The organism is Streptomyces flavovariabilis (genome assembly GCF_000725785.1).
Lineage (GTDB): Bacteria > Actinomycetota > Actinomycetes > Streptomycetales > Streptomycetaceae > Streptomyces > Streptomyces hawaiiensis.
This window is the reverse complement of the sequence record NZ_JNXD01000001.1, coordinates 576,717-632,587: the sequence shown is the minus strand read 5'-3', so window position 1 is coordinate 632,587 and position 55,871 is coordinate 576,717. Positions and strand designations below refer to the sequence as shown.

The following is a 55,871-nucleotide window of genomic DNA, read 5'->3' as shown; positions in this document are numbered from 1 at the left end:
CCGCACCCTGACCGGCCTGTCCGCGGTGGTGCTGGCCCAGGGACACCTGCCGAGGACCCCCGGCCCGGACCTGCTGCGGCCGGCGGCCCATGCCGCACGGCACGGCCTGCGCCACGTCCCGCCCGCCAATCCGGCCGATGTCGACCTGGCCTGCGTACCCCCGGGCGAGCCGGTCCTGCTGCGCGGTCTCGGCCTCAACTTCTTCGACCACACGGCCCTGCTGACGACCGGCCGGGGCGGCCGTTTCGTACGGGACGGCGGGGAGCTGCGCTATCTCCCCTCCGGCCGTGAGCCGCTGCTCTTCGCCGGTTCGCGGCGTGGCGTCCCGTACCAGGCGCGCGGCGACAACGCGAAGGGGCCGTACGGCCGGCACGTCCCGCTCGTCCTCACCCCCGAGGTGATCGCCGGGTTCCGCAAGCGCGCGGACTCCGGGGAGGCACCCGATTTCCTGGCGGAGATATGGCCGTTGGTGGCGAAGGAGGTGGAGACGGTCTACTACGGCGCGCTGATCCGGCGGGCGGCGGACTTTGCCGGGCGGGAGCGGGAGTTCACCGGCCGCTTCCTCGCCGTCCCGCACGGCGACCCCCTGGAGGCGCCACTGCTGGACGGGTTCGGGGTGCCGGAGGCCGAGCGCTGGTGCTGGGAACGGATCTCCCGCCCGTACGCCGGACGGGACTTCGCGCATCCGGGCGAGTGGCGCGACTGGCTGCTGTCGTATCTGCGCGAGGACGCCGCCCAGGCCGCCCTGGGCAATGTGCACGGTCCACTGAAGGCGGCCCTGGACGTGCTGCGCGACCTGCGCAACGAACTCCGGCTGATCGTGGACCACGGTGGTCTCGCCGGCGCCTCCCGCCGGGATCACCTGGACCGCTGGTACACCCCGCTCAACGCGTTCCTGTCCATCGGCCCGCCGCGGCGCCGCATCGAGGAACTCGCGGCCCTGATGGAGGCGGGAGTGGTGCGGGTGCTCGGCCCGCGACTGCGGGTGACGGAGGAGGACGGGGCCTGGTCTGCGCACTCACCGGACGTGCCGGGATCGGCCGTCCGTGTGAGAACTCTCATCGAGGCCCGCCTGCCGGAACCGGACCTGCGGCACACCGCCGACGACCTCCTCGCCGGTCTGCTGCGCAGCGGGAGGTGCCGCCCGCACGATGTCGACGGTTATGAGACAGGCGGGTTGGACGTCACACCCTGCCCTTATTATCTGATGGATCGTCAAGGTATTGCACACACAAGGCGGTTCGCGTTCGGTGTACCGACAGAAGGCGTGCACTGGGTGACCGCCGCGGGGGCTCGCCCAGGGGTGGATTCGGTCACTCTTTCGGACGCGGATGCGGTGGCGAGAGCCGTTCTACGTGCGACTGAGCCGGAAACCGAGCCCCAACGGGAGGCAAAGCCGTGGCCAAATGTTGAACTTGCAAGCATCAATTAGGCGCACCTAACGTGGGCTACTCCGCGGTATCCGTCCCCGACCGGCCTCCCCAGGGCCGGCCAACCGAAGGAGAGACCCCCCACATGACCGCTCGCCTCAACGGCGCACAGCCGTACGCGCTCGGACTCTTCCGGATCGTCACCGGCCTGCTCTTCGCCTGCCACGGCGCCGTCGCGCTCTTCGGCGTCCTCGGAGGCGCGGACGGCAAGGGCGGCACCGCCGCGACCGGTGCCTGGCCGAACTGGTACGCGGCCGTCATCGAACTCGTCGGCGGCACCCTGGTACTGCTGGGCCTGGGCACCCGCATCGCGGCGTTCATCTCCTCCGGCGCGATGGCGTACGCGTACTTCAAGGTCCACCAGCCGCAGGCCCTGTGGCCGATCGAGAACAACGGCGAAGGCGCGGCCATGTACTGCTGGGCCATGTTCCTGCTGATCTTCACGGGCTCCGGCGCCTTCGGCCTGGACCGGCTGCTGGCCAAGCGCACCTCCACGCAGGAGCAGCGCTCCGCGGACCAGACACCGGTGGCCGCCTGAGCCGCCCGGCCTGTCGGACGCGCAGCGGCGCCTTCCCCCCGGGGGGAGGCGCCGCTCTGTCCGTCCCGGCCCGTGATCAGGGCGGACGCGGTGGCACTCGCACATATGCCGACACCTCGGGACGAGCCGCGACGAGGTGAACAGTCCGCACCGAACGTATGAGCCCCCCGTGAACCGCCCGTCACACCCCAGGCGTACGCTCTATGGCTGTCATGGCCACTCCTGCCGCTCCCCCCGCGCCATCGCGGCACGGTCTGGCCCACGGGGGAGTCACGGGGAGTTCCGGTGCTGGAGCAAGTGGGGCTGCCGATGGGCAGCCCGTGGATCTACGCGATGGTGGCCTCGTCCGTCCTGCTCGACGTGTTCCTGCCGGTGCTGCCCAGCGGCGTCCTGGTGATCACGGCGGCCACGGCGGCGGCAGCGGGCACGGCCGCCGACGTGCCCGACATCCTCGCCCTGACCCTCTGCGCGGCCACCGCCTCCGTCCTGGGCGACCTGGTGGCCTACCGCCTCGCCTGGCGCGGCGGCGCCCGCCTGGACCGGGCGATCTCCCGCTCCCGGCGCCTGACCACCGCCCAGGAACGTCTCGGCACGGCCCTCGCCCGTGGCGGCGGCGCCCTCGTCGTCCTCGCCCGGTTCGCTCCCGCCGGCCGCTCGGTGGTCTCCCTCGGCGCGGGCGCCGCCCGCCGCCGCGCCCGCGACTTCCTGCCCTGGTCCGCCCTGGCCGGTCTCACCTGGGCCACGTACAGCGTCGCCCTCGGCTACTTCGGCGCCCACCTGCTGGGCGCGAGCTGGCTGGCGACGGCGGTGTCGGTGGGGGCGCTGTTCGGCGCCGGGGCAGGGGCGGCGTATCTGATGCGGCGAGAGCCGCGGACGTCGTAGACCGGCTCCGGCCCACCACACGACCACCAAGACCTGGAAGCGGCTGAGACATTGACCACCACGGCGTCGCGGAAAGCCTCCCGAATAAAACTGACAGCCCTCGCCGCCAGGCGGCACCCCCGGGCGATGCTGTGGGCCGCGGCAGGCGTGATCACTCTCGGATTCCTCGTCGCGCTCCAGATCGCCGCGCACCACCTCGGCATACCGGGGCCGATCACCACGCAGGCACGCGAGGTGATCCACGCCCCCAAGTCCGGGTTCCTGCTCTACGCCAGCCTGGCGCTGACGATGGTGGTGCTCACCTGGCGGCAACGGCTCATCGCCCTCGGCACCGCGATCGGCATCGACCTCGTCTTCCTGCTGGTGCGGTGGGCGATCGGCGCCCACCCCGGCGAAGGCCACCCGTTCGGCAACGGCGCGCTGTGGGTGATCCTGGGCGTCGCGGTCTTCGCCCTCGCGCGCCGCACGGGTCCTGAACGCGTCCTGATGCTGAAGGGCGTCGGGCTCGGCCTGCTGCTGGTGACCGGCCGCAAGACCGGGGACACCTGGCTGCTGATCACGTCGCAGACCCGCCCGGTCACACTCGACCCGTACGTCGCCATGGCCGATCACGCACTGGGCAACCCGTCGTGGCTGGCGGGCCGGCTCCTGAAGGCGAGCGGCCCGGTCGGCGAGCACGCCCTCGACTACGTCTACGCCCAGCTCGCGGTGGCCGCGGTCTGTGTGGCGCTGTACCAGCTGCGCAACGTGACGGCCGAGCAGCGCTTCCCGCGCCACCACCTGGTACGCACCTTCCTGCTGATCGGCGTGCTCGGACCGGCCGTCTACATGATCTACCCCGTGGTCGGGCCGGTCTTCGCCTACGGCCCCGAGGGCGGACACTGGGCGGCGGCGAACCTGTGGCCGAACACCCTGCCGCCGATCACCACCCCGTACGCCATGCCGTTCGACGAGATCACCCCGCGCAACTGCATGCCCAGCCTGCACACGGCGTGGGCCACCACGATCTTCATCCACTCCCGCAGGGGGCCGCGCGCCCTGCGTCTCGCCGGCACGTTCTGGCTGATCGCCACCCTCGCAGCGACGCTGGGCTTCGGCTGGCACTACGGCGTGGACCTCGTCGCCGGAGTGGTGTTCGCGTACACGGTCGAGGCGGCGCTGCGCACGTACGACCGCGGCTGGGACCGGGCGGGAGTCCGGCTGATCGCCTATGGAACGGTCGTCTTCGCGGTGCTGCTGGCGTCCTACCGCTTCCTGCCGATGGAGATGGCCGCCTACCCGTGGCTCTCCGGCCCCCTCCTGCTGCTGGCGATGGCTTCGGTGGTCCACGGCTACCTGCGGATCACCAGGCTGTGGGAAGCGAAGGCCACTCCCGCGCCGCAACCCGGACCGCAGCCCGAACTGGCGGTCTGAGCCCCGGGGGCCGGCCTAGCCGGCCTTCCGGGCCCCGCGGACCTCCAGGCCCTCCAGCAACTCGGCCGTGGCCTGCGCGACGGCCTCCACGGCGCGGTCGAACACCTCCTGGTTGTGAGCGGCGGGGGCGCGGAATCCCGAAACCTTCCGCACGTACTGCAGGGCGGCAGCGCGCACATCGGCCTCGGTGGCCTCTTCGGGCATCGCGGGCGGACGCAGCGTCTTGATACTCCGGCACATGCCCCCAGTCTCACCCTTCCCGCCCCCGTACGACAGCGACGCTGCCATGATCACTCCGAGGCGGCCACCGTCCCGGAGCCGACCGACGAGAGGAACTCCTCGTGACGAACGAACTCACCGTGGCCGTCCTGGGCCCCGGCGGCGTGGGCGGCCTGCTCGCCGCCCTGCTCTCCCGCGCCGGCCACCGCGTGATCTGCCTGTCCGGCGAGCAGACCGCCGAGGCCCTGCGCACCGACGGCATCCAGGTCCGCAGCGCCCTCTTCGGCGACTTCTCGGCCCGCGTCGAGGCGGACACCGAGCTGCGGGAACCGGTCGACGCGTGCCTGGTCACCGTCAAGGGCACCGCCCTCGACGCCGCCCTCGCGCGCGTCCCCGCCCGGGCGCTGTCCGACGCTCTTCTCGTGCCGTTCCTGAACGGCGTCGAACACCCCGCGGCCCTGCGCGCCCGCTACCGGCCCGACCGCGTGGCCCCCGCCGTGATCCGCGTCGAGTCCACCCGTGTCGCGCCGGGCGTCATCGCCCACGGCAGCCCCTTCGCGGAGATCGACCTGACCGGCACGGACGTGCCCCGGCCGCGCCTCGACGCCCTCGCCGAGGCCTTCGCCGCGGCCGGTCCGGCCACCCGCGTACTGGAGGACGAGACTGCGGCCCTGTGGGCGAAGATGTCGTTCCTGGCCCCCTTCGCCCTGCTGACCACGCGGTACGGCCTCCCCCTCGGCGACATCCGCACCCGGCACCGCGACGAGCTGACCGCCCTGGTGGAGGAGACCGCCGCGATCAGCCACGCCTGCGGCGGCCCGGCGGACCCGGCCCAGGCCCTCGCCCGCTACGACGCCTTCCCGCCATCGACGAAGTCGTCGATGCAGCGCGACGCCGAGGCCGGGCGGCCGGTCGAACTGGACGCCATCGGCGGCGCGTTGCTCCGCGCGGCCGAGCGCCACGGCGTACCGGCTCCGGTGGCGGCCCGGGTGGTGGGCGAGGTACACACGTTCGCATGAACCACAGGAAGGAACTCGCCCACCTAATTCGAACAGGCGTATCATTGGGCCGTGGCTACGACCTATGACTTTCCGAGTGACCTCCTGGCCGGTCAGGAGGAACTCCATCAGGTCCGGGCCGAGCTGTCGGCCCTGCTGAAGCGGCTTCCCTGGTCGGTGGAGCCGCTGGACGGATTCAGTGACGACAACGGCTGGCGCAAGGTGGAACGCCCCGCCTCCCCCGGCTGGACCGCCGACGAACAGGCCGAGGTGGAGAAGCTCCGGCAGCGGGAGCACGAACTCGCGGTGTTCGTCAGCACCCACCGCTACTGGTCCGGACTCGCCGGGCCCGAGCGGGTGGCGGCCCGCTCGGGGCTGAAGCACGCGCACGAGGCTCCGCCGGAGGAGACCGGCGGAACCCCGTGACGCCCGCAGGGGTCAGCTCTTGTCGCCCAGCATCCTCTTCATCTCGCTGATCTCGGCCTTCTGGGCGGTGACGATGTCGTCGGCCATGGCCTTGGCGGGGCCGTAGCGGCCCTTGCTCTGCTCGGTCCGGGCCATCTCCACAGCCCCTTCATGGTGCTCGACCATCAGGGTCAGGAACTGGACGTCGAAGGCCTTGCCCGTCAGCTTCTCCAGCGCGGCCATGTCCTCGTCACCCATCATGCCGGGCATGCCCGCGTGACCCGGGGCGGAGTGGTCCATGCCGTCACCCCCGGCCGCGGGGACGTCCTCGCCCCAGGCCTTCAGCCAGCCGGTCATGGTCCTGATCTCCGGATCCTGCGCCTTCTCGATCCGCGCCGCGAGGTCCTTGACCGCCCCGGTGGAGGCCCGGCCGCCGGCCAGTCGCGCCATCTCAAGCGCCTGCCGGTGATGCGGGATCATGCCCTGCGCGAAGGCGACGTCCTGAGGGTTGTGGGCACCGGTGGGCGACGGGGATCCGGTGGGGCCGTGGCTTCCGGCGTCGCCGTGGCCGGCACCGCCGGCGGCACGGTCGGCACCGTCACCGCCACAGGCCGCGAGGACGACCGCCGCGGCACCCGTCGCCGCCACCAGGGCAGCGCGGCGCGCCAGGGTACGAATGCTGTTGCTCATGCGTGAACTCCTGCTTCTGCAAGGAACTGAGGATTGCGGACACGACGGAGGCACCACGCCGCCACCGGGTCGGTACCGGCCGGCGTGATGCGTGGTGTCTAGATCCGCAGAAGCTGGAGCTCGGCCAGGGAAGGCGGGGCGCGGGCACCATCCGTGTCCACGACCGCGTACGCCCGTACGGCGCTCTCCCCCGCCCCCACGGGGGCCGGGTCGGGAACCAGCGGGGGCACCACCGGCCCACCGCCCACGGCCCCCGACGCACAGGTCGCGTCGGCGTGCTGGACATGCCCGTGACCGCAGTGCCCGGAGGACATGACCTGGGCCTGGGGCGGGTGGACCCGCAGAACGTGCGCCTGCTGCCCATGACTCTGCCGAGGCAGACCGCCACCGGGCGCCAGCCCGTGCATCCCCAGCAACCCCACCAACAGCCCCAGCACGCACAGCACATGCCCCCGCCGCACGGCGGGTCGCGAAGCGCGCTGTCCGGGGCTGTTCACGTGCTCATCGTAGAGACAGGTCCTGAGCCGGCACCGGGCCGGGGTGGACACCCGCGGCCGGGGTGGACACACGCACGGGTCGCCGCCGGATGTGCGACGGGCCGTACCCCCATCAGGTGAACCCGTTCAACCCTCTACAACCACGCGGCTCCCCCGGCGTGTCGTACTCCCGCACCACCCGAATGATCCCGAGGGGGACCCATGAGCCAGCAGTACCCGCAGCAGCCGCACCAGCCCCACCCGCAGCAGCCCGGTTACGGCGCCCCTGCGCCCCAGCCGCCGAAGAAGCGCGGCGTGGGCAAGATCGCGGGCCTCGGCTGCGCGGGCATCCTCGCCCTCCTCGTCATCGCCGCCGTCGCCACGGGCGGCGGAGGCGACGACAGCAGCGACACCTCGGCCAAGGACAAGGCCGTCGCCGCCGACGACAAGCCCGGGCAGGACAGCCCTAAGAAGGCCGGGCCGAACGACGACAAGCCCCAAGCCGAACAGTTCAGGAGCTGCGTCGCCAAGAACGGCACGGACACCGAGCAGGCCGCGGTCGAACACGTCACAAAGGTGACCGGCACGGACAAGCGCAACGACATCCTCGACGCGGCGGAGGTCTTCACCGACTTCAGCGGCGGCCTGATGGGCCCCCACCAAGGCGAGGGCAAACTCATCGCCTCCGCGTTCACCTCCTGCTACGAGTCCAAGAACGGCCTCGTCACGGTGTACGACAAGGACGGCGAACTCCTCGCCAACGCGAACTACTGACTTGCCGCCGGGGTGACAACAGGAGAGGCCCTCCAGGGATGTTCCTGGAGGGCCTCCGGCCCGAAACTCGGTGTTGTGGGCGCGGACGGTTTCGAACCGCCGACATCCTGCTTGTAAGGCAGGCGCTCTACCCCTGAGCTACGCACCCGGCTCCCGGGCCACGCGCCCAGGACGAGTCGACAGCCTACATTGCCCGGGGCGCGGTCCCGCAAACCCGTATCGCGGGACCGTGGCGGGCCCCGTACCTGGGGTTAACCCCACTGTTGATCCGGGAGTGGCCCGGATCCCCCGGCGGGCCCCGGATCCATACGGTCGTAGAGCGCCCCAGAGCGCCCGTCGTCCGTCCAGGGGGAAACCGTCATGACCACACTCACCGCCTCTGCCCGCGCCACCGCACTCGCCGGTGCCGCCGTGGTGCTCGTCGCTGCTCTCAGCGCATGCGGCGCGTCCGCCGGGGACGACACGGACCCCGAGCACCGGTCCTTCGGTCTCCAGGGCCGCACCCTCACCGTCGACTCCGACGACTCGGCCCTCGAGATCGTCGCCTCCGGCACGAACCCGGCGGGCAAGATCGAGGTCACCCGGTGGTTCCGGGGCTCGGTCGTCGTCGGCAAGGAGCCCAAGGTCACCTGGGACATGCGGGACGACCGCCTGGTGTTGCGGCTCAAGTGCTCGGGCATCGTCGTCGACTGCTCGGCCAAGCACCGCATCGAGGTGCCCCGCGGTGTCACCGTGAAGGTCCAGGACGGCGACGGCAGTGTCCGCGCCCGGGGCTTCCGGGACCCCCTGAGCATCCGCACGGGCGACGGCTCCGTCCGGGTCAGCGACACCACCGGCCCCCTGGAGCTGCGCACCGGTGACGGGTCCATCCGCGTCAGCGACACCACCGGTCCGCTGCGGATGCGCACCGGCGACGGGTCCATCCGGGCCGATGTCTCCTCCCGTACCGTCCGCACCCGGACCGGCGACGGCTCGGTCCGCCTCGAACTCGGTGTCGTACCGGACCGCGTGGAGTCCCGCAGCGGTGACGGCTCCGTGAGCATCGCACTGCCCCGAGCCACCTACCGCGTGACCACCGAGACCGGTGACGGCGGCGTCGATGTGTCGGTGCCCCGCGACGAGACCAGCTCCCATATGGTGTCCGCCCACACCGGCGACGGCAAAGTGACAGTGCGAACGGCGAACTGACCGGCCCGTGTGTTCGTCCTTAACCGGTGGGAGAATGACACCGGGCAGGGTGGACCACAGCACGGGAGAGGGATGTGACGGCGACACCAGGACAGCCGGACTCGCCGTCGGTGCCGCGCGCACATCGCCCGCATCGCCTCACCACCCACGCCCCCGGCCCGCTCCGGGACACGCTCACGCTGATCGGGCTCCCCCTGCTGGCCGCGCTGGCCCTGCCCGCGGCCTTCGCGGGCGGAGGCACCCGGCGCTGGTTCGGCGGCCGGGCCGAGAACCAGCGGGCCGAGGCCCAGGCCGCGAAGGACGCCGCCGCGGCCGCCTTCTACGAGCTGGACACCGCCCAGCGCGACCTGCGGATCTCCATCGAGACGATCACCGCCGTCGACGACTCCCCCGCCGCCCGCCGCGCCGTCGACGGCTTCGACGCCCTCGGCAGGCGCATCGACGAAGCCAGCCACCAGTACATCAACGCCGTCGACGCCCACGACCTCGACCGCGACGACCTGGAGGCCTCCGCCGCCACCCGCGCCCGCAGTGAGCTGACCGCCGCCAAGGAGGAACTCGGCCGGGTCAAGCAGGAGCTCGACCGGTTCACCGACGGCCTCGGCCCCCTCCTCGGCAAGGCGGAAACCCAGCTGGCCCGTCTCGCCCCCGCGGTCGAACGCGCCCGTCAGGCCCTGCTCGCCGCCTCCAACGCCCTCGACTCGGCACGGGCGTCAGGTCTCACGGCGGACGACCTCGCCGCCCGGCTCGCCGCCCTCTCCCCGGAGCTCACCAAGCTGAACCAGGGCGCCGGGCAGCACGGCGTGCCGCAGACCCTGGAACGGGCCGAGCGGGTCACGCGCGCGGCCGAGGCGGTCCGTGTGGAGGCCGAGCGGCTGCCGGACCGCGCCGCCGAGATCGACCACCGGCTCGTCTCCCTGCGCACCCGCGCCCAGGCCCTCACCACCCGCTCCGAGCAGGTCGAACCGACCCTGAGTGAACTCCGCCGCCGCTTCACCGCGGCCTGCTGGCAGGATCTGCAGCACGTCCCCGACGCCGCCGCCGAGAACCTCCGCCAGGCCGGGACCAGACTGGCCGAGGCCCACACCGCCCGCGGCGAACAGCGCTGGGCCGACGCGACAGCCCTGCTGTCGACCGTACGGGCCCTCCTGAACAGCACCGACGAGGCCGTCTCGGCCGCCGGGGACCGCCTGCACCGCCTGAACGCCGTGCAGAAGGACCCGCAGCAGGAGATCGACCGCACCCGCTTCGCCATCCGTGACGCCCAGCGTCTCGCCATGGCCGGCCGCAACACCCCCGACCCGCGCCACGCCCGCCCCCTGGACGACGCCGTCTCCCGCCTGGACCGCGCCATCGCCGGCCTCGAGGGCCGCCACCCCGACTACTGGCACTTCCTCACGGAGACGGAAGCGGTCCGCCGCACCGTGGCCCACGTGGTCTCCGAGATCCGCGAGGAACGCGGCGCCGGCCATTGACCGTGCCGGTTAACCTGAGCGCATGCCTCGCTACGAGTACCGCTGCCGGACCTGCGGCGACACCTTCGAACTCAGCCGCCCCATGGCCGAGTCCTCCGACCCCGCGGCCTGCCCCTCGGGACACGACGACACGGTGAAGCTCCTTTCCACGGTCGCGGTCGGCGGCTCGGCCTCCGCCCCGGCTCCGGCGCCCCGCGCGGGCGGCGGCGGCTGCTGCGGTGGCGGCTGCTGCGGCTGACGCCCGTCCTCAGGAATCCTTCAGCTTCGGTTTCCTAGCGTGGCTGCATGACAGCCATCGCAGCGGACGCCGGACCGCAGTGGGTCAACGACCTGATGGACGCGCTGGGCGCGCCGGGTGCCGGGCTCGCCATCGCCCTGGAGAACCTGTTCCCGCCGCTGCCCAGCGAAGTGATCCTGCCTCTCGCCGGGTTCGCCGCGAGCAGCGGCCGGATGAGTCTGCTCGCCGTCCTGCTGTGGACGACGGCCGGCTCGGTGATCGGCGCGCTCGCGCTGTACGGAGTCGGCGCGCTGCTCGGCCGTGACCGGACGGTGGCGATCGCGGCCCGGCTGCCGCTGGTGAAGGTCTCGGACATCGAGAAGACCGAAGCGTGGTTCCTCAAGCACGGCACCAAGGCCGTGTTCTTCGGCCGGATGATCCCGATCTTCCGCAGCCTGATCTCGGTGCCGGCGGGTGTCGAGCGCATGCGCCTGCCGGTGTTCCTGGGGCTGACCACCCTGGGCAGCGCGATCTGGAACACGGTGTTCGTGCTCGCGGGCTACTTCCTCGGCGCGAACTGGCACCAGGTGAGCGACATCGTCTCCACCTACTCGAAGGTGGTCCTGGCCGTGGCCGCCGTGGCGGTGGCGGCGTTCATCGCAGTGCGGCTGCTACGACGCCGCGGAGGGGCGCGCCCCGAGGGGGCGCGGGGAACCGCGCGACGAGCCACCGCGACGCCGCACCCGCACGACGACCAGGACACCCGAGTTCTCAGGCGCCCCGCACTGCCTCCAGGAACTCCCACAGGATCCGCTCCCCGGCGAGGACACCCCGGTCGGGAAGCGCCCTGATCGCGGGAGCCGTCCAGCCCGTGTCGGCCAGCTCCCCGTGGCCCGGGCGCCAGCCCCGGTCGGCCGCGAGGAGCAGGTCCGCGTCGAGCAGGGAGTCACCGGCGGCGAGGGTGAGATCGGCCCCGGTCCGCCGGGCGACCTCGCGCATCGCCGCGCTCTTGGTGAGCGGCTTGGGGACGGCGTAGATCTTGCGGCCCTGGAGGGACACGGTCCAGCCGCGGTTCTCCGCCCACACCGCGAGTTCCTTCACCCAGTCCTCGTGGAGCAGTTCGCGCTCGACGACGAGGTAGGCGAAGAGGTCGTCGGCGACGCGGTGTTTGCGCACCCAGACCGGGTCGGCGACTCTCAGCAGGTGGTCCTGCACCTCGGCGAGGGGCGCGCACTGGTCGGCCAGCCGTGCGGTGACCTGCGCGTGCCAGTCCGGGTCGGAGACGCCGTCCACCAGAAGGTGGCCGCCGTTCGCGCAGATCGCGTACGTGGGCTCGGGGCCCGGCAGATTGATGCGCTGGTACTGCTTGCGTGTCCGGGTCGTGGTCGGCACGAACACGGCCGCGTCGCCCAGTTCGGTGAGGAGCCGGGCCGCCGTCTCCGTCATGTACGACAGCGGCTTGCTCTCGTGCACCTCCACACACAGCAGCCGGGGCGCCCGGGCGTCCGGCATGGTCAGCGCCAGAGCCGCGGCGGAGTAGATCAGGGTGCGGTCGAGGTCGCTCGCGACGAGTGCGGGCATCAGACCGTCACCGCCTTGCCGTCGGCGCCGGTCGCGCCGCGGGTGTACTTGGGGTGGATCAGGCCGACGCAGGTGTAGGGCAGTGCGTCGACCTCCTCGACGGGCACACCGCGCTGCTCGGCGAGCAGGCGTACGTGGTCGAGGTCGCTGCCCGCCCCGGCGCGTGCCAGGACCTTCCAGGGCACGCGGCGCAGCATGACCCGGGTGGTCTCGCCGACGCCGGGCTTGACGAGGTTCACGTCGTGGATGCCGTACTCCTCACTGATGCGCTCGACGGCGGCCCAGCCCTCCCAGGTGGGCGAGCGGTCGGCGGCGAGCAGTTCCTTGGCCTGGGCGCAGGCCGCGTCGGTGACCTCGGGGAAGCGGGCGGCCACGGCGTCCAGGAAGGCCACCGAGACGTCCGTGCCGGCGAGTTCGCGGTAGAACTTCGCGCCGTGGTAGTCGTGCGGCCCGACCAGGTCAGCGCGCAGCACGGTCCGCGAGATCAGGCCGGAGACGGTGGAGTTGAGGCAGGCGGAGGGGATGAGGAAGTCCTCGCGGGTGCCGTAGGTCCGGACGCAGGAGCCCGGGTCGGCCAGGACCGCGATCTCGGGGCTGAAGCCGGTGACGCCGTCGGACTTCTCGAACTCCTCCAGTGCCTGGGCGAGTTCGCGGGTGATGGCGCCCTTGCCGGTCCAGCCGTCGACGAAGACGACGTCCCGGGGGTCGTGGTGCGCGGCGAGCCAGCGCAGCGCGTTGGCGTCGATGCCCCGGCCGCGGACGATCGACACGGCGTAGTGCGGCAGGTCGAGGCCGTGCCGGTGCTGGGCCCAGCGGCGCATGAGGATGCCGACGGGCGTCCCCGCGCGGGCCAGGGAGACCAGCACGGGGCGCGGGGACCGCTCGGCGAGGACCGTCTCGGTGACGACGCCGGCCGCCTGGGCGATACGGGCCGCCGAGTCTTCCAGCGCGGCGTGGAACAGCTCCTGGTACTGCTCGCTGGGCTGGTACTCGACGGGCAGTGACTCCGCGTAGTGCGCGCCGCCGCTCTGGATGGCCTCCTCGCGCTCCTCGGTCGGCGCCTCCAGCGTCACGTCCGAGAGGTCCTGGAGCAGCCAGCCGACCTCCTCGGGCGCGTACGAGGAGAAGACGGGGCCGCGGAGGGGCTCGGGCAGCATGGAGGGCCTTTCGGGGGCGTGCGGGGCCTCGGGGGCGTACGACGGTACGACGGCGAGGAGGACCTCGGGGGTGTGCGCGGCGAGCTGGGCCAGCAGACCGTCGGGCGCGTGCAGCCGGGGGGTGTCCGCGGCGGAGTCGACGACGGCGACGACGGCGTCGAAGCCGGCGCCCGCGACGTTGTAGGCGTAGCGCTCGCCGGGGCCGTCCGCGGGGTCGTCGTGGGCGGGGAAGCGCAGGCGGGTGCGTATCGCGTAGCCGGGGTCGTCGACGGCGAGGACGGGCGAGCGGGTGGTGGTGGAGTAGCGGACGTCGGCGTCCGTCACCCGCTCCAGCTCTTGGCCCAGCCTCAGCGGCGCGTACATCAGCTCCTCGAACCCGAGGACGAGCACGCGGCGGGCATCGGCGGGGAGTGCGTCGGCGAGCCGGGCCGCCATGTCGGGCAGCGCGTCCTCCAGGCGCTTCCGGTGCGCGGGAGTGAAGCCGTGCCGGCCGCCGTCGGGCAGGCCCTCGGGCCAGCGCAGGTCTATGCGGGTGACGTGGGGGTGAGCACGGTTGTCGTCCGGGTGCGGGCCGGTGGGGGCTGTTCGCGCAGTTCCCCGCGCCCCTGGCGAGTCGGCGGCAACGCCCTCAAGGGGCGCGGGGAACTGCGCGACCGGCCACGACGCTGCCGCAGACGACCGATCACCTGTCGCGGCACTCTCTGACTCGTACCGCGCCACCAACTCCTGCCCCTTCGCCAGCACCCCCTCCGGCAGCCGCACCGTGCCCGAAGCCGCTGCCACGAGATCCACGCGCGCGCCGATCTCCCCGGCGAATTCCGCGAGGCGACTCGCGTCGGCCGCCGACCGCATGTCCACCAGCGCCACCACGACGTACCGCCGCCGCGGATACCGCTCATGGAGATCCCGGACGGTGTTCAGCACCGTGTTCCCCGTGGAGAACTCGTCGTCGACCAGGACCAGCGGCCCGTCGCCGGTGAGCAGCGCGGGGTCCTCCGGCAGCAGCAGGTGCGAGGTCGCGTGGGAGTGGGACTCCTCGAAGCCGCCGGCCGGGGCGAGACCGGCGACCGGGCGGCGGGTGGAGTGCAGGTAGGGGGCGAGGCCCAGCCCGTCGGCGACGGAGTGGCCGAGGCCGGTCGCGGTCTCCGCGTAGCCGAGGACGACGGCCTTGCGGGCCTCGTCGTCGCCCAGCAGGTCACGCACCCGGCGGCCGAGCTCGACTCCGTAGCCGTACACGACGGACGGCGACTGCGGCACGTGCTTGCCGAGCACGTTCGACACGAGCAGGTGGGCGCGCTTGGGGTTGCGGCGCAGCGCCAGCCCCAGCAGGCCGGTCAGCCGGTCGTCGCCGACGAGTTCGACACCGAGCCGCTCGGCGACCCAGCTGCCGGACCAGACGCCGTCGGTTGCGTCGGCCGGCCCGGCCGGCGCATCGGCGCGCACCTCGTGGTGCTCCCCCTCGTTCACTGCCTTCTCCGCCTTCTCCGCCTTCTCCATGGATTCCCTGCGTCGTGCGTTCAACCCGGCAGGCCCGCCGCCAGCAGTTCCACGAAGCCGATGTCCTGGTTCGCCACGCCGAAAACCTCGGCACGCAGCAGGGTCCGCTCGGCCCAGGCCCGATGCGGCTTCACCTCGTTCATCTTGTTCGTGTACGCCGATCTCAGCACACCACCGCCGCCGCGCTCCGGGCGCAGGATGTCCTGGGCGTCCGAGAACTCCTCGTGGCTGACGACCGACAGGGCGTGCACGGGCAGCACGTGCGAGGGGTGGATGCAGGTCTTGCCCAGCAGTCCGTTGGCGTGGTCCAGGGAGATCTCCCTCAGCAGGCCGTCCATGGAGTGCTCAATCAGCTTCTCGCGCAGTTCCGCGGCCTGCACCTCCAGGAAGGGGCTCTGCCGCAGCAGCGGCTTGAACATGCGCTCCTGGACCCGGAAGTACTCCCACACCGGCCCGGTCACGGTGAAGCCGGTCCCGTCGGCGCGGCCCAGCATGTTCACCACGTCGGCGATCACGGAGGCGACGATCTGCACGTCGTAGGCCGTCATGTCGGGGCCTCTGCGCAGCCCGTAGGAGGAGCAGAAGTCCGTCACGCCGAGGCGCAGCGCGAGCACGCGGTCGCGGTACTTGTCGATCGCCCGGCTGATGCCCTCGAGGGTCTCCACGCGCGACTCCCGGTAGAGCAGCTCCGGGGACTCCAGCACCGGCATGGCGAAAAGACGACGGCCGCTTTCGGCCTCGGCGGTGGCCAGGGCCTCGAGGAAGGGGATGCCGCGTTCCTCGGTGAACTTGGGCAGCACGAATCCGGACAGCAGCCGGACGGCGGCGCCGAGGCGTCGTACGAGGTCGGGGATCTGCCCGGGGGTGCGCACCCGGATGAACAGCAGCGGCAGGTCGGCGTCCGGGAGGCCGTCGAGGGCCGTGAACTGGCGGACGAGGTTCTCCTCGCCGGGGCCGACGTCCGCGTCGTCGATCGAGTCCTCCAGGCACAGCACCATCGAGACCACGCCCCGCCCGGCCTGTTTGAGGATGTCGTCGGCCAGGTGCGGCCGGGTGGCCGGGCTGTACAGCGTGGCGCCCAGGGCGGCGGCGAGCAGCCGGGCCGGGGAGTCCGCGGTGAACGTGCACGGCTCGCGGTGGAAAAGGCGCTTCCGCCCCTCAGGGGCGACGTGCCCGAAATGACGCATGGAACTCCCCCGTGATGGTGGTGCGGCCTGCGAATCGTCGAAAGCTGGCCGGTAATAGTACGTAGAAGGCCGTGTCATAGGTTCCCGTCAGGCATGAATTTCAGGTAACGCGGGCAAGCACAGCCAGGCCCGGCCATGACGACGGTAGTCCGCGACGGCCGTCGGCGCCGCTCGTGACCGCGGCCCCCGCGTTGTCGTGAGCAGGACCGAGAAGGCAGGATGACCGCATGACGCACGCGATGTTGAAGGGGTCGAACGTCCCGCTGGAAGCCACCACGGTGCGCGCCGTGCTGCGCTGGACACCCGGGCAGGGGGTTCCGGACGTCGACGCCTCCGCGCTGCTCCTCGGCCCCGACGGTCGTGTGCGCTCCGACGAGGACTTCGTCTTCTACAACCAGCCCCGGCACCCGGCCGGGAAGGTGTGGCGGCTCGGCAAGAAGCGGGTCGCCGAGGGCCTGACCGACACGATCCAGACAGAGCTCACCGGTGTCGAGTCGGGAGTCAGCCGGATTCTGCTGGTCGCATCGGCGGACGGCGTGACGTTCGACCGCGTACAGGCGCTGCGCATTCTGCTGTACGACGCGGCGGGCCCGGGTGCCGAAGCGCTGGCGTACTTCGACGTCAAGCCGGAGACGGGCCAGGAGACCGCGCTGATCTGCGGCGAGCTGTACCGGCGCGGGGAGGGCTGGAAGTTCCGGGCGCTGGGCGAGGGCTATTCGAACGGGCTGCAGGGGCTCGCGACCGACTACGGCATCTCGGTGGACGAGTCGGAGGCGGCGGCGGAGCCGACCACGACCGTCCCGGCGCCGCCCACCACGAACACGCCCGCGCAGCCGACGACCGCCGGCCCCGCCCAGCAGTCTTCCGAGGCCTCCCTGCCGCTGCCCCCGGAGCAGCCGACCGCGGTGCCCGCACAGCCCGGGTACGGCTATCCGCCGCCGCAGCAGCCGCCGCCGACGCAGCCGGCGTACGGCTATCCGCAGCCCACCAGCCGGCCCGCGTACGGCTACCCCGCACCGGCCGCGGCGGGCGCCGCGGCCGCGCAGACCGGCTACGGCTACCCGCCGCCGGTCACCGCGGTGCCCGACCCGGACTTCCGGCTGCCCCCGCAGGGCCCGCAGTTCATCGGACGCTAGGCCCTGTCCGCGGACTCGGGGGCGGCGCCGCCGGGTTCCGCGGTCAGCGGTCGACCTTGGTCTTGTAGCCCCGCCCCCACTGCAGCCCCCACCCGTACAGCCGGTCGAGCTCGGCCTGGAAGCCGTAGACGAACTTCGCCTCGCGGCGGACGATGATCTCGTTCTTCACCTTCTCGATCATGACGACGGCGCAGGAGCGTGCCTGTGGCTGGCGCTCGTCGAGGTGGATCTCGATGCGGGGGCCGTTGCTCGGGTAGAGGGTGACGATGGCGTGGGCGCGGTCGAAGGCGGGCGTCTGGTCGTAGATGTAGACGAAGACCAGGAGCCGCTTGATGCTGTCGCGGTGGTCGAGGTTGATGTACATCGTCTCGCCGGACGCGGAGCCGAAGCGGTCGTCGCCGCTGAGCTTGACGTACGGCGCGGCGTTGGTCTCCCCGAGGTAGCCGCCGAGGGGCTGGACGACGCCCTTGCTGCCGTCCTGGAGCTCGTAGAGACAGCCGAGGTCGAGGTCGACGTTGACCATGCTCTGGCTGTGGCCGATGACCTCGGGGGGCTTGAGGGCCCGGAAAGGATGGCGCAGCAGGCTCTCGCGCTGGGAGCCGCCGAAGTCGGAGGTGCGCATCCGCCAGCTCAGGTTGACGCGCAGATGGCCGGTGGCCGCCCCCTGTTTGGTGAGTGATATCTGCGCGCGCCGCTTGGTCAGCTCGATCGCGTTGGTCGACGCGTCGCCCGAGTCGAACTGTGCCTCGCGGCCGCGCCGGAGTCCGTCGAACAGGCCCATTCCGCCCCCCACGTTCACTTGGAGACCGCAGGTCATCGCATTGCCCACGGCCCTTGACGACCGACGGGGCGGCCACCGAGGGTCACCTCGGTGGCCGCCCCGCACAGAGCGTTCCTCACCCGGAGGGGTGTCACACCCCGGACGAGACCTGAGTCTTCTCGTCCGAGCCGGACCCGCCCTCGGCCGCGGCGATGGCGCGGTTGCGGCGCACGGAGGACCAGAAGGAGGCGCCGATCAGGATGACGCCGATGGAGCCGGTGATGAACTCGTTGATCTCGTACTGGATGGTCACCAGGAGGACGGCGGCGAGGGCGCCGATGGCGTAGTGAGCGCCGTGCTCCAGGTAGACGTAGTCGTCCAGGGTGCCCTCGCGGACCAGGTACACGGTCAGGGACCGGACGTACATGGCGCCGATGCCCAGGCCGAGGGCCATCAGGACGATGTCGTTGGTGATGGCGAAGGCGCCGATCACTCCGTCGAAGGAGAAGGACGCGTCCAGGACCTCCAGGTACAGGAACATGAAGAACGCGGCCTTGCCGGCCAGCTTGACCGCCGACTTGGGCTTGCCTTCGCGCTCGGCCTTCTCCTCGGCCTCGTGCTCGCGCTCCTCCTCCTCCTCGAGCTTGTCCTCGAAGTAGCCGGAGAGGCCGCCGACGATCATGTAGGTGATCAGACCGGCGATGCCGGAGAGCAGGACGGTCTCCGCCTTGTCGGCGTGGGTGCCGCCGTGCTGGTGGGCGTTGGCGCCGAAGGTCAGCGCGGAGATCAGCAGGACGATCAGGGCGATGCAGACCGACAGCATGTCGACCTTGCCGAGCTTGGCCAGCGGGCGCTCCAGCCAGCCGAGCCACTTGATGTCCCGGTCCTCGAAGATGAAGTCCAGGAAGATCATCAGCAGGAACATGCCACCGAAGGCGGCGATCGACGGGTGGGCGTCGGTGACGTACTGCTGGTACTGGTCCTTGTCGGTGAGCGCGAGATCGACGGCCTCGATCGGCCCGAGCTGGGCGCTGAGCGCGACGATCACGACGGGGAAGACCAGCCGCATGCCGAAGACGGCGATCAGGATGCCGATCGTGAGGAAGATCTTCTGCCAGAAGGCATTCATCTTCTTCAGGATCCCGGCGTTGACCACCGCATTGTCGAAGGACAGCGAGATCTCGAGGACGGACAGGATCGCAACGACACCGAACGCGGTCCACCCTCCGTACAAGATCGCTGCGACCAGGCCGAGCGCGGTGACCGCGAACGACCACCCGAAGGTTTTCAGAACCACTGGCTACCCAATCGTGTGTGTACGGGGCTCCCCCGCGCCGTACCCGGCTTTACAAAACTTTGAATCGGAAGTCTAGTCGGCATCCTTCCGCGCCCCACGGGGCCCCGGATTTTGCTCATATCGCGTTATGAGACGTTGACCCCGAAGTCCAGCGCGATGCCCCGCAGCCCCGACGCGTACCCCTGCCCGACGGCCCTGAACTTCCATTCGCCCTGGTAGCGATAGAGCTCACCGAAGATCATCGCCGTTTCCGTGGAGGCGTCCTCGCTCAGGTCGTAGCGGGCGAGTTCCTGGCCGTCGGCCTGGTTGACCACCCGGATGAAGGCGTTGCTGACCTGGCCGAAGGTCTGGCCCCGCTCGTCGGCCATGTGGATGGAGACGGGGAACACGATCTTGTCGCACTGCGGCGGGACCTTGGGGAGGTCGATCAGGAGCGACTCGTCGTCGCCGTCGCCCTCGCCGGTGAGGTTGTCACCGGTGTGCTCGACCGAGCCGTCCGGGCTCTTGAGCTGGTTGTAGAAGACGAACCACTCGTCCCCGAGCACGCGCCCGCTGCTGCACATCAGGGCGCTGGCGTCGAGGTCGAAGGGGGCTCCGGTGGTGGAGCGCGCGTCCCAGCCGAGCCCGACCAACACCTGAGTGAGGTCCGGTGCGGCCTTGGACAGGGAGACATTGCCCCCCTTGGCGAGCGTGACGCCCATGATGCTGTCCCTCCCCTTGGGGCCACAGGCCCGGTGGTGTTACTGAGGTGGTCCTGCACGTCCGGCGCCGCACGTAAACCGTGCGGCGCCGGACAAGAAGACCTCCGGGCCCTGTCGCCGGGGCCCTTCAGTGGTTCAGACGTTCACGCCGAAGTCCTGCGCGATGCCGCGCAGGCCCGAGGCGTAGCCCTGGCCGATGGCGCGGAACTTCCACTCCGCGCCGTGCCGGTAGAGCTCACCGAAGACCATGGCGGTCTCGGTGGAGGCGTCCTCGCTCAGGTCGTAGCGGGCGATCTCGGCGCCGCCGGCCTGGTTCACGACGCGGATGAACGCGTTGCGCACCTGGCCGAAGGACTGCTGGCGGGTCTCGGCGTCGTAGATCGAGACCGGGAAGACGATCTTTTCCACGTCGGCCGGGACGGTGGCGAGGTTGACCTTGATCTGCTCGTCGTCGCCCTCGCCCTCACCGGTGAGGTTGTCACCGGTGTGCTCCACGGAGCCGTCCGGGGTCTTGAGGTTGTTGAAGAAGATGAAGTGCTGGTCGTTGCCGACCTTGCCGGAGTTGTTCAGCAGCAGCGCGCTGGCGTCCAGGTCGAAGTCCGTGCCGGTCGTGGTGCGGACGTCCCACCCCAGACCGATGATGACCGCGGTCAGGCCCGGCGCCTCCTTGGTCAGCGATACGTTGCCGCCCTTGCTGAGGCTGACTCCCACGAGTCCTCCATTGGTGTCCAGGGGCGGGGTGCCCCGTTGTGCTCGGATGTCGGATCAACGAGTCGATCCTAGTGACGGGTTCCCGCCCCTCGCAGGCCCTGGAGCCGACAATTCGGCGGGTGTCGAGCGCATGCCGCCCGACCGGCGTCACAGGGAGTCGAGCGCCTTCACGTAGTCGTTCAGGTCGCGCGCGTCCGGCAGGCCGTTGACGACGGTCCACCGCACGACACCCTCCTTGTCGATGACGAAGGTGCCGCGCACGGCGCAGCCCTTGTCCTCGTCGAAGACGCCGTAGGCCCGCGAGACGTTGCCGTGCGGCCAGAAGTCCGACAGCAGCGGGTACTCCAGGCCCTCCTGCTCGGCGAAGACGCGCAGGGTGTGGATGGAGTCGTTGGAGACGGCGAGCAGCTCGGTGTCGCGGTCGGAGAACTGCGGCAGGTTGTCGCGCAGCTCGCACAGCTCACCCGTGCACACGCCGGTGAAGGCGAAGGGGTAGAAGAGCAGCACCACGTTCTTCCGGCCCCGGAAGCCGGACAGCCGCACGGCCCTGCCGTGATTGTCCTTGAGCTCGAAGTCGGGGGCCTTCTCGCCGACCTGGATCGCCATCGCTGAGGGTGTCCCTTCATGGGGTTCTTCGGGGTGGGACCACCCTACGCAGGCACCGGCGCAGGCCGAGGGGCGGGCCGACGGCGTCGGCCCGCCCCGCCGTACGACTAACGCTTGGACTTGGCAGCCTTGGGCGTGGCCAGCCGGCTACCGCTCCAGTCCTTGCCGACGCTGACGCTCTTGGACGCCGTCAGACCCGCCGTGGTGGCGGCTTCCGAGATGTCGCTCGGCTCCACGTACCCCGAACGGCCGGTCTTCGGCGTCAGGAGCAGGATCGCGCCGCCCTCTTCGATGTACGTGGTGGCATCCACCAGCACATCCGTCAGGTCGCCGTCGTCGTCACGGAACCACAGCACAACGGCATCGGCCACGTCGTCATAGTCCTCGTCCACCAGGTCGGCCTCGATGATGCCCTCGATGGCCTTGCGGAGCTCCTGGTCCACGTCGTCGTCGTAGCCGATCTCCTGGACCACCTGCCCGGGCTGGAACCCCAGCCTGGCGGCAGGGTTCGTCCGCTCCTCCGCGTGGTCCGCGGTCGCGCTCACGGGTTGCCTCCTGATCATGTTTTGGGAATAACTCAGCCACGCGCGTGCGCGAAGCATTGGCCGTAGTCCACACGGGCGGGACGGATCGCGCAAGTACCCGGCCGTTCAGACCGCCGAAACGGTGACGATCCTGGCTGTGTCACCGCAACTCCTGGCACACCATCATGGTCCCAGGTGACGCACACCACACCTTTCTGCCCTGTTTGGGCGTTTGGGAATCGTCTGTGGGTACGAGACTCGAAGGTATTCGCCCCATACGTCACGGAGTCGATCTCACGTCTTGGTTACCGCTGGGTAGAGATGACGTTTCCCGGCCCCGAGGTGGACCATGGGAGCGGCGCGCCCCCCAGCGACGACGCCCCGGCGACGACAAGCGAAACAGCGGCCCTCGCAGGCCCTCTGACAGGTAAGGAACAGCGTGGCTTCCGCATCCGATCGCAACCCGATCATCATTGGCGGCCTTCCGAGTCAGGTTCCTGACTTCGATCCCGAAGAGACTCAGGAGTGGCTCGACTCCCTCGACGCCGCCGTCGACGAGCGCGGCCGGGAACGGGCCCGCTACCTGATGCTGCGGCTGATCGAGCGGGCCCGCGAGAAGCGCGTGGCCGTGCCGGAGATGCGCAGCACGGACTACGTCAACACCATCCCCACCAAGAGCGAGCCGTTCTTCCCGGGCAACGAGGAGATCGAGCGCAAGGTCCTGAACGCCACCCGCTGGAACGCGGCGGTGATGGTCTCCCGGGCCCAGCGCCCCGGCATCGGGGTCGGCGGCCACATCGCCACGTTCGCCTCCTCCGCCTCCCTCTACGACGTCGGCTTCAACCACTTCTTCCGCGGCAAGGACGAGGGTGACGGCGGCGACCAGGTCTTCTTCCAGGGCCACGCCTCCCCCGGCATCTACGCCCGCGCGTTCCTGCTGGACCGGCTGGGCGAGGAGCACCTGGACGGCTTCCGCCAGGAGAAGTCGAAGGCGCCGCACGGGCTGTCGTCGTACCCGCATCCGCGGCTGATGCCGGACTTCTGGGAGTTCCCGACGGTGTCGATGGGCCTCGGCCCGATCGGCGCGATCTACCAGGCGCGGATGAACCGCTACATGCACGCGCGCGGGATCGCCGACACCTCCAAGTCGCAGGTGTGGGCGTTCCTCGGCGACGGCGAGATGGACGAGCCGGAGTCGCTGGGCCAGCTGTCCATCGCCGCCCGGGAGGGCCTGGACAACCTGACTTTCGTCGTGAACTGCAACCTCCAGCGGCTCGACGGGCCGGTGCGCGGCAACGGGAAGATCATCCAGGAGCTGGAGTCGATCTTCCGGGGTGCCGGCTGGAACGTGATCAAGCTGGTCTGGGACCGCAGCTGGGACCCGCTGCTCGCCCAGGACCGTGACGGCGTGCTGGTCAACAAGATGAACACCACGCCGGACGGGCAGTTCCAGACGTACGCCACGGAGACCGGCTCGTACATCCGCGACCACTTCTTCGGTGACGACCACCGGCTGCGGGCGATGGTCGAGGGCATGACCGACGACCAGATCCTGCACCTGGGGCGCGGCGGTCACGACCACAAGAAGATCTTCGCGGCCTACAAGGCGGCCGCCGAGCACAAGGGCCAGCCCACGGTCATCCTCGCCAAGACGATCAAGGGCTGGACGCTGGGCCCGAACTTCGAGGGCCGCAACGCCACGCACCAGATGAAGAAGCTGACGGTCGACGACCTCAAGCGCTTCCGCGACCGCCTCCACCTGCCGATCCCGGACAAGGAGCTGGAGTCCGGCGTGCCGCCGTACTACCACCCGGGCCGGGACTCGGAGGAGATCCAGTACATGCACGACCGCCGCAAGTCGCTCGGCGGTTACGTCCCCACGCGCGTGGTCCGGTCCAAGCCGCTGGCGCTGCCCGAGGACAAGACGTACGCGACCGTGAAGAAGGGCTCGGGTCAGCAGTCCATCGCGACGACCATGGCCTTCGTGCGGCTCCTGAAGGACCTCATGCGGGACAAGGAGATCGGCAAGCGGTTCGTGCTGATCGCGCCGGACGAGTACCGCACGTTCGGCATGGACTCGTTCTTCCCGAGTGCGAAGATCTACAACCCGCTCGGCCAGCAGTACGAGTCGGTCGACCGCGATCTGCTGCTCGCCTACAAGGAGTCGCCGAACGGCCAGATGCTGCACGACGGCATCTCGGAGGCGGGCTGCACGGCGTCGCTGATCGCCGCCGGATCGGCCTACGCGACGCACGGCGAGCCGCTCATCCCGGTCTACGTCTTCTACTCGATGTTCGGTTTCCAGCGCACCGGCGACCAGTTCTGGCAGATGTCCGACCAGCTGGCGCGCGGTTTCGTGCTGGGCGCGACCGCCGGACGCACGACCCTGACCGGTGAGGGCCTCCAGCACGCCGACGGCCACTCGCAGCTGCTGGCCTCCACGAATCCGGGCTGCGTGGCGTACGACCCGGCCTTCGGCTTCGAGATCGCGCACATCGTCAAGGACGGCCTGCGCCGGATGTACGGCGGCTCCGAGGAGCACCCGCACGGCGAGGACGTCTTCTACTACCTGACCGTCTACAACGAGCCGATCCAGCACCCGGCCGAGCCGGAGAACGCGGACGTCGACGGCATCCTCAAGGGCCTCCACCGGTTCAGCGAGGGCACGGCCGGCTCGATCCCGGCGCAGATCCTGGCGTCCGGTGTCGCCGTGCCGTGGGCGGTCGAGGCGCAGAAGATCCTGGCCGAGGACTGGAACGTCAAGGCGGACGTCTGGTCGGCGACCTCCTGGAACGAGCTGCGGCGCGAGGCCGTGAGCTGCGAGGAGCACAACCTGCTGCACCCCGAGGAGGAGCAGCGGGTGCCGTACGTGACGCGGAAGCTCGCGGACGCGCAGGGGCCGGTCGTGGCCGTGTCCGACTGGATGCGGTCCGTTCCGGACCAGATCGCGCGCTGGGTGCCGCAGACGTACCAGTCGCTCGGCGCGGACGGCTTCGGCTTCGCCGACACGCGGGGCGCCGCCCGGCGCTTCTTCCACATCGACGCGCAGTCGATCGTGGTGGGGGTGCTGACGGAACTGGCCCGTGAGGGCAAGGTCGACCGCTCCGTGCTCAAGCAGGCCATCGACCGGTACCAGCTGCTCGACGTGTCGGCCGCCGACCCGGGGGCAGCGGGCGGCGACGCCTGACACGTCAAGCCCGGTCAAGGGGTGGTGCGCGTCACGGGTACACCGTGGGCGCACCACCCCTTCACTTTTCCTACGATGCGACGATGCAGCAGCACTCGGCCCAGCTCCGGTGGGAACAGCACACACAACGGCCCCTCTTCGCCCTGGCCCTGGCCTTCGCCGTCGCCTACGCCGTGCCGATCGTCCGGCCGGACGCGGGCCGGGATGTGGTCCGGCTGTGCTCGGCGGTCGAGTGGGTGGTGTGGGCCGCGTTCGCCCTCGACTACGCCGTACGCCTGGTACTCGCGCCGAACCGGCCGGCCTTCGTACGGACGCACTGGCTGGACCTGGGGGCGGTGCTGCTGCCGATGCTTCAGCCGCTGCGCCTGCTGCGGCTGGTGTCGACGCTGCTGCTCGTCGGGCAGCGGGCGCGGATGGCCTCGCAGATCAGGCTGACGACGTATGTCGTGGGTGCCGTGGTCGGGCTGCTGATGTTCGGGTCCCTGGCCGTGCTGTCGGTGGAGCGGGACTCTCCGGACGGGAACATCAGGACGCTGGGTGACGCGGTGTGGTGGTCCTTCACGACGATGACGACCGTGGGGTACGGGGACCACGCGCCGACCACCGGGCTGGGGCGGATGCTGGCGGTCGGGCTGATGCTGTCCGGGATCGCGCTGCTCGGTGTGGTGACGGCGAACATCGCCGCCTGGTTCATCGCACGGTTCGAGAAGGACGACGTCGAGGAGCGGCGGCAGACCGAGGCGATACGGGAGCTGACCGAGGAGGTGCGGGCGCTGCGGGGGGAGGTGGCGGCGCTCAAGGGGACAGCGGTCGAGTAGCGCGGGGCACACAGGTGGGCCCCCGGTACATCGCCGGGGGCCCTTTCCCATGCCGCGCTCGGGTCAGAACATTCCGATGCCCGGTGTGGCCGCTCCGGACAGCCAGATGATGGCCAGGAGCGTGTCGATGGCGCCCAGGACCAGGGCGACCACGGCCGCGGTGGGGCGCGAGCCCGACCACGCGCGGCCCATGGCGAGCCAGCCGCAGACCATCGCGGCGGGACCGAGAACGATCCCCAGCACGAAGAAGCCTGCAACGGCGCAGATGACTCCGATGAGTCCGAGCGTCGCGCGATCCGTCCCGGTCCGTGACCACGTCCGGCCACGTGAGCGGGGGTGCCTGCGCGTACCGTGTCCGAAGCTCGCCATCATCAACTCCCGTAAACCCTCGGTCGGTTGGGTTCTATTCGGGTACGACATGACGAGTACCCCGTACTCGCGCTTCAATCCCGCTGCCTGCGCGCCGCCCCCCTCCGGCAGCGCGCCGCAGCGTTCACCCTCCATGCCCTGCGGAGGACTTGACCCACTGTGACCTGCGGCGCGTGCCGAAGGGGAGGGTTCGGCGGCTGCCTTCACCCTGATAGGCGAACGAGCCGCCGGGGAGCGTCAGATGTGCGCCGCTCCCGCACCGGCCTGCGCGTTCTCACCGCGCTTGGTGAGGAACGCGACGAACACGGCGACGGCCGCCACGCCTGCGGCGGTCAGGGAGGCCAGGCTCATGCCGTCGATGAACGTGGTGTGCGCGACCTCGGTGATCTTCGCGGCGATCTGCTCGGGCGTGCCCTCGGGCACCGGGGCGCTGCCCTGCTGGACGGCCAGCGCGGCCTGCTCGGACTGGGCCGGGGTGAGCGGCGGCAACCCCGCGTCCGCCCAGTTGCCGGCGAGTTCGCTGTCGACCTTGGAGGCCATGACCGCGCCCAGCACGGCCGTACCCAGGCTGCCACCGATCTGCATCGCGGCCTGCTGGAGACCGCCGGCGACACCGGAGAGCTCCATCGGCGCATTGCCCACGATGACTTCCGTGGCCCCGACCATGACGGGTGCGAGGCCGAGGCCCAGCAGGGCGAACCAGACGGACATGACGCCGCTGCCCGTGTGTGCGTCCAGCGTGGACATCCCGTACATGGCGATCGCGGTGAACGCCATGCCGCCGGCCAGCGGGATGCGCGGGCCGAACTTGGTGATCATCACGCCGGCGAGCGGGGAACCGACGATCATCATGCCGGTGAGCGGCAGCAGGTGCAGACCGGCGTCGATCGGGCTCATCCCGTGCACGTTCTGAAGGTAGAACGTCACGAAGAACAGGCCGCCCATGAAGGCGATGGCCATCAGGACCATAAGGACGACACCCGCCGACAGCGGGACGGAGCGGAACAGCCCCAGCGGGATCAGCGGCTCCTTCACCTTCGTCTCCCAGACGGCGAAGAGCCCGAAGCCGACGACCGAGGCGACGATGAACGCCCAGGTCTTCAGATCGCCCCAGCCCCACTCAGGGGCCTTGATCAGGGCCCACACGAGGCAGAACATCGCCGCGGACAGCAGGACGATGCCGAGGATGTCGAAGGAGCGCGGGGCGTTCTCGGCGCGGTGGTCGAGCAGGATCCAGACACCGAGGATGACGGCGAGGATCCCGACCGGCACGTTGATGAAGAACACCGACTGCCAGTTGACGTGCTCGACGAGCACGCCGCCGAGGATCGGGCCGCCCGCGGTGGACGCGCCGATGACCATGCCCCAGATGCCGATGGCCATGTTCAGCTTCTCGGCCGGGAAGGTGGCCCGCAGCAGACCGAGCGCGGCCGGCATCAGCAGGGCGCCGAAGAGCCCCTGGAAGACGCGGAAGACGATGACGGCCGTGATGCCCTTGGACAGCCCGATGGCGGCCGAGGAGGCGGCGAAGCCCGCCACACCGATGAGGAACGTCTGCCGGTGACCGAACCGGTCACCGAGCTTGCCCGCGGTGATCAGGGAGACCGCGAGGGCGAGGAAGTAGGCGTTGGTGATCCACTGGAGATCCGACCATGAGGCCCCCAGGTCCTTGCCTATCGCCGGGTTGGCTATGGCCACGATGGTGCCGTCGAGGGCCACCATCATGACCCCCACAGCGACGGTGATGAGGGTGAGCCAGGGGTGCCCTCGCAGGCCCTTGCCCGGCGCCGCGCCCGACGGCGACGCCGGCACCCTGCCCCCCGACCCCGTCGTGTCGATGGTGGTCTGACTAGTCATACCGCGAGGCTAGTGACAGCCACTGACAAATGACAAACCAATTCACTAGTCGGTAACTGACATGACATCCCCGTATAGCCTGAACTGGGAGAACACGTCAGACGAGAGGCATGTCTTGAACCTGCGCGAACGCAAGAAACGGCGCACCCGGGACGCACTGCTGCGGGCCGCGCTGGAACTGTTCGCCACGCGCGGGTACGAGGAGACGACCGTCGACGACATCGCCGCCGCCGTGGACGTCTCGCAGCGCACCTTCTTCCGCTACTTCGCCGGCAAGGAGGAGACGGCGTTCTTCGTGCCGCGCCTGGCGGAGACACTCGTCGTCGAGGCCCTGCGCACGCGCCCGCCCGGCGAGGCGCCGCTGGAGGCGCTGCGCCGGGCCGTGCTGGAGAGCTGGGACGCGATCAACGAGGCCGTCGAGGAGCTCGTGCCGATCGAGCTCCACCTGCGCGTCTACCGGGTGATCGAGTCGACGCCCGCCCTGCTCGCCGCGCATCTGCGGCGGTCGGCGGAACTGGAGGAGCAGCTCGCGGGCATCATCGCCGAGCGCGAGGGGCTCGACGTGAACGCGGATCCCCGGCCGAGGATCGTCGTGGCCCTCTTCGGCGGGGTGATTCGCGTCACCGAGCGGCTGTGGTCCGCGGGGGACGACCTGAGCCTCGACGGAATGCGCGAACTCACCACCACATACCTGGATCAGGTGGGTCCCGCACTGGCCGGGAACTGGCGTGCGGAGGGGTCCCCTTAGCGCATCCACCGAAACGTGATCCCGGTCACTTGGTTAACGCGAGACCCTCTCGTTCTCCTAGTGTGTCCTTTCAGTGACTTCCTTCGACACCTCCCCGCAACTGAACGTCTGGCGCGCACTGCTCGCTCTGGCCGTCGTGTTCGTGATGCTGGCGACCTCCGGCTGGACGGCCCTGCGCAACCAGCGGGGCGACACACCGCTGCAGGCCTCGCTCTCCGCCTGGGAGCACGGCCGGATCGGCGGTCACCGGCTGCCGGACCCGCAGTCCGAGCCGACGAGGCTGGCCCGCTTCTTCGCCTCCCTCACCGAGCAGGACCGCACGAGCCTGGTCCGCAAGTACTCGCTCGCGGTGGGCAACATGAACGGCGCGCCGGTCGAGCTGCGCTACCGCGCCAACCACCTCGCGCTGACCAAGGCGCGCAAGGTCGAGCGGGAACGCATGCACGACAAGCGCCTCACCCCGGCCGGGAAGCACGAGGCGGGCCGCAGGATGCACCGCTTCGAGGACCTCATGGAGAAGGGCCGTCGCATCCTGGCCTTCGACCCGGAGGGCTCGGGCCGGGTGGCGGAGGTCTTCGGCGACCTGCGCAGGGCGGAACGGGTCTCGGTCGTCGTCCCCGGCGTCGACACCGACCTGCTCACCTTCCAGCGCACCCACCGCAAGTACGCGGCGCCCGTCGGCATGGCCAAGTCCCTGTACGCGGCCGAGCTGCAGGTGAGCCCCTCGACCCGTACGGCCGTGATCGCCTGGGCCGACTACACGGCGCCCAGCGGACTCGGCATCGACTCGGCCACGGCGATGCGCGCCAAGGACGGTGCCGTACGGCTGAACGCGCTGGTGCGGTCGCTGCCGGGCGACTCGCCGGTCTCGCTGTTCTGCCACAGCTACGGCTCCGTGGTGTGCGGCGTCGCCGCGCACGAGCTGCCGGGCCGGGTGTCCGACATCGCGGTGGCCGGCAGCCCCGGCATGCGCGTCGAGAAGGCGGCCCAGCTGCACACCACCGCCCGGGTGTGGGCGATGCGGGACTCCGACGACTGGATCCAGGACGTGCCCTACCTGGAGGTCGGCGGGCTGGGCCACGGAGCCGACCCCGTGTCCGCCGGGTTCGGGGCGCGGGTGCTGTCGGCGGCGGGCGCGAAGGGGCACGCGGGCTACTTCGAGCCCGGGACGGCAAGTCTGTTCAATTTCGCAGAGATCGGCGTTGGCGCATACCGCTCGGTGCACTGCGCGCACGAAGACGGCGTCTGCCGTACCGGTTTGTCCGGCACGGCGGCGGCCTGACGCGCGTAGAGGCGAAGGAATTGCGGTCTGCTCGGGAGGGGGACGGAGGAGCGCGTGCCGCATACGATGAGCCGCATGGGTGACGTACTGGCCGGATTTCATGCCGCCTGGGAGTTCGAGTCCGACTCCGTGCTCATCCGCTACGAACGGGGGATTCGAACACCCAAACTCTTCCAGGCCCTCGGGGAACGTCGTGTGCCCCTGGAGGCGATCGCCGGAGTGACGCTGACCCGCGGCAAGCGCGGCACGGTCGTGCTGCGCGTCGAGCCGCGCCCCGGGGCGGACCCCTTGATGGAGGCGGCCGCCGGACAGCTGAAGGAGAGCGGCGACCCCTACCGGCTGGTGCTGCCCGCCGAGCGGGAGGTCCTCGCGGAGTACTACGCCGACGAACTGCGGACCCTGCTGACGGAGTCCGGGCCGGCGGACCGGTTCCTGGTGGAGCCGCCGAAGGGCCCATTGTCCTTCAAGGCGTACGACGGCAAGGCGACCTTCGACGGACGGACCGTGAACTTCCGGTGGTTCTGGACGGGGGCGTCGTCGGCGAAGTGGAAGGCCGGCGACCAGAGCTTCTCCGTCGGGGAGCTGAACGGGGTGGAGTGGCGGTCGCCGGAGGTGTTCGAGGGCCATATGCGTCTGCTGCGGCGGGACATGGGAGAGGCCGCCGCGCAGGCGGATCAGGATCCGGCCGCGGTGGTGTTCGGGCTGGGGTACGGGCCGGTGCACGAGTCACTGCCGTTCGCCGCGGCGGTGTTGGCGGCGGTGCGCACGTCCGCTCCGGTGGCGGCCGTGTCTGCGGCCGGGCCGCGCCGTGATCCTGCGGACATCGCCGAGCGGATTCGGCATCTCGGGGAACTGCACCAGGCCGGGTTGGTGACGGATGAGGAGTTCTCCGTCAAGAAGGCCCAGTTGCTGTCGGAGCTCTAGCGTCTGCGGGTTACTGCGCGCCGGCGGGTGCGGGTCGTGTGTGGCCGGTCGCGCAGTTCCCCGCGCCCCTAGGGGCGCTTCACTACTCCCGGCCTGCGGAGGTGAAGGTCATGTCCGCGTAGCGGTTGCCCGCCACCTGGGCCGCTATGCCGTCCAGCAGGTCCAGTTGCTCGTCGGTCAGCACGATCCTGGTCGCCGCCGTGTTCTCTTCCACCCTGCCGGGCTTGCGGGTGCCCGGGATCGGGACGACCGGCAGGTCGTGGATCGCCGCCTGCTGCTGGGTCCAGGCCAGGGCTGTCTGACCGAGGGTCGCGTCGTGGGCCTCGGCCACCGAGCGGATCAGCTCCAGCAGGGTCGCGTTCGCCGTGGCGTTCTGTCCCGTGAAACGGGGCTGCTGGCGGCGGAAGTCACCGGCGCTCAGGTCCTGGTCGGCGTTGGTGAAGGAGCCGGTGAGGAAGCCCCGGCCGAGGGGTGAGTACGCGACGAGGGCCACGCCCAGGTCACGGGCCGCGGGAACGACGTGCGTCTCGATGTCGCGGCTGAACAGCGACCACTCCGACTGCACGGCGGCGATGGGGTGGACGGCGTGGGCGGCACGCAGTTCGTCGGCCGTGACCTCGCTCAGGCCGAGGTGCTTGACCTTGCCCTCGCGGACCAGGTCGGCCATGGTGCCGACGCTCTCCTCGATCGGCACGTTCACATCACGCCGGTGCATGTAGTAGAGGTCGATGACATCGACGTCCAGGCGCTTCAGGCTCGCCTCGACGGCCTGGCGGATGTAGGGCGGGTCGTTGCGGATGACCCGGCGCGTCGGGTCGTCCGGGGGGATCGACAGGGCGAACTTGGTCGCGATGACGACCTCGTCGCGGTGGGCCTTGAAGAACGGCGACAGGAACCGCTCGTTCTCGCCGGCGCCGTACGCGTCGGCCGTGTCGTAGAAGGTGACGCCGAGTTCGAGCGCCCGTTCCAGGGTGGCCCGGGAGGCGTCCGCGTCCGAGGGGCCGTAGCCGAAGCTCATGCCCATGCAGCCGAGGCCCTGGACGCTCACCTCGGGGCCGTGGTCGCCGAGCCTCGTCGTCGTGATCTTGCCGTCCGTCATCGGGACCTCTCCGACGCCAGGGCACGCCCGGCGTCCGCGTAGAAACTGATCTTCCGGTCGAGCACGGCGAGCGTGCCCCGGAGTTCGTCGATCCTGGCCAGGACGTCCTCGCGGGTCGTCTTCAGCAGCTCGAAGCGCTCGCCGTAGGTGTGGTCGCCCTCGCGCACCAGTTCCGCGTACCGCACCATGTCCGCGACCGGCATGCCCGTCAGGCGGAGCTTGCCGACCAGGTCGAGCCAGTCGAGGTCGCGGTTGGTGTAGCGGCGCTGACCGGTGTGGGACCGGTCGATGTGCGGCATCAGCCCGATGCGCTCGTACCAGCGCAGGGTGTGTGCCGTCAGGCCGGTGAAGGCGACGACCTCGCTGATCGTGTAGTGGTCGTCGCCGTCCGGGCGCCGGTTCTGCTGCAGTGTCGGGCCGGCGCAGGTATCGGTCCTGGTCCCCGTGGTCTCCATCACCGTCATGGCCCCAACGCTAGAACCCTGGAGTGCACTCCAAGCAAGCGCCGACGGTAAGAAACCGGCAGGACTACTACGTCTCCCCCGGGTTCCGGCCCAGGCCCGACCCCTTGCCGGAGCTCGCACTCCGAGCGCATAGGCTCGCACGCATGTCGCTGAAGAGCCTCGCGCTGATCGAGAACTGGCCGGTTCCCACCGCTGCGGCGGGTGTCGTACGGGCGGACGGCACCGTCCTCGGCACCCACGGCCCGGCCGGGCGGCGGTTCCCGCTCGCCTCGGTGACCAAGCCGCTGGCCGCCTACGCGGTGCTCGTCGCGTACGAGGAGGGGGCCGTCGAGTTCGACGAGCCGGCGGGTCCCACCGGGTCGACGGTCCGGCACCTGCTCGCGCACACCTCGGGCCTCGCCTTCGACGAGCACAGGGTGACGGCCCCGCCCGGGGAGCGGCGGCTGTACTCCAACGCCGGCTTCGAGCAGCTCGGCGACCACGTCGTGAAGGCGACCGACATCCCGTTCGCCGAGTACCTGCGGCAGGCCGTGCTGGAGCCGCTGGGCATGACCTCGACGACCCTGGAGGGTTCTCCGGCCAAGGACGGGGTCTCGACGGTGGAGGACCTGCTGCGGTTCGCGGCCGAGGTGCAGGCGCCAAGGCTGCTGGACCCGCGTACGGTCGCCGAGGCGATGACCGTGCACTACCCGGGCACCAAGGGCGTCCTGCCGGGATACGGCCACCAGAACCCCAACGACTGGGGGCTCGGCTTCGAGATCCGCGACTCCAAGTCGCCGCACTGGACGGGCTCGTCGTCCTCACCGCGCACGTTCGGGCATTTCGGGCAGTCGGGTACGTTCCTGTGGATCGACCCGGACGCGGGCGCGGCCTGCGTGGCGCTGACGGACCGGGCGTTCGGCCCGTGGGCGATCGAGGCGTGGCCGGCGTTCACGGACGCGGTGCGCGCGGAGCTCTAGAAGAGGCCGGGGCCTCTAGGTCATCTCCCAGATCAGCAGCTCCGCCTCGGTCACGCACTCGGTCTCCAGGCCCTCGGCGTCCGTGATCCGGGCCGCGTCACCGGCGCCCAGTTCCTCACCGTCCAGGCGGACGTCACCGCGTACGACATGCACGTACGCGTACGCCCCGTCCGGCACCGCCGTCCGTTCCCCGGGCCCGAGGCGCCGCACGTGCAGCATCGCTCCGGCCTCCGGGACGGCGTAGGGCGTGGAGTCGGCGATGCCGTGGACGACCTCGTAGAAGGGGTCGCCGCCGGGCCGGAGCGGGGCCAGCCACATCTGGACGAAGGTCAGGGGCTCCGGGCCGTCGTTGCGCTCCACGTGCCGCACCCCGCCCGCCGAGCTGAGCCGCTGCACATCGCCGTGCCGTACGACCGACTCGTGCCCGGTGGAGTCCCGGTGGGTCAGCTCGCCCCGCACCACCCAGGTCACGATCTCGGTGTGGCTGTGCCGGTGCTCGTCGAAGCCGGCCCCGGGCGCCAGCCGCTCCTCGTTGCACGCGAGCACCGCGCCGAAGCGGAGGTTGTCCGGGTCGTAGTGGGGGCCGAAGGAGAAGGCGTGCCACGTCTCGATCCCTGCGGCCGAATCCCCTCCGGGGTAGCGCTCGCCCGCGCGCCTCACGTCCATCACGGAGTCCACCGTAGACCCGGCGGCCCACCTTCCCGTCCGGATAAGGCAGTCTTGTCCCGTGCCCGAACCCGAAACCAGTAAGAACGAAGCCGCAGTCCACGACGTCCATCCGCATGCCGCGACGCTGAAGCGGCTGGAGAAGTCGTCCGGATCGCTCGCCGCGCAGGCCATCGCGCGGATGGACGAGACGCTGCCCTGGTACCGGGCCATGCCCCCGGAGAACCGTTCCTGGATCGGTCTGGTCGCGCAGGCGGGCATCGCCGCGTTCACCGAGTGGTTCCGGCGTCCGGAGGCCCCGCAGGCCATCTCCACCGACGTGTTCGGCACGGCGCCGCGCGAGTTGACCCGGGCGATCACACTGCGCCAGACCGTGGAGATGGTGCGCACCACCATCGAGGTCATGGAGAGCGCGATCGACGAGGTGGCGGCGCCCGGTGACGAGCGCCTCCTGCGTGAGGCGCTGCTCGTCTACGCTCGGGAGATCGCCTTCGCAACGGCCCAGGTGTACGCGCAGGCCGCCGAGGCACGCGGCGCCTGGGACGCCCGGCTGGAGTCCCTGGTCGTGAACGCCGTGCTCAGCGGCGAGGCCGACGAGGGGGCCGTGTCGCGGGCCGCCGCCCTCGGCTGGAACTCGCCCGAGCACGTGTGCGTGGTGCTCGGCACGGCCCCCGACGGGGACAGTGAGCTGACCGTCGAGGCCATACGGCGCGCGGCCCGGCATGCCAAGCTCCAGGTGCTCACCGGGGTGCTCGGCGACCGGCTCGTCGTCATCGCGGGCGGCAGCGACAACCCGCTGGCCGTCGCCAAGTCGCTCATCGGCCCGTTCGCGGCCGGGCCGGTCGTGGCGGGCCCGGTGGTGCCGGACCTGCTGGCCGCGACCCGGTCCGCGCAGGCCGCCGCGGCCGGGCTGAAGGCGTGTTCCGCCTGGCAGGACGCCCCGCGCCCGGTCCTGGCGGACGATCTGCTCCCGGAGCGGGCGATGGCCGGGGACCCCTCGGCCCGTGAGCAACTGGTGGAGGAGATCTACAGACCGCTGGAGGAGGCCGGGGCCGCGCTCCTGGAGACCCTCAGTGTCTATCTCGAACAGGCGAGCAGTCTCGAGGGCGCCGCCCGGATGCTGTTCGTCCACCCCAACACCGTCCGCTACCGGCTTCGACGTGTGACTGACGTCACCGGCTGGTCACCCTCCGATGTACGCTCTGCGTTCACACTGCGGGTCGCGCTGATCCTGGGGCGTCTGGTCGATGGAGATCTCCAGCCCTAGGGTTTTGTCGGGGCTCGACAAAACCCCCCCGTGTTCTTCGTCCCTGTCCCCACGGGCGGCCGTGCCCGTTCCCAAGAGAGAGTGTGAGAGTGCTCGTACTCGTCGCTCCCGGCCAGGGCGCTCAGACGCCCGGCTTCCTGACCGAATGGCTCGACTTCCCCGGTGTTCGCGGTGCCCTCGAGGCCTGGTCGGACGCCGCGGGGCTCGACCTGATCCGTTACGGCACCGAGGCAGACGCGGAGGAGATCCGCGACACCGCGGTGGCGCAGCCGCTGCTGGTCGCGGCCGGACTGGCGTCGGCGTACACGCTGTTCGACGACCCGGCCGAGCTGCCGCGGAAGGTCGGCGCGGTCGCCGGTCACAGCGTCGGCGAGATCACCGCGGCGTCGCTCGCCGGAGTACTCCCCCACGAGGAGGCCCTCCGCCTGGTCCGCACCCGCGGGCTCGCCATGGCCGAGGCCGCCGCCGTCACCGAGACGGGCATGGCCGCGCTGCTGGGCGGGGACCCCGCCGTGACGGTTCCGCACCTGGAGAAGCTGGGCCTGACCCCGGCGAACATCAACGGCGCGGGCCAGATCGTCGCGGCCGGAACCAAGGAGCAGCTCGCCGCGCTGGAGGCGGACAAGCCCGAGGGCGTGCGCAAGGTCGTCGCGCTGAAGGTCGCCGGCGCGTTCCACACGCCTCACATGGCTCCCGCGGTCGACACGCTGGCGAAGGCCGCCGAGGCCCTGGCACCCGCCGACCCGAAGCTCCCCTATGTCTCCAACAAGGACGGGCAGGTAGTCGCCGGCGGCGCCGAGGTGCTGGAGCGCCTGGTCGGCCAGGTCGCCAACCCCGTCCGCTGGGACCTGTGCATGGAGACCTTCAAGGAGCTCGGCGTCACGGCCGTGATCGAGCTGTGCCCCGGCGGCACTCTCACCGGACTCGCCAGGCGGGCCCTGCCCGGGGTGAAGACGCTGGCTCTGAAGTCCCCCGCCGACCTCGACGCGGCTCGCGAGCTCATCGCCGAGCAGAGTGCCTAGAAGGAGCCCGAGAGCATGGCGAAGATCAAGCCCAGCAAGGGCGCCCCGTACGCGCGCATCCTCGGTGTCGGCGGCTACCGTCCGACCCGGGTCGTGCCGAACGAGGTGATCCTCGAGACGATCGAGTCGTCCGACGAGTGGATCCGCTCGCGCTCCGGCATCGAGACGCGGCACTGGGCCTCCGACGAGGAGACTGTCGCCGCGATGTCGATCGAGGCGTCCGGCAAGGCCATCGCCGACGCCGGCATCTCCGTCGAGCAGATCGGCGGCGTGATCGTCTCCACCGTCTCGCACTTCAAGCAGACTCCGGCCGTCGCCACCGAGATCGCCGACAAGCTGGGCACCGACCGGGCCGCCGCCTTCGACATCTCGGCGGGCTGCGCGGGCTTCGGCTACGGCCTCACGCTCGCCAAGGGCATGATCGTCGAGGGCTCGGCGGAGTACGTCCTGGTGATCGGTGTCGAGCGGCTGAGCGACCTGACGGACCTGGAGGACCGCGCGACGGCCTTCCTGTTCGGCGACGGCGCCGGCGCGGTCGTGGTCGGCCCGGCGAAGGAGCCCGCGATCGGCCCGACCGTGTGGGGCTCCGAGGGCGACAAGTCCGAGACCATCAAGCAGACCGTGCCGTGGACGGACTACCGCGACGGGACGGTCGAGAAGTTCCCCGCGATCACCCAGGAAGGCCAGGCGGTGTTCCGCTGGGCCGTGTTCGAGATGGCGAAGGTCGCCCAGCAGGCGCTGGACGCGGCCGGGATCACCGTGGACGACCTGGACGTCTTCATCCCGCACCAGGCCAACGTGCGGATCATCGACTCGATGGTGAAGACCCTGAAACTGCCGGAGCACGTCACGGTCGCCCGTGACATCCGCACCACCGGCAACACCTCGGCCGCCTCGATCCCGCTCGCGATGGAGCGGCTCCTGGCGACCGGCGAGGCGAAGAGCGGCGACACCGCGCTCGTCATCGGCTTCGGGGCGGGTCTCGTCTACGCCGCGACTGTCGTTACCCTCCCCTAGGCACTCCGTGCCGGATCATGCGATCCGGCACGGAAGGAAACACCTGCCACACCCTCTGAATATCTACGAAGGAGCGCCGACATGGCCGCCACTCAGGAAGAGATCGTCGCCGGTCTCGCCGAGATCGTGAACGAGATCGCCGGCATCCCGGTTGAGGACGTCCAGCTGGACAAGTCCTTCACCGACGACCTGGACGTCGACTCGCTGTCCATGGTCGAGGTCGTCGTCGCCGCCGAAGAGCGCTTCGACGTCAAGATCCCCGACGAGGACGTCAAGAACCTCAAGACCGTCGGTGACGCGACGAACTACATCCTCAAGCACCAGGGCTGATCGGCCGATCAGGCCTTTGGGCTGACTGCCCCGCCACCCGGCGGTGGCGCCGCTTAATCCTCGGATCCGTTGGAGAAAGAATTCCCGTGAGCTCGACCAATCGCACCGTGGTCGTCACCGGTATCGGCGCAACCACACCGCTGGGTGGCGACGCAGCCTCTACCTGGGAGGGCCTGATCGCCGGACGTTCCGGCGTCAAGCCCCTGGAGCAGGAGTGGGCGGCCGACCAGGCCGTCAAGATCGCGGCCCCCGTCGCCGTGGAGCCGACCGAGGTCATCCCGCGGCCGCAGGCCCGCCGACTGGACCGCTCGGCGCAGTTCGCGCTGGTCGCGGCCAAGGAGGCCTGGGCGGACGCCGGCTTCGAAGCGAAGGCCGGCGACGACCCGAACATCGACCCCGACCGGCTCGGCGCGGTCATCGCCTCCGGTATCGGCGGCGTGACGACGCTGCTCGACCAGTACGACGTGCTGAAGGAGAAGGGCGTCCGCCGCGTCTCCCCGCACACCGTGCCCATGCTGATGCCCAACAGCCCGTCGGCCAACGTGGGATTGGCCGTGGGGGCCCGGGCGGGCGTGCACACGCCGGTCTCCGCCTGCGCCTCGGGCGCCGAGGCCATCGGCTACGCCATCGAGATGATCCGCACCGGCCGCGCCGACGTCGTCGTCGCCGGTGGTACGGAGGCGGCGATCCACCCGCTGCCCATCGCCGCGTTCGGCAACATGATGGCGATGTCCAAGAACAACGACGACCCGCAGGGCGCGTCGCGCCCCTACGACACCGCCCGCGACGGCTTCGTCCTCGGTGAGGGCGCCGGTGTCGTGGTCCTGGAGTCCGCCGAGCACGCCGCGAAGCGCGGCGCCCGGGTGTACGCCGAGGCGGTTGGGCAGGGCATCTCCGCCGACAGCCACGACATCGTGCAGCCGGAGCCGGAGGGGCGGGGCATCTCGCACGCCCTGCAGAACCTGCTGGACCGCAACGACCTGGATCCGGCGGAGATCGTGCACGTCAACGCGCACGCGACGTCGACGCCGGCCGGTGACATCGCCGAACTGAAGGCGCTGCGGAAGGTGTTCGGCGACGACGCCGACCACTTCGCGGTGTCCGCGACGAAGTCGATGACCGGGCATCTGCTGGGTGGTGCGGGTGGTGTGGAGACGGTGGCGACCGTACTCGCGCTGTACCACCGGGTGGCTCCGCCGACGATCAATGTGGAGAACCTCGACCCGGAGGCCGAGGCGAATGCCGACGTCGTCCGTGGCGAGGCTCGCAAGCTGCCGGTCGAGGGCCGTATCGCCGCGCTGAACGACTCGTTCGGCTTCGGTGGGCACAACGTGGTGCTGGCGTTCCGGACGATCTGATTCGCTGAACGGTGATGGGCCCGGACCCCCTGAGCGGGGTCCGGGCCCATCACCGTTCTGTGTCGCGTCGTCTGCCGGGTGCGGGCGCGTGGGGGCCGATCCCGCAGTTCCCCGCGCCCCTGAACGACAAAAGCCCTACACCACCTGGTGGAGCCAGCGGACGGGGGCGCCTTCGCCTGCGTAGCGGAAGGGTTCCAGTTCGTCGTCCCAGGGCTTGCCGAGCAGTTTGTTGAGTTCGGCCTCCAGGTCGGTCTCCCCCTGCCGACTGCGCTGGAGGGCCGCTCTGAGCCGGTCCTCGGGGATGAGGATGTCGCCGTGGATGCCGGTGACGGCGTGGTAGATGCCCAGGTCGGGGGTGCAGCTGTAGCGCTCGCCCTCGGCGGTGGCGCAGGGTTCCGCCGTGACCTCGAAGCGGAGGAGGTGCCAGCCGCGCAGCGCCGAGGCCAGCTTGGACGCGGTGCCCGCCTGGCCCTGCCAGGAGAACTCCGAGCGCCAGGTGCCCGGGGCGGCCGGCTGGCGGATCCAGTCCAGGCTGACGCGTGTGCCGAGCACCCCGGCGACGGCCCACTCGACGTGCGGGCACAGCGCGCGCGGCGCGGAGTGCACGTACAGAACTCCACGTGTCGTCACCGGAACCTCCGGGCAGAGCGGGACATGGTGCAAGGGCGGAACGGCTGTGACCGGGCGGGTCACGTTGATGGCGAGGCTACCGTGCGGCGGAGCAAGGAGTGTGACGTACGGTCGGTCCAGGTACCGGGAAACGCCTGCCATTCACCCAGGGGGACGCTTGTACGGGTGTGAGCCGTTGCACCTGACCGGTCGGGAACCCTCGTGCGTTGTTATGGGTTGGGGAGACAGGCACGGCGTGGCGAGGGGATGGACCAGGGATGCGGAAGCGAGGCCGTCGCACACGGGGCGTTCTGGCCATGGTCGCGGCGGCCGTGCTGGGGGTCGCCGGGTGTGATGCCGTGGGGGGCGATTCCGCCGCCCCGCCGGAGACCGCGAGACCGTCGCCGAAGCCCACGCCCCTCTGGGACCGCAGCCCGAGTTCGGTCGCGGCCGTCGGTGACTCCATCACGCGCGCGTTCGACGCCTGTGACGTGCTGTCGGACTGCCCGGAGGCGTCCTGGGCGACCGGTGCGAGCCCCGAGGTCGATTCGCTCGCGGTGCGGCTGCTGGGGAAGGCCGGGGCCGCCCGGCAGAGCTGGAACTACGCCGTGACCGGGGCGCGGATGGCCGATCTGCCCGGTCAGATGGACCGGGCGGTGCGGCGGAAACCGCAGCTGGTGACGGTGATGGTCGGGGCGAACGACGCCTGCCGGGCCACGCCCTCGGCGATGACGCCGGTCTCCGCCTTCCGTGCCGACTTCGAGGACTCCTTGCGTTCCCTGCGCAGGGCCTTGCCCAAGGCGCAGGTGTTCGTGGCGAGCGTGCCGAACCTGAAGCGGCTGTGGTCGCAGGGGCGTACCAGCCCGATGGGCAAACAGGTGTGGCAGCTGGGCATCTGCCCGTCGATGCTGGGTGACCCGGATGCCCTGGACTCGGCGGCGGTGCTGCGGCGGGACACGGTGCAGAAGCGGGTGGAGGACTACAACAAGGTACTGAGGGAGGTCTGCGCCGAGGAAAAACGGTGCCGCTACGACGGGGGCGCGGTGTACGACTACCGGTTCGGCACCGCCCAGTTGAGCCGTTGGGACTACTTCCACCCCAGTGTGAACGGGCAGGCCCGGCTGGCGGAGATCGCGTACCGCACCGTCACCGCGAAGAAGCCCTGACCCGGCCCCTGGCCTAGAGTTCCGCACATGAACGAACTCTTCGGAACACTTTCCGACGGGACCCCGGTGCACCGCTGGACCCTGGAGCGAGCGGGCGTGCGGGTGCGGGTTCTGTCGTACGGCGGGATCGTGCAGTCCGTGGAGGTGCCGGACCGTGAGGGCCGCGCCGGGGACGTGGTGCTGGGGTTCCCGGATCTCGACGGGTATCTCGCCCACCCGGAGCCGTACCTCGGTGCCCTGATCGGGCGGTACGCCAACCGGATCGCCGGAGGCCGGTTCACCCTGGACGGGCGGACGTACGCGCTGGAACCGAACAACGGGCCGAACTCGCTGCACGGCGGGGCGCGCGGCTTCGACAAGCGGGTGTGGGACGCGGCGCCGGTCGAGCACGGGGTGCGGCTGACACGGGTCGGTCCGCACGGCGAGGAGGGGTTCCCGGGGCGGCTGGAGGTGTCGGCGACGTACACGCTCGACGAGGGCGGGGCGCTGCGGATCGCGTACGAGGCGGTGACGGACGCGCCGACCGTGGTGAACCTGACCAACCACAGCTACTTCAACCTGGCCGGTTCCGGTGATGCGGGTGGCCATGAGCTGCGGCTGGCCGCCTCCCGGTACACGCCGGTCGACGCCGACCTGATTCCGGTCGGCGGCCCGGAGGACGTCACCGGCACGCGCTTCGACTTCCGCGAGGCCCGCAAGACCGGCTCCGGCTACGACCACAACTTCGTGCTCGACAAGGGTGTGACGGACACTCCGGTGGAGGTCGCCGAGCTGCACGACCCGGCGTCGGGGCGGGTGCTGACGGTGGCGACCACCGAGCCCGGCCTCCAGCTGTACACCGCCGACCACCTGGCCGGGCCCTTCGCACCCGGCGACGGCATCGCGCTGGAGACCCAGCACTTCCCCGACTCGCCGAACCGGCCGGAGTTCCCGACGACCGTGCTGCGGCCGGGCGAGGTGTTCCGCTCGGAGACGGTGTACGGGTTCGGCACCCGCTGAGGGGGCCCGTGACAGACCACGAGCCCCGGCCCGGAGGTCAGGTCCCGGACCGGGGCTGCTTGGCGGGGAACTCGTCCCGGATCAGACGTTAATCGTCGCGGTGATCCTGCGGTCCGTGATCGAACGTCCGACCTGGATCTCGTACGAACCCTTCACAAACGACCACGATCCGGTCGCCTCGTCCCAGATCTCGAAGGCGCGGCGCGGCAGTTCGACGGTGACCTCGACGCTGTCGCCGGGGGCGGCCTCGACGCCCGTGAAGGCCGCGAGCCAGCGGGCCGGGCGGGTGGGGCCGGGCTCGTCCGGGGCCAGGTAGAGCTGGACGACCTCGCGGCCGGGGCGGTCGCCGGTGTTGCGGAGGCGGACCTTCGCGGTGATCGTCTCGGCGGTCTCCTCCACCTCCACGGAGTCGTAGGTCCAGTCGGTGTAGCCGAGACCGTGGCCGAAGGGGTAGGCGGGGCTGCAGCCGTGCTTCTCCCAGGCGCGGTATCCGATGAAGACGCCCTCTTCGTAGGGGAGTTCGCCGTTCTCGGGGACGACCTGAGTGACCGGGGCGTCGGTGAGGGTGCCCCAGGTGGTGGGCAGACGGCCGCCGGGTTCGTGGGCGCCGGTGAGGACGTCCGCGAGGGCCGCGCCGCCCTCCTGGCCGGGGAACCAGGACAGGAGCACGGCGGCGACGTCGTCGCGCCACGGCAGTTCCACCGGGGAGCCGGAGTTGACGACCACGACGGTGTTGGGGTTGGCGGCGGCGACGGCGCGGACCAGGTCGTCCTGACGGCCGGGCAGGCGCAGGTCGGTGCGGTCGAAGCCCTCGGACTCCACGCGGTCGGTGGTGGCGACCACGACGACGGCCGTGTCGGAGGCCCTGGCGGCCGCGGCGGCCTCGGCGATCAGCTCGTCGGCGTCGCGCTGCGGGTCCTGGTGGGCGAGGGTGAACCCGATGGTCCGCATGGGGTGGTCGCTGGGCGGCGGGACGGTGCAGGTCAGGGAGACCTCGACCGTTTCGCCCGTGGTCAGGTCGGCCCGGGCGTGGGGCACCGGGGATCCGAAGAACGCCGCGAAGGGGTCGCCGTCCTCGGCGGGGCGCTGGACGTCGTCGAAGTACGTGGTGCCGGCGACCGTGAGCCTGAAGGGGCCGAGGCCCTTGATGCCGAAGGTGTGCGTGCCGGTCTCGCGCGGGGTGAAGGTGCCCGTCAGCTCGACGGTCGCGAGGGTGTCGTGGGTGACGCCGTCCGGGAGGTCGTCGCCCATCCACTGGATGTGGCCGCCGGCGGCCGAGCGGGTGCCGATGACGGTGCCCGCGCTGTCGCGGCAGACGGCGCGCAGTTCGAAGCCCTGGCCGGCGACGGGGAGTTCGGTGTTCGGGTCGGCGCCGAGGGCGTAGGTGAGGCTGCCGTCGGGGAGGGCGGCGGTGAGGCCGTCGAGCGGGGAGACGACGCGGGCGGGGAAGACGGTGGCGGAGCCGCCGCCGAGGACGCGGGCGTCGCGGGCGGCGGCGCCGATCAGCGCGACCCGGCCGGGCCGCAGCGGCAGCGCGCCGTTCTCGTTGCGGACCAGGACGAAGGAGCGGCGGGCGATCTCGCGGGCGAGCGCCTCGCCGTCGACGGGTGCGGGCAGGTCGGTGACGGCCGGTTCCGCGCCCTCCAGGATGCCGACGCGGGCGGCCAGGCGCAGGACGCGGCGGACCGCCTCGTCGACCCGGGCCTCGTCGGCCCGGCCGTCCCGTACGGCCTGCGCGAGGGCCTCGCCGTAGACCGTGCCGGGGCCGGGCATGGCGATGTCGAGGCCGCCGGCGAGGGCGCCGGTGGTGGAGCGGGCGGCGGTCCAGTCGGAGACGTTGGCGCCGTCGAAGCCCCACTCGCCGCGCAGGACCTCGTCGACCAGGTGGTGGTGCTCGGTCATGGTCGGGCCGTTGACCGAGTTGTAGGCGGTCATGATGCCCCAGGGGCGGGCGTTGCCGACGATCGCCTCGAAGGGGGCCAGGTACAACTCGCGCAGGGCGCGCTCGCCGACGAGGTTGTTCACGGTGAGGCGGTCGGTCTCGGCGTCGTTGGCGACGAAGTGCTTGACGGTGGTGCCGACGCCGCCGGACTGGACGCCGCGGACGTACTCGGTGCCGATCCTGCCGGTGAGGTACGGGTCCTCGCTGTAGGCCTCGAAGTGGCGGCCGCCCAGCGGGGAACGGTGCAGGTTGACCGTCGGGGCGAGCAGGACGTGGACGCCCTTGCGGCGGGCCTCCTGAGCCAGCAGCACCCCGGCCCGGTGCGCGAGGCCGGGGTCCCAGGTGGCGGCCAGGGCGGTCGGGGAGGGCAGGGCGACGGACGGGTCGTCGGCGCTCCAGTGCACTCCGCGGACCCCGATCGGGCCGTCGGACATGACCAGTGAGGCCAGACCGGCCTCCGGCAGCGCGGGCAGGCTCCACATGTCCCGGCCTGCCAGCAACCGCGTCTTGGCGTCCAGGTCGAGCTTGCCGAGGGCGGCCTCGACCGCCGCCTCGCGCCGTACCTCTGCTGTCTCCGCCACGTCGGCACCTCCACGTCGAAAGCCGCTGGATGTCACCATCGTGCCCGGACTGCCTGTGGTGCGGTAGGTTTCGTTAGCCTCTCGTGATATTCGACGGTCGACATGTCGTACGGTGACGCCATGACGGCCAGGACGAGAAGCGAGCAACGGCGCGCGGAGATCGTGCGGGCCGCTCTGGAGGTGATCGCCGAGCGCGGTTACCGGGGGGCGAGCCTGGCCGCGGTCGCCGAGCGGGTCGGGCTCACCCAGCAGGGACTGCTGCACCACTTCCCGACGAAGGAGGCGCTGCTGGTGGCGGTGCTCCAGGACCGGGACCGCTGGGACGCGATGCCCGCCGGGCGGCTGCGGCTCGACCTGCTGGCCTCGCTGGTCGAGTACAACGCCATGCGGCCCGCCATCGTCCAGACCTTCTCGGCGCTGCTCGGCGAGAGCGTGACGGAGGGGCATCCGGCCCGGGCGTACTTCACTGAGCGCTATGCCGGGGTGCGGGCCGGCATGGCCGAGGTGCTGCGCAACGAGTACGGTGACCGGCTGCCGAGCGGCCTCACCCCCGAGCGGGCCGCACCGCTCGTCGTGGCGATCCTGGACGGCCTGCAGTACCAGTGGCTGCTGGACCCGGAGTCGGTCGACATGGCGTCCGCGTTCCGGGACTTCCTGACCCTGCTCGGCGAGAGCGACGGCTGAACCGGCCCGCTGCTGCGGGTGGCCGGTGAGGGTGCCCCCGAGCCCCACCCATGGCGTGGACCACACCCGTCACGCGATACTGCGGCGGTCCGGCACCGACCCCCCACCGCGACGGAAGGCCCGAACACCCTTGACATCCCTACGCGTTCACCTCGGCGTCCTCGGCCTCGCCCTGCTGACCGGCTTCACCACCCCGACGGCCGCGAGCGCCGCCCCAGAGGCACCCACTCCCACCGTCGAGGAGCAGCGGCTCGACCGAGCGGCGCCCCAGGAGATCCTGCGCCGCTCCGGGTTCGACGCCGTGGCCCCGCGACTGGCGCGGGCCCTCGACGCGGCCCGCTCCTACGGGGCGGCCCGCCGGGCGGTCACGGGCGAGGGCTCACGGCTGTGGCAGCGCGCGGTCGACCGGGCGCAGGGGCGCGGCGGCGCGGGCGGGGACCTCAGCCGGGACGACGACCGGCCGCTGTACTGGGCGCGGCTCGGCATGACGCGCGAGGTGCGCACCTGGGAGCCGGGGTTCGGCCTGACGGAGGGGCAGCGGGCGGCGCTGCTGGACGAGCTGGAGCGCACCTCGCGCGGCCAGAACGCCATCGGCTATCCGCACGGCAAGGGCCTGAAGCGGATCCTGCTCACCGGTTTCGACCCGTTCACCCTCGACCGGGACATCCGCATCTCCAACCCGTCCGGTGCCACCGCGCTGGCGCTCGACGGCACGGTGATCGAGACGGCGGACGGCCCGGCCCGGATCGAGACGGCCGTGTTCCCGGTGCGCTGGCGGGACTTCACTGGGGGCACCTCCCAGGCTTTCGGCACTGGGGGAGGAACGGTGGAACGGACCCTGCGGCCGTACCTGCCGAAGGTCGACCTGTTCACGACGGTGAGCCAGGGCCGGGCCGGGCGGTTCGACATCGAGCGGACCAACGGGGCCTGGCGGGGCGGCTTCGGGGACAACGACAACATCGGCCGCACCGAGACCGTGCCGGTGACCGATCCGGCCTCGCAGCCGCAGTGGACGACGACCACGCTGCCCTACCGGGCGATCGTCGCCGCGGACACCGGCCGCTTCCCCGTGTACGACAACACCGGCGTCACCGAGATACCGGCGGGCGGCACCGAGCCCGTCGTACGCCCCGACGGGCCCACCCCCGGCTCGACCGCTCGGGCGGGCGGCGGCGGGGACTACCTCTCCAACGAGATCGCCTACCGGGCGACGCTGCTCCGGGACCGGCTGGGGCTGCGGGACACGCTGCCGGGCGGGCATGTGCACACGCCGGTGCTGCAGTTCGGGGCCGGGAACACCACCGAGGTCACCGACCCGGAGTTCGTGCGGAACCGGCTGGACATCATCACGCAGGTGAGGACGATCCTGACGGTGGCTGCGGAAGGGTCGTGACGTCCCCGTCGCCCTCCGCAACGCCCTCGCGGATCTCCTCGCCCAGCAGGTCACGCGCCATGAGGGTGGCGCCCGCGACCGCGCCCGGCATCAGGAACACCGCGACGAACGGCACCAGGAAGGCCACGGCGAGCGGCGTGCCGAAGCCCCACACGAGGGTCTTGCGGGAGCGCAGCAGGGTGAGGCGGGTGCGCAGTTCGACGCTGCGGCGCTGGAGGGCGACGGCGGTCAGTTCCTCGGTGAGGAAGAACCCGGTGACGAAGAACCCGATCACCGGGACGGCCGTCTGCCCGACCACCGGGATGAAACCGCAGGCGAACAGCAGCGCACCCCACAGGGCTGCCCGCACCACGATGCGGAGGCTGTCGCGGGCGGAGATCCACAGTTCCTGCCAGAGCGGCAGCCCCGACTCGGGGGCGTGCCCGTCCGGGGACACGTCCCGGTCGACCTTCTCGGAGAGGTTCTCGTAGAAGGGCTGCCCGATCAGCAGGGTCACCGCGGTGAAGGTCACGACGGAGAGGAGCAGGGCGAGGGCGAACAGCACGGCGGTCAGGAAGCCGCGGAAGAGGCCGAGCCAGGGGCTGGACCAGTCGTCGGCGAAGGGCGTCGCCCAGGTCACGGCGTCCTCGCCCCACAGCGCCAGCGCGACGAGCGCCGCCGCGTACAGGACGAGGGTGATCAGGCCCGGGAGCAGGCCGAAGCCGTACTGCTTGCCGTGGCGGGCCACCCACCGCTGGCCCTTCAGGAGGTATCGGAAACCCGCCCCTAGTTCGCGCATGGGGAAACCCTATCGGGGCCGGCCGGACCGCTTCCCGACAGGGCCGTACGGGGCGCCGGTGAGACGAAGGCGCCCTTGTTGCCGTTGAGTCGAACCGGTACACCTCGCCGTACCGATCTCAGGAAGCCCCGGAGGAGGCACGCGTGCGCACCACGAGAAGCGTTCCTGCGAGACCCGCACTGATCGTCACCCTGGCTCTGGCCACGGCGGGTTCACTCCTGCTCGCCCCCGGCGCCGCCGGTGCGGACCCGAAGCCCGTCACCCGTGAGGGCTCCGCCGTGGACGACCGCGCGGCACAGGCTCCCGCGAGCGCGACGCGACGCGCCTTGACCGCGGACGTCGCCGCCCGCACCACCACCCGCGCCTACCCCCGCCGCCAGATGCTCTCCCCCGGCCCGGAGAACCCCGGCGACAAGTCCGTGAAGCTGGGCCTCACGCCGTACCACGCGATCGCGCCGAAGCTGAACGCCCTGCAGCGGCTCGGCGACCGGGTGAGCGTGGAGGTGACGGGCCGCTCGGCCGGCGGCCACCGCCTCTACCTCGTCACCGTCACCGCCCCGGAGACCACCCGGCAGGCCCGCGCCCAGGAGCGGATGCGCGAGCTGATCGGGAACGCGCCGGCCGCGGCGGCCGTGTCCCGTGACATCAAGCGCGACTACAAGACCCCGGTCTTCGTCAACAGCAACATCCACGGCAACGAGTGGGAGGGCACGGACGCCTCCCTGAAGGTCATCGAGCAGCTCGCGACGGCGAAGGACGCCAGGACCAGGGACCTGCTCGCGCACAGCCGTCTGTACTTCAACGTCACGGCCAACCCGGACGGCCGGATCGCCGGGACCCGTGCCAACGCGAACGGCTTCGACCTGAACCGGGACTTCGTCACCGCCTCCCAGCCCGAGACGCGGGCGATGCGGCAGATCGAGCTCGACAAGCAGCCCGCCGTCCTGCTCGACCTGCACGGCTACGTCAACGGCACCCTCATCGAGCCCACCACTCCCCCGCACGGCGAGAACTACGAGTACGACCTCTTCCTGAAGAACACCTACGCCAACGCCCTCGGCATGGAGTCCGCGGTCAACGCTCTCGGCTACACGCCGGCGAAGGACGGCGTGGCGGCGGCCCAGATCCCGTTCCGCGACCAGGAGGAGGGCTGGGACGACTGGCCGCCGATCTTCACCCCGCAGTACGCGGCCTTTCACGGCACGGTGGCCGCCCACACGGTGGAGATCCCCCTGGCGGTGAACAACGAGGAGTACGACGAGCTGCCCGTCCCGGAGCTGCGCCGCCGTTCGGCGGTCAACACGGCGGTGGCGGGCGCGGCGATCCGCGCGACCCTGGACCATGTCCGCGAGCACCGCGGCACCCTGATCACCGACCAGATCGAGGTCTTCCGCCGCGGTGCGACAGGCGCCGCACAGGTGCCGGTGTCCCCGGAGACGGTCCCCGGCGTCCCCGGCATCGGCCCGGAGGACGTCTACACGACCGTGTTCCCGCGCGCCTACGTCATCCCGCCCGGCGACGCCCGCACCCGGCGTCCTGGGCCCGCTGCCGCCCGCCTGGTCGATCACCTGCTGGCCAACGACGTCCGTGTCACCCGCGCCACCCGCCCCTTCCGGCTCGCCGGACGGACATACCCCCGGGGCTCGTACGTCGTCGACATGCACCAGCCCAAACGCGGCATGGCGAACGTGCTGCTCGCCGACGGCCGGGACATCAGCGGCAACGTCTCGGTGATGTACGACATCTCCGGCTGGAGCCTGGGCAGTCTGTGGGGCGCCACGGTCGAGCGGGTGCCGTCGGGCAGCCTGCGGGGCGCGCCCCTGCGTGCGATCAGCGAGGCCGCACCGGTCGCCCACGTGCCCGCGCACGGCGGCCTCCGGCTGCGGCTGACCGATCCGCGCGAGGTCGCCGCCCTCAACTCCCTGCTGCGGCAGGGCGTGCCGGTCCGGCGGGCGGCGGACGGCAGCGCGATCGTCCCCGGGGCGGCCCGCCGTGCGGCGCGCACGGCCGCCCGCGACCACGACGTCGCCTTCACGGCCACGCGGCAGACCGGCACGGCACCGCTGAGCCGCCTCCGCGTCGCCGCCGCCGTCACGCCGGGCGAGCTGTTCGCCCTGCGGGAGATGGGCTTCGCCGTCACGCCGGTCTCGACGGCCGTCCTGAACGCCGGCTTCGACTGGTCGGGCACGGATGTGCTGTTCGTGTCCGCCGGCCTGGACCACGCGGCGTTGAGCGCCTCCGCCCGGCGGGCCCTGGACACCTTCCTGGACGGGCACGGACTGGTCGGCCGGGGCGCGACGGGAGCGGCCCTGAACGCGGCGGCGGGCCGGCTGGCCGTCAAGCCGGTGGAGGGCAACGCGGACGCGAACGGCGTGGTGCGGGTGAGGAACTCGGGCGGCATCACGCGCGATGCCCCGGGCCACGGCTTCGTCTACGCCCCGCTCTGGTTCACCGACCGGGGCCCGGGCGTCCGCGTGGAGCAGTCGTACGCGACCGGGAACCCGCTGGTCTCCGGGCACTGGCGGCCGCTGCCCGGCGGCACCGGCGGTCCCGCGGCCGCCGCCGGTCAGGCCTCGGTCGTCAGCGGAGGCCAGACCGTTCTGTTCGGCACCGAACCGCTTTTCCGGGACCATCCCAAGGGGGAATTCCCGCAGGTGGCAAGGGCATTGTTCACAGTGGCACACAGCGCTTCAGTTGAGGAGAGCGGATGACGCAAGAGATCCACGGCACCGTGGCGGACGGCTTCGAGGCGGTGCGCGAGGAGTTCGCCGCGTTCGTCGCCGGGGAGCGAGCCGACTACGAGGGGCAGCTGTGCGCCTACGTCCACGGCCGGAAGGTCGTCGACCTGTGGGCGGGGACCGGCGCCGACGCCCTCTACGGTGTGTTCTCGTCCACCAAGGGCGCCGCCTGCCTGGTCGTGGCTCTGCTCGTCCAGGACGGCACACTCGAACTGGACCGCAAGGTGACGTACTACTGGCCGGAGTTCGCGGCCGAGGGCAAGGGCGCCCTGACCTTGCGGGATCTGCTGGCGCACCGGGCGGGCGTGGTCGGCACGGACTCCGGCTTCACGCTCGCGGAGCTGGCCGACGACCGCCAGCTCGCCGAGCGCCTCGCCGACCAGCGGCCGTTCTGGCGCCCCGGCACGGCCTTCGGCTATCACGCGCTGGTCGCCGGCGCCCTGGCCGGTGAGGTCGTACGCCGCGCAACGGGCCGCACGCTTCAGGAGATCTACCAGGAGCGGATCAGGACCCCGTACGGGCTGGACTTCCACCTGGGTCTGCCCGCGTCCGAGGAACCGCGCTTCCGCGGCACCCAGCCGCTGGACCCGACCCCCGAGCAGCGGGCCGTCCTCGACGCCACGCCCACGGGCCCGCACTCGCTGGCCTCGATCGCCTTCAACGGCAACGCGGCGGAGCCGACCGACCTCGTCTCCCTTCCGAACATGCCGCTGATCCGCGCCAAGGGCCCGGCGTCGGTGGGCGGGGTGGCGTCCGCGCGGGGTCTGGCGGGGATGTACGCGGCGGCGATCAGCGAGGTGGGCGAGCTGCCGGCGCTGCTGAAGCCGGACACGGTGGCGGAGTTCGGCCAGTTCCACTCGGCGGGCTACGACCTGGTCGCCCGGGCCCACAAGTCGTTCGGGCTCGGCTTCCAGATGACGGCTGACACGTGGCACCCGTTCCTCGGCGCCGGGACGATCGGGCACAGCGGCGCGGGCGGCTCCCAGGCCTTCGCGGACCCGTGGAGCGGCCTCGCCTACGGCTACACGCGCCGCCGGTTCGCCTTCCCGGGTGGGGCGGCCCCGGAGAACAACCGCCTGGCGCTCTCGGTCCACACGGCGGCGCTCGCCCTCTGAGCCCGGGCACGGGCTAAGCCTTGATCCACCGATCCGGCGTCTGCGGATAACTCTTCTTGAAACGAGGAAGTGCCTCGTGACCTGGGATGATGGGAGTTCTTCAGGCTTCCAGCACGCACGATCAGCAAGGCACTTCCGAGATGCAGCTTTCCCATACGCCGGCGGCGGTCTCCGCTGTGTTCGATGACCGAACTCGCCGGCCTTCTGGGAGTACGTCGACGAGGGCTGAACCCTGAGAGGACACCGCCACCGGGGGCGTCAGCGTGCAGTCCAACGGTGGCGGCGACGCCGCCCTTGGAACCGCCCGGGGAACGTCGGCGACCAAGTAGTGGGGCTGCGCGAGCCCCAGGAACATCAAGCCGCCGCTGGCGGACCAAGGAGCCACGATTTTGCGGTGCCCGGCCCAGGAGCAGGGGTGAGACATGCGTTGCGTTAACTGTGGACAAGAGACTGAGTATGAACACGCGCCCCCCATGGGGGGCTCACCGGAGACAGGGTTGGTACACGTCAGCAGCGGTATGACGGCCTGTTTCCCGGAGCGTGGTCCGGGAAGCCCGATCGTCAAAGCTCCGGTGCCACCGCACCTCCGCCGCCTTCTGGAGCAGGCACCGCGGTTGCCTCCGCCGCCACCACCCGGATTCCTGATCGAGGAGGACGAGCCCGGTTCGGGGGCGTGCAGTCCATCGGCACTGTGACGTCCGTGTCACGCGGGCTGCCCCAGCCGTCGGAGCCCTGTCCGACCCGGACCGTAGCCTGACCGCTGTCCGCACGACACAGGAGGTACGCCCCGTGGACCCCACGACCGCCCGCCACATCAGGTCCGCCACGGCCCTGCCGGCGGGCGCGCTCGCGGTCCGCCTGCGCCATCGCCGCACGGGCCGTGCATAAGCGCGGAAAACTGACTGAGGATCAGCATCGCGCGGTCCTTGACCCGTTTACCGCCGCCGGCGTCGCCGATCTCGTGGAGTGCTCCCTCCTCGGGGTACATCGGGATGATCCGCGACGGCGCACTGTGCATGCTGGATCCTGAGCTGCCGACTGCCCGTAGCCTTCCTTCATGCAGGCAACTTTGATGATCTACGACGGCACGGCCGCGCCCGATGCAGACGTGCCACGTACCGGGGGTGTGCCGCTGGCCCCCGAGGGGTTCACCTGGCCGGTTTGCGGCGACTACTGCGGAGGGCCGATGCAGTTCTTCGCGCATCTGCCGGTCGAGTACGGCGTCCTGTCGGTGTTCGTGTGCCAGAACGATCCGGGCGCCTGCGAGCTGTGGGACGCGACCTCCGGGGCGAATCGGGTCCTTCTTTTCCCGCCCGCGGGACTGGTACCGGTGGCCGTACCCGAGAAGGGCGTGACGCTGCTGCCCGCAGTGTCGGCGATCACGACCCGGGTCGTGACGCTCGAACCCGAGGAGGATGACGGCGACGATCTCCCGCGCGACACATACGACCTCGCCCGTTCAGGGTGGAAGCGGGAGCCAGACGAGCGGTTCGGGAAGCAACGCGAGGTGCTCGGTTCGCTCGGCGGCAGCCCCTCCTACCTGGACGACGACCGGTTGCCCGGGTGCCCCTCCTGCTCCGGCACGACGGAATTCGCGGCACACTTGGAGGAGGGGATCGACCGGCAGACCGCGATGAACCTCGGCGGCCAGTTGGGCTACGTCTTCGTCTGCCGCCCCTGCTCCGAGGGCGCCTTCCTCACGGGCTGAGCGCGCCTGTGGCGGCAGGCCCCGCCGCCTACGCGGACGGGCCGCCCCCCCCCCCGGCTCTCCTCCTCCCCCACAGTCTCCTCCGGGGTGGCCGTGAGTGTTCGGTGCCCTTCCTGATCCAGGAAGATCCATCGGTGTCCAGTAGCACGTGACGGAGGCCGAGACCGCCGAGACGCCTGAGCCGAAGCAGCCGAAGACGGTTGACGGTCAGTTGATCCACGAGTTGGTGGTGCGGGCTGCAGGCCGAGAACCTTCGGCTGACAGATGAGGGGGCATCCTTCAGCGGCTGACGAAGTGGCTGCCGCTGTCCGATCGGTGGTCGGGATCAACCGACCACCTCGGCTCCGACAAGCACAATCCGTGTTCAGCGTCAAGGGGGCGGAGCGCGGGCAAGGGCGGCGGCGTCACCCTTGTGTGCCGCTGCCGTTGTTGTCGAACTTCTCGAGCGGCGTGCGGGCGCCGTCGCGGAACGCGTCGAGGCCCGTCTCGAAGTCGACCGCTGACCCCGCGAACAGCGCCGATTCGTCGGGTGCAACGTAGATCTTGCCTCCGCCGCGTACGGCGTGCACGAGGCAGACGCCGAGCCCGTCGGGCAGCTCGATGACGTTCAGCACCGGGTCGGTCCTGAGCTGAGCAAAGTGCGCTCTGCCCACCACTATGAGCCGGTCGACGCCCTCGGATGCCGCGTCGCTGCTGCCTGCGGCAGGTGGCAATGCTGCCGTGCGGTCCTCGACCGCCTCGACCGCGTAGCCGGAACGCTCGGCCGCGTCGAGGAATGCATGGAGATCGGATGCCTCGCGCAGGAGCGCTCCGAGCTCGCCCTCGCATTCGGCCACGTGGAACGTCGCGGTGGCGAACGGATGCGTGACCGGTGCAGCCCCTGGCAGCGGCGGCGGGGTTGAGGTGCTTACGAGCACCCCCGGTTCGCCCCTGAGTCCCATCGCGAGCCGCTTGCCGTGAAAGAGGCGGTATGTGCGCACCGACCCGGTTGCATCACTCACGACGTCTGCTCCGTTTCCTATAATTGACCGCAGGGCTCCGCGTATGCACCGCCGGCAGTACACCGCGTTCACCGGCCGCAAGAAGGCAGATCGGGTCACCGCCCGGCTGATCGTGCGCCGGGTCCGTGACCTGGCCAAACCCGCCGTCGTGGGCGAGCAGGACGAGCTGTTTCCCGTCTGGCGCTACCACCCCTTCTTCACCGACCAGCCCGCCGCAACGCTGCGGGCCGAGCGGTAACACCGCCACCACGCCGTGGTCGAGCAGGTCATCGCGGACAGCAAGGCCTCGGCCCTGGCCCATCTGCCGTCCGGGCACTTCCGCGCCAACGCGGCCTGGCCCACCCGGTGGGCGATGACCTACAACCTGCTGCGGGCCGCTGGTTCCCTGGCCTCTGCGTTCCACGCCAAGGCCACCACGGCCACCATGAGGACCCACCTGGTCCAAGTCCCGGCCCGCATCGCCCGCTCAGCGCGACGCGTCACTCTGCACCTGCCCCACAACTGGCCCTGGCAGCACGCCTGGACACACCTCTTCACCACCGTCCACAGCCCACCCGACTGACCCGAACAGCCCCTGCCCACCCCGCCCACCAGGGCCCAACCGGAACCGAACCCGTGGAAAAGCTGGGCAGACCAGCAGATGCCGCCTGCCCACACCCAGCCACCAGCCCAAAGCGGACACAGAAATCGATCAGAAGATCACTCTCGAACCACCTCGGTGGATCAAGGCTAAGGGGTCCTTACGCTATGAGCGTCCGATCAGGTCGCGTGGTCTGGTGCCGGGCAACGCGGCGAGGTGCGGTGCCAGACCGCGCGACCCGGGCGCTCATAGCGCAAGGGCCCCTACGGCCGCACCCCACGCCCAAAGGCCGCACCCCACGTCCAAGGGTGCGGCCTTCGCGTACGCAACGACTGTCGTCAGACCAGCGTCACGGTGATGTTGCCGCGGGTCGCCTTCGAGTACGGGCAGACCCCGTGCGCCTTCTCGATCAGCGATCGGGCGAGCCCCCGGTCCACCTCGGGGATGTCGGCCGAGATCTCGACGATGATCCCGAAGCCGTCCCCGTTCTTGCCGAGGCCGACCTTCGCGGTCACGGTCGAACCGGTGAGGTCGGCCCCCTCCTGGCGGGCGACGACACCGAGAGCCCCCTGGAAGCAGGCGCTGTACCCGGCGGCGAACAGCTGCTCCGGGTTGGTGCCGGCGCCGCTTCCGCCCATCTCCTTCGGCGGGTTGACGACGAGGTCGAGCTTGCCGTCGTCGGTGGCGACCCGGCCGTCGCGCCCGTTCTCGGCGGTGGCGACGGCGGTGTACAGGACGTCGGACTGCTGGATCGGCATGCGGTTGTGTTCCTTCGGTCGTCCGCCGCGACTCGCGCCCGGGCCGGGACGGATTCGGAAACAAGTTACCGCATGTCGGAATCCGAAAGAAGGCGTCAGAGCTTGACGATCATCTTCCCGGTGTTGTCGCCGCGCAGCACGCCCAGAAACGCCTCCAGGTTGTTCTCGATGCCCTCGACGACGGTCTCCCGGTACTTCAGCTCACCGGAGGCGACCCAGGGGGCGACCTCCCGCACGAACTGCGGCTGCAGGTCGTAGTGGTCCCCGACCAGGAAGCCCTCGATGCGGCCACGGGTCGCGATCAGGCGGGCGAGGTTCTTCGGGCCCGGGGCGGGCTCGGTGTTGTTGTAGACGGAGATCATCCCGCAGACGGCGATCCGGCCGCCCTGGTTGAGGGAACCGATGGCCGCCTCCAGGTGGTCACCGCCGACGTTGTCGAAGTAGACGTCGATCCCGTCGGGAGCGGCGGCGCGCAACTGCTCGGCGACGGACCCGTCCTTGTAGTTGAAGGCGGCGTCGAAGCCGTACTCCTCCACGAGGAGCTTCACCTTCTCGTCCGACCCGGCGGAGCCGATGACCCGCGAGGCGCC

Annotated in this window: 55 protein-coding genes and 1 tRNA gene (2 of these 56 cut by a window edge); 32 read left to right on the top strand and 24 right to left on the bottom strand. The window is 71.0% G+C overall.

The window, feature by feature from the left end:
- From IO24_RS0102795 to IO24_RS0102780, 4 genes are all read left to right on the top strand, one after another.
- Positions 1-1,432 carry the 3' portion of an FAD/NAD(P)-binding protein gene (locus IO24_RS0102795; RefSeq protein WP_045295892.1) on the top strand. 440 nt of this gene lie to the left of the window's left edge, so 1,432 of the gene's 1,872 nt are visible here — the last part of the coding sequence; the start codon falls outside the window, past its left edge; it ends in the stop codon at positions 1,430-1,432.
- An 83-nt stretch (positions 1,433-1,515) separates the two neighbouring features.
- Complete coding sequence (locus IO24_RS0102790) at positions 1,516-1,968, top strand: DoxX family protein (protein ID WP_031131369.1); 453 nt, start codon at positions 1,516-1,518, stop codon at positions 1,966-1,968.
- 309 nt (positions 1,969-2,277) lie between these two features.
- Positions 2,278-2,850: a DedA family protein gene (locus IO24_RS0102785; RefSeq protein WP_037667085.1), complete on the top strand. Its 573-nt coding sequence runs from the start codon at positions 2,278-2,280 to the stop codon at positions 2,848-2,850.
- A gap of 126 nt (positions 2,851-2,976) precedes the next feature.
- Positions 2,977-4,263, top strand: a complete 1,287-nt coding sequence (locus IO24_RS0102780; protein ID WP_031131365.1) for a phosphatase PAP2 family protein — start codon at positions 2,977-2,979, stop codon at positions 4,261-4,263.
- A 15-nt stretch (positions 4,264-4,278) separates the two neighbouring features.
- On the opposite strand, the gene IO24_RS0102775 is transcribed toward IO24_RS0102780, so the two are convergent.
- Positions 4,279-4,503 carry a DUF2277 domain-containing protein gene (locus IO24_RS0102775; RefSeq protein WP_031131364.1) on the bottom strand — a complete coding sequence of 75 codons (225 nt, stop codon included), beginning with the start codon at positions 4,501-4,503 and terminating at the stop codon, positions 4,279-4,281.
- A gap of 101 nt (positions 4,504-4,604) precedes the next feature.
- On the opposite strand from IO24_RS0102775, the gene IO24_RS0102770 reads away from it, so the two are divergent.
- Positions 4,605-5,501 (top strand): ketopantoate reductase family protein, encoded by an 897-nt coding sequence (locus tag IO24_RS0102770; protein ID WP_031131362.1) that lies wholly within the window; start codon positions 4,605-4,607, stop codon positions 5,499-5,501.
- 51 nt (positions 5,502-5,552) lie between these two features.
- Positions 5,553-5,906 carry a hypothetical protein gene (locus IO24_RS0102765; protein ID WP_031131360.1) on the top strand — a complete coding sequence of 118 codons (354 nt, stop codon included), beginning with the start codon at positions 5,553-5,555 and terminating at the stop codon, positions 5,904-5,906.
- Between the two features lie 12 nt (positions 5,907-5,918).
- Here IO24_RS0102765 and IO24_RS0102760 read toward each other — a convergent pair whose 3' ends face one another.
- Positions 5,919-6,575: a DUF305 domain-containing protein gene (locus IO24_RS0102760; protein WP_031131358.1), complete on the bottom strand. Its 657-nt coding sequence runs from the start codon at positions 6,573-6,575 to the stop codon at positions 5,919-5,921.
- Positions 6,576-6,673: 98 nt separating this feature from the next.
- Positions 6,674-7,072, bottom strand: coding sequence for a DUF6153 family protein (locus IO24_RS0102755; RefSeq protein WP_031131356.1), 399 nt, complete (start codon positions 7,070-7,072; stop codon positions 6,674-6,676).
- Positions 7,073-7,273: 201 nt separating this feature from the next.
- Here IO24_RS0102755 and IO24_RS0102750 point away from each other — a divergent pair, with 201 nt between their 5' ends.
- A complete protein-coding gene (locus IO24_RS0102750; RefSeq protein ID WP_031131354.1) occupies positions 7,274-7,825 on the top strand; it encodes a hypothetical protein in 552 nt (183 codons plus the stop codon).
- 76 nt (positions 7,826-7,901) lie between these two features.
- Here IO24_RS0102750 and IO24_RS0102745 read toward each other — a convergent pair.
- Positions 7,902-7,973 (bottom strand) — tRNA-Val (locus tag IO24_RS0102745).
- Positions 7,974-8,185: 212 nt separating this feature from the next.
- On the opposite strand from IO24_RS0102745, the gene IO24_RS0102740 reads away from it, so the two are divergent.
- The 4 genes from IO24_RS0102740 to IO24_RS0102725 all read left to right on the top strand — a co-directional run bounded on the left by IO24_RS0102740 (position 8,186) and on the right by IO24_RS0102725 (position 11,556).
- On the top strand, positions 8,186-9,013 hold the full coding sequence (locus tag IO24_RS0102740) for a DUF4097 family beta strand repeat-containing protein (protein WP_031131352.1): 828 nt from the start codon (positions 8,186-8,188) through the stop codon (positions 9,011-9,013).
- Between the two features lie 74 nt (positions 9,014-9,087).
- Positions 9,088-10,488, top strand: a complete 1,401-nt coding sequence (locus IO24_RS0102735; RefSeq protein ID WP_031131349.1) for a hypothetical protein — start codon at positions 9,088-9,090, stop codon at positions 10,486-10,488.
- 22 nt (positions 10,489-10,510) lie between these two features.
- Entirely contained in the window at positions 10,511-10,726 is a 216-nt protein-coding gene (locus IO24_RS0102730) for an FmdB family zinc ribbon protein (protein ID WP_031131347.1), read from the top strand.
- 47 nt (positions 10,727-10,773) lie between these two features.
- Positions 10,774-11,556 carry a DedA family protein gene (locus IO24_RS0102725; RefSeq protein ID WP_031131345.1) on the top strand — a complete coding sequence of 261 codons (783 nt, stop codon included), beginning with the start codon at positions 10,774-10,776 and terminating at the stop codon, positions 11,554-11,556.
- On the opposite strand, the gene IO24_RS0102720 is transcribed toward IO24_RS0102725, so the two are convergent.
- From IO24_RS0102720 to IO24_RS0102710, 3 genes are read right to left on the bottom strand one after another with little or no spacing between them, the layout of a single operon-like run.
- A complete protein-coding gene (locus tag IO24_RS0102720; RefSeq protein WP_031131344.1) occupies positions 11,477-12,286 on the bottom strand; it encodes an HAD family hydrolase in 810 nt (269 codons plus the stop codon). The two genes, IO24_RS0102725 and IO24_RS0102720, sit on opposite strands and share 80 nt — an antisense overlap.
- Positions 12,286-14,940, bottom strand: coding sequence for a phosphoribosyltransferase (locus IO24_RS0102715; protein ID WP_031131343.1), 2,655 nt, complete (start codon positions 14,938-14,940; stop codon positions 12,286-12,288). Before IO24_RS0102715 ends, IO24_RS0102720 begins: the two co-directional genes overlap by 1 nt.
- A 20-nt stretch (positions 14,941-14,960) precedes the next feature.
- Positions 14,961-16,127: an HpcH/HpaI aldolase/citrate lyase family protein gene (locus IO24_RS0102710; protein ID WP_031131341.1), complete on the bottom strand. Its 1,167-nt coding sequence runs from the start codon at positions 16,125-16,127 to the stop codon at positions 14,961-14,963.
- Positions 16,128-16,354: 227 nt separating this feature from the next.
- On the opposite strand from IO24_RS0102710, the gene IO24_RS0102705 reads away from it, so the two are divergent.
- Complete coding sequence (locus IO24_RS0102705) at positions 16,355-17,263, top strand: TerD family protein (RefSeq protein WP_031131338.1); 909 nt, start codon at positions 16,355-16,357, stop codon at positions 17,261-17,263.
- A 43-nt stretch (positions 17,264-17,306) separates the two neighbouring features.
- Here IO24_RS0102705 and IO24_RS0102700 read toward each other — a convergent pair whose 3' ends face one another.
- From IO24_RS0102700 to IO24_RS0102675, 6 genes are all read right to left on the bottom strand, one after another.
- Complete coding sequence (locus IO24_RS0102700) at positions 17,307-18,044, bottom strand: TerD family protein (protein ID WP_031131336.1); 738 nt, start codon at positions 18,042-18,044, stop codon at positions 17,307-17,309.
- 130 nt (positions 18,045-18,174) lie between these two features.
- Entirely contained in the window at positions 18,175-19,320 is a 1,146-nt protein-coding gene (locus IO24_RS0102695) for a DUF475 domain-containing protein (protein WP_031131334.1), read from the bottom strand.
- Between the two features lie 125 nt (positions 19,321-19,445).
- The gene (locus IO24_RS0102690) at positions 19,446-20,021 is read right to left on the bottom strand and encodes a TerD family protein (RefSeq protein WP_031131331.1); all 576 of its coding nucleotides are present in this window, start codon (positions 20,019-20,021) and stop codon (positions 19,446-19,448) included.
- A 135-nt stretch (positions 20,022-20,156) separates the two neighbouring features.
- Positions 20,157-20,732 (bottom strand): TerD family protein, encoded by a 576-nt coding sequence (locus IO24_RS0102685; protein ID WP_031131329.1) that lies wholly within the window; start codon positions 20,730-20,732, stop codon positions 20,157-20,159.
- Positions 20,733-20,879: 147 nt separating this feature from the next.
- The gene (locus tag IO24_RS0102680; protein ID WP_031131327.1) at positions 20,880-21,338 is read right to left on the bottom strand and encodes a peroxiredoxin; all 459 of its coding nucleotides are present in this window, start codon (positions 21,336-21,338) and stop codon (positions 20,880-20,882) included.
- Between the two features lie 107 nt (positions 21,339-21,445).
- Positions 21,446-21,883: a DUF3052 domain-containing protein gene (locus IO24_RS0102675; protein ID WP_031131325.1), complete on the bottom strand. Its 438-nt coding sequence runs from the start codon at positions 21,881-21,883 to the stop codon at positions 21,446-21,448.
- A gap of 418 nt (positions 21,884-22,301) precedes the next feature.
- Here IO24_RS0102675 and aceE point away from each other — a divergent pair, with 418 nt between their 5' ends.
- On the top strand, positions 22,302-25,049 hold the full coding sequence (aceE, locus tag IO24_RS0102670) for a pyruvate dehydrogenase (acetyl-transferring), homodimeric type (protein WP_031131323.1): 2,748 nt from the start codon (positions 22,302-22,304) through the stop codon (positions 25,047-25,049).
- Between the two features lie 83 nt (positions 25,050-25,132).
- Positions 25,133-25,867 carry a potassium channel family protein gene (locus tag IO24_RS0102665; RefSeq protein WP_031131320.1) on the top strand — a complete coding sequence of 245 codons (735 nt, stop codon included), beginning with the start codon at positions 25,133-25,135 and terminating at the stop codon, positions 25,865-25,867.
- Positions 25,868-25,930: 63 nt separating this feature from the next.
- Here IO24_RS0102665 and IO24_RS0102660 read toward each other — a convergent pair whose 3' ends face one another.
- The gene (locus IO24_RS0102660) at positions 25,931-26,239 is read right to left on the bottom strand and encodes a hypothetical protein (RefSeq protein WP_031131318.1); all 309 of its coding nucleotides are present in this window, start codon (positions 26,237-26,239) and stop codon (positions 25,931-25,933) included.
- A gap of 234 nt (positions 26,240-26,473) precedes the next feature.
- A complete protein-coding gene (locus IO24_RS0102655; protein ID WP_031131316.1) occupies positions 26,474-28,093 on the bottom strand; it encodes an MFS transporter in 1,620 nt (539 codons plus the stop codon).
- 61 nt (positions 28,094-28,154) lie between these two features.
- On the opposite strand from IO24_RS0102655, the gene IO24_RS0102650 reads away from it, so the two are divergent.
- The 3 genes from IO24_RS0102650 to IO24_RS0102640 all read left to right on the top strand — a co-directional run bounded on the left by IO24_RS0102650 (position 28,155) and on the right by IO24_RS0102640 (position 31,047).
- A complete protein-coding gene (locus IO24_RS0102650; RefSeq protein WP_045295818.1) occupies positions 28,155-28,841 on the top strand; it encodes a TetR family transcriptional regulator in 687 nt (228 codons plus the stop codon).
- Between the two features lie 73 nt (positions 28,842-28,914).
- The gene (locus IO24_RS0102645) at positions 28,915-30,123 is read left to right on the top strand and encodes an alpha/beta hydrolase (RefSeq protein ID WP_031131312.1); all 1,209 of its coding nucleotides are present in this window, start codon (positions 28,915-28,917) and stop codon (positions 30,121-30,123) included.
- Positions 30,124-30,189: 66 nt separating this feature from the next.
- Positions 30,190-31,047 (top strand): DUF4429 domain-containing protein, encoded by an 858-nt coding sequence (locus tag IO24_RS0102640; RefSeq protein WP_037667078.1) that lies wholly within the window; start codon positions 30,190-30,192, stop codon positions 31,045-31,047.
- An 82-nt stretch (positions 31,048-31,129) separates the two neighbouring features.
- Here IO24_RS0102640 and IO24_RS0102635 read toward each other — a convergent pair whose 3' ends face one another.
- Both IO24_RS0102635 and IO24_RS0102630 read right to left on the bottom strand, forming a co-directional pair.
- Positions 31,130-32,146 carry an aldo/keto reductase gene (locus tag IO24_RS0102635; RefSeq protein ID WP_031131308.1) on the bottom strand — a complete coding sequence of 339 codons (1,017 nt, stop codon included), beginning with the start codon at positions 32,144-32,146 and terminating at the stop codon, positions 31,130-31,132.
- Positions 32,143-32,610, bottom strand: a complete 468-nt coding sequence (locus IO24_RS0102630) for a MerR family transcriptional regulator (RefSeq protein WP_031131307.1) — start codon at positions 32,608-32,610, stop codon at positions 32,143-32,145. Before IO24_RS0102630 ends, IO24_RS0102635 begins: the two co-directional genes overlap by 4 nt.
- 143 nt (positions 32,611-32,753) lie before the next feature.
- Here IO24_RS0102630 and IO24_RS0102625 point away from each other — a divergent pair, with 143 nt between their 5' ends.
- A complete protein-coding gene (locus IO24_RS0102625; protein WP_031131305.1) occupies positions 32,754-33,569 on the top strand; it encodes a serine hydrolase domain-containing protein in 816 nt (271 codons plus the stop codon).
- A 15-nt stretch (positions 33,570-33,584) separates the two neighbouring features.
- Here IO24_RS0102625 and IO24_RS0102620 read toward each other — a convergent pair whose 3' ends face one another.
- The gene (locus IO24_RS0102620) at positions 33,585-34,235 is read right to left on the bottom strand and encodes a pirin family protein (protein WP_031131303.1); all 651 of its coding nucleotides are present in this window, start codon (positions 34,233-34,235) and stop codon (positions 33,585-33,587) included.
- Positions 34,236-34,296: 61 nt separating this feature from the next.
- Between IO24_RS0102620 and fasR the strand changes: the two genes are divergently transcribed.
- From fasR to fabF, 5 genes are all read left to right on the top strand, one after another.
- Positions 34,297-35,502: a fatty acid biosynthesis transcriptional regulator FasR gene (gene fasR / locus IO24_RS0102615; RefSeq protein ID WP_031131302.1), complete on the top strand. Its 1,206-nt coding sequence runs from the start codon at positions 34,297-34,299 to the stop codon at positions 35,500-35,502.
- A gap of 89 nt (positions 35,503-35,591) precedes the next feature.
- On the top strand, positions 35,592-36,524 hold the full coding sequence (locus IO24_RS0102610; protein ID WP_031131300.1) for an ACP S-malonyltransferase: 933 nt from the start codon (positions 35,592-35,594) through the stop codon (positions 36,522-36,524).
- A gap of 15 nt (positions 36,525-36,539) precedes the next feature.
- A complete protein-coding gene (locus tag IO24_RS0102605) occupies positions 36,540-37,541 on the top strand; it encodes a ketoacyl-ACP synthase III (protein ID WP_031131298.1) in 1,002 nt (333 codons plus the stop codon).
- Between the two features lie 81 nt (positions 37,542-37,622).
- Positions 37,623-37,871: an acyl carrier protein gene (locus IO24_RS0102600; protein ID WP_031131297.1), complete on the top strand. Its 249-nt coding sequence runs from the start codon at positions 37,623-37,625 to the stop codon at positions 37,869-37,871.
- 86 nt (positions 37,872-37,957) lie between these two features.
- Positions 37,958-39,229: a beta-ketoacyl-ACP synthase II gene (gene fabF / locus IO24_RS0102595; protein WP_031131295.1), complete on the top strand. Its 1,272-nt coding sequence runs from the start codon at positions 37,958-37,960 to the stop codon at positions 39,227-39,229.
- Positions 39,230-39,364: 135 nt separating this feature from the next.
- On the opposite strand, the gene IO24_RS0102590 is transcribed toward fabF, so the two are convergent.
- A complete protein-coding gene (locus IO24_RS0102590; protein WP_031131293.1) occupies positions 39,365-39,859 on the bottom strand; it encodes a DUF3145 domain-containing protein in 495 nt (164 codons plus the stop codon).
- Between the two features lie 257 nt (positions 39,860-40,116).
- On the opposite strand from IO24_RS0102590, the gene IO24_RS0102585 reads away from it, so the two are divergent.
- On the top strand, positions 40,117-41,004 hold the full coding sequence (locus IO24_RS0102585; protein ID WP_031131292.1) for an SGNH/GDSL hydrolase family protein: 888 nt from the start codon (positions 40,117-40,119) through the stop codon (positions 41,002-41,004).
- Positions 41,005-41,031: 27 nt separating this feature from the next.
- Positions 41,032-42,003 carry an aldose epimerase family protein gene (locus tag IO24_RS0102580; RefSeq protein WP_031131290.1) on the top strand — a complete coding sequence of 324 codons (972 nt, stop codon included), beginning with the start codon at positions 41,032-41,034 and terminating at the stop codon, positions 42,001-42,003.
- A gap of 81 nt (positions 42,004-42,084) precedes the next feature.
- Here the strand turns inward: IO24_RS0102580 and IO24_RS0102575 are convergent, their stop codons facing one another.
- The gene (locus tag IO24_RS0102575) at positions 42,085-44,565 is read right to left on the bottom strand and encodes a beta-glucosidase (protein ID WP_045295820.1); all 2,481 of its coding nucleotides are present in this window, start codon (positions 44,563-44,565) and stop codon (positions 42,085-42,087) included.
- Between the two features lie 63 nt (positions 44,566-44,628).
- On the opposite strand from IO24_RS0102575, the gene IO24_RS0102570 reads away from it, so the two are divergent.
- The gene (locus tag IO24_RS0102570) at positions 44,629-45,210 is read left to right on the top strand and encodes a TetR/AcrR family transcriptional regulator (protein ID WP_031131286.1); all 582 of its coding nucleotides are present in this window, start codon (positions 44,629-44,631) and stop codon (positions 45,208-45,210) included.
- A gap of 130 nt (positions 45,211-45,340) precedes the next feature.
- On the top strand, positions 45,341-46,603 hold the full coding sequence (locus tag IO24_RS0102565) for a pyroglutamyl-peptidase I (protein WP_031131284.1): 1,263 nt from the start codon (positions 45,341-45,343) through the stop codon (positions 46,601-46,603).
- Here IO24_RS0102565 and IO24_RS0102560 read toward each other — a convergent pair.
- On the bottom strand, positions 46,557-47,381 hold the full coding sequence (locus IO24_RS0102560; RefSeq protein WP_031131282.1) for an EI24 domain-containing protein: 825 nt from the start codon (positions 47,379-47,381) through the stop codon (positions 46,557-46,559). The genes IO24_RS0102565 and IO24_RS0102560 overlap by 47 nt on opposite strands.
- A 143-nt stretch (positions 47,382-47,524) precedes the next feature.
- On the opposite strand from IO24_RS0102560, the gene IO24_RS0102555 reads away from it, so the two are divergent.
- From IO24_RS0102555 to IO24_RS0102540, 3 genes are all read left to right on the top strand, one after another.
- The gene (locus IO24_RS0102555) at positions 47,525-50,092 is read left to right on the top strand and encodes a M14 family zinc carboxypeptidase (RefSeq protein ID WP_031131280.1); all 2,568 of its coding nucleotides are present in this window, start codon (positions 47,525-47,527) and stop codon (positions 50,090-50,092) included.
- Positions 50,089-51,234 carry an EstA family serine hydrolase gene (locus tag IO24_RS0102550; protein ID WP_031131278.1) on the top strand — a complete coding sequence of 382 codons (1,146 nt, stop codon included), beginning with the start codon at positions 50,089-50,091 and terminating at the stop codon, positions 51,232-51,234. Before IO24_RS0102555 ends, IO24_RS0102550 begins: the two co-directional genes overlap by 4 nt.
- A gap of 1,057 nt (positions 51,235-52,291) precedes the next feature.
- A complete protein-coding gene (locus IO24_RS0102540; protein WP_031131276.1) occupies positions 52,292-52,942 on the top strand; it encodes a YwqG family protein in 651 nt (216 codons plus the stop codon).
- A 404-nt stretch (positions 52,943-53,346) separates the two neighbouring features.
- On the opposite strand, the gene IO24_RS45915 is transcribed toward IO24_RS0102540, so the two are convergent.
- Positions 53,347-53,943, bottom strand: coding sequence for a hypothetical protein (locus IO24_RS45915; protein ID WP_199808799.1), 597 nt, complete (start codon positions 53,941-53,943; stop codon positions 53,347-53,349).
- Between the two features lie 43 nt (positions 53,944-53,986).
- Here IO24_RS45915 and IO24_RS41910 point away from each other — a divergent pair, with 43 nt between their 5' ends.
- Both IO24_RS41910 and IO24_RS41905 read left to right on the top strand, forming a co-directional pair.
- Positions 53,987-54,181 carry a hypothetical protein gene (locus IO24_RS41910; protein WP_051905839.1) on the top strand — a complete coding sequence of 65 codons (195 nt, stop codon included), beginning with the start codon at positions 53,987-53,989 and terminating at the stop codon, positions 54,179-54,181.
- Positions 54,182-54,196: 15 nt separating this feature from the next.
- Complete coding sequence (locus IO24_RS41905; protein WP_051905837.1) at positions 54,197-54,505, top strand: transposase; 309 nt, start codon at positions 54,197-54,199, stop codon at positions 54,503-54,505.
- 356 nt (positions 54,506-54,861) lie between these two features.
- Here IO24_RS41905 and IO24_RS0102525 read toward each other — a convergent pair whose 3' ends face one another.
- Entirely contained in the window at positions 54,862-55,281 is a 420-nt protein-coding gene (locus tag IO24_RS0102525) for an organic hydroperoxide resistance protein (RefSeq protein ID WP_031131273.1), read from the bottom strand.
- A 95-nt stretch (positions 55,282-55,376) separates the two neighbouring features.
- A protein-coding gene (locus IO24_RS0102520; RefSeq protein WP_031131270.1) for an NADP-dependent oxidoreductase crosses the window boundary here: on the bottom strand, positions 55,377-55,871 show its 3' end. Its footprint extends 531 nt past the window's final position; 495 of the gene's 1,026 nt are visible here — the last part of the coding sequence; its start codon lies beyond the right edge, outside the window; its stop codon occupies positions 55,377-55,379.

What these genes read in the sequence shown, in the direction of transcription:
- IO24_RS0102790 (WP_031131369.1), top strand. Translation starts at nt 1,516, where the DNA reads ATGACCGCTCGCCTCAACGGCGCACAGCCGTACGCGCTCGGACTCTTC.
- IO24_RS0102785 (WP_037667085.1), top strand. Translation starts at nt 2,278, where the DNA reads ATGGGCAGCCCGTGGATCTACGCGATGGTGGCCTCGTCCGTCCTGCTC.
- IO24_RS0102780 (WP_031131365.1), top strand. Translation starts at nt 2,977, where the DNA reads ATGCTGTGGGCCGCGGCAGGCGTGATCACTCTCGGATTCCTCGTCGCG.
- IO24_RS0102775 (WP_031131364.1), bottom strand. Translation starts at nt 4,503, where the DNA reads ATGTGCCGGAGTATCAAGACGCTGCGTCCGCCCGCGATGCCCGAAGAG.
- IO24_RS0102760 (WP_031131358.1), bottom strand. Translation starts at nt 6,575, where the DNA reads ATGAGCAACAGCATTCGTACCCTGGCGCGCCGCGCTGCCCTGGTGGCG.
- IO24_RS0102750 (WP_031131354.1), top strand. Translation starts at nt 7,274, where the DNA reads ATGAGCCAGCAGTACCCGCAGCAGCCGCACCAGCCCCACCCGCAGCAG.
- IO24_RS0102740 (WP_031131352.1), top strand. Translation starts at nt 8,186, where the DNA reads ATGACCACACTCACCGCCTCTGCCCGCGCCACCGCACTCGCCGGTGCC.
- IO24_RS0102730 (WP_031131347.1), top strand. Translation starts at nt 10,511, where the DNA reads ATGCCTCGCTACGAGTACCGCTGCCGGACCTGCGGCGACACCTTCGAA.
- IO24_RS0102725 (WP_031131345.1), top strand. Translation starts at nt 10,774, where the DNA reads ATGACAGCCATCGCAGCGGACGCCGGACCGCAGTGGGTCAACGACCTG.
- IO24_RS0102720 (WP_031131344.1), bottom strand. Translation starts at nt 12,286, where the DNA reads ATGCCCGCACTCGTCGCGAGCGACCTCGACCGCACCCTGATCTACTCC.
- IO24_RS0102715 (WP_031131343.1), bottom strand. Translation starts at nt 14,940, where the DNA reads ATGGAGAAGGCGGAGAAGGCGGAGAAGGCAGTGAACGAGGGGGAGCAC.
- IO24_RS0102710 (WP_031131341.1), bottom strand. Translation starts at nt 16,127, where the DNA reads ATGCGTCATTTCGGGCACGTCGCCCCTGAGGGGCGGAAGCGCCTTTTC.
- IO24_RS0102705 (WP_031131338.1), top strand. Translation starts at nt 16,355, where the DNA reads ATGACGCACGCGATGTTGAAGGGGTCGAACGTCCCGCTGGAAGCCACC.
- IO24_RS0102700 (WP_031131336.1), bottom strand. Translation starts at nt 18,044, where the DNA reads ATGGGCCTGTTCGACGGACTCCGGCGCGGCCGCGAGGCACAGTTCGAC.
- IO24_RS0102690 (WP_031131331.1), bottom strand. Translation starts at nt 20,021, where the DNA reads ATGGGCGTCACGCTCGCCAAGGGGGGCAATGTCTCCCTGTCCAAGGCC.
- IO24_RS0102680 (WP_031131327.1), bottom strand. Translation starts at nt 21,338, where the DNA reads ATGGCGATCCAGGTCGGCGAGAAGGCCCCCGACTTCGAGCTCAAGGAC.
- IO24_RS0102665 (WP_031131320.1), top strand. Translation starts at nt 25,133, where the DNA reads ATGCAGCAGCACTCGGCCCAGCTCCGGTGGGAACAGCACACACAACGG.
- IO24_RS0102660 (WP_031131318.1), bottom strand. Translation starts at nt 26,239, where the DNA reads ATGATGGCGAGCTTCGGACACGGTACGCGCAGGCACCCCCGCTCACGT.
- IO24_RS0102655 (WP_031131316.1), bottom strand. Translation starts at nt 28,093, where the DNA reads ATGACTAGTCAGACCACCATCGACACGACGGGGTCGGGGGGCAGGGTG.
- IO24_RS0102650 (WP_045295818.1), top strand. Translation starts at nt 28,155, where the DNA reads ATGACATCCCCGTATAGCCTGAACTGGGAGAACACGTCAGACGAGAGG.
- IO24_RS0102640 (WP_037667078.1), top strand. Translation starts at nt 30,190, where the DNA reads ATGAGCCGCATGGGTGACGTACTGGCCGGATTTCATGCCGCCTGGGAG.
- IO24_RS0102635 (WP_031131308.1), bottom strand. Translation starts at nt 32,146, where the DNA reads ATGACGGACGGCAAGATCACGACGACGAGGCTCGGCGACCACGGCCCC.
- IO24_RS0102630 (WP_031131307.1), bottom strand. Translation starts at nt 32,610, where the DNA reads ATGACGGTGATGGAGACCACGGGGACCAGGACCGATACCTGCGCCGGC.
- IO24_RS0102625 (WP_031131305.1), top strand. Translation starts at nt 32,754, where the DNA reads ATGTCGCTGAAGAGCCTCGCGCTGATCGAGAACTGGCCGGTTCCCACC.
- IO24_RS0102620 (WP_031131303.1), bottom strand. Translation starts at nt 34,235, where the DNA reads ATGGACGTGAGGCGCGCGGGCGAGCGCTACCCCGGAGGGGATTCGGCC.
- IO24_RS0102605 (WP_031131298.1), top strand. Translation starts at nt 36,540, where the DNA reads ATGGCGAAGATCAAGCCCAGCAAGGGCGCCCCGTACGCGCGCATCCTC.
- IO24_RS0102600 (WP_031131297.1), top strand. Translation starts at nt 37,623, where the DNA reads ATGGCCGCCACTCAGGAAGAGATCGTCGCCGGTCTCGCCGAGATCGTG.
- IO24_RS0102585 (WP_031131292.1), top strand. Translation starts at nt 40,117, where the DNA reads ATGCGGAAGCGAGGCCGTCGCACACGGGGCGTTCTGGCCATGGTCGCG.
- IO24_RS0102580 (WP_031131290.1), top strand. Translation starts at nt 41,032, where the DNA reads ATGAACGAACTCTTCGGAACACTTTCCGACGGGACCCCGGTGCACCGC.
- IO24_RS0102575 (WP_045295820.1), bottom strand. Translation starts at nt 44,565, where the DNA reads ATGGTGACATCCAGCGGCTTTCGACGTGGAGGTGCCGACGTGGCGGAG.
- IO24_RS0102570 (WP_031131286.1), top strand. Translation starts at nt 44,629, where the DNA reads ATGTCGTACGGTGACGCCATGACGGCCAGGACGAGAAGCGAGCAACGG.
- IO24_RS0102560 (WP_031131282.1), bottom strand. Translation starts at nt 47,381, where the DNA reads ATGCGCGAACTAGGGGCGGGTTTCCGATACCTCCTGAAGGGCCAGCGG.
- IO24_RS0102550 (WP_031131278.1), top strand. Translation starts at nt 50,089, where the DNA reads ATGACGCAAGAGATCCACGGCACCGTGGCGGACGGCTTCGAGGCGGTG.
- IO24_RS0102540 (WP_031131276.1), top strand. Translation starts at nt 52,292, where the DNA reads ATGCAGGCAACTTTGATGATCTACGACGGCACGGCCGCGCCCGATGCA.
- IO24_RS41910 (WP_051905839.1), top strand. Translation starts at nt 53,987, where the DNA reads ATGCACCGCCGGCAGTACACCGCGTTCACCGGCCGCAAGAAGGCAGAT.
- IO24_RS0102525 (WP_031131273.1), bottom strand. Translation starts at nt 55,281, where the DNA reads ATGCCGATCCAGCAGTCCGACGTCCTGTACACCGCCGTCGCCACCGCC.